We start from the raw sequence: 57,671 nt of genomic DNA on the forward strand, positions 1-57,671 counted from the left end.
TGTCTCCCCTTATTTCTGGCGGTTTCTGCTGATTATCGTGCTGGGTGTGTTGACGATTTTCTCAGCATCGTCCCTGATGTACACCTCGGGATTTCTGATCTCAAAGGCGTCCATACCGCCAGAAAATATACTGATGATCTATGTGCCGATTGTCGGCGTGCGCACATTCGGGACGAGCCGGGCGGTCATCCACTATGCGGAACGCCTGGTCTCGCATGATACGATCCTGCGGATTCTCTCGAAGATGCGGATCCGGCTGTACAATATCCTGGAGCCGCAGGCGCTGTTTCTATCTTCGCGGTTCCGTACCGGGGATATTCTCGGCATGCTGGCCGACGATATTGAATATTTGCAGAATGTGTATCTGCGCACTGTATTCCCGAGCATTATTGCTCTCCTGATCTATGCGGCGGCGGTGATTTCCATCGGTACGTTTGATCTGGCTTTCGCTCTGCTGATGGGACTCTATATGCTGGTGCTGGTAGTTGTGCTGCCGCTGATTTCCCTGCTGCTGACACAAAAACGCCAGCGGCAGGTGAAGCAGGAGCGCAACCGCCTCTACCAGAAGCTGACCGATGCTGTGCTGGGGATGGGCGACTGGGTGATCAGCGGACGGCAGGGCCAATTCGTGGAAACCTACGAGGCCGATGAGCGGGCTGTCGCCCACACCGACGGAGCGCTGCGTCGCTGGGCGCGCCTGCGCATGTTCATCGGGCAGGCGGTTGTTGGCATCGGCGTGCTGTCGATGCTGTACTGGGCCGCCGGCCAATTCGCGGACGGGGCCATTGCCGGAACGCTGATTGCAGCGTTCGTACTGGTGGTATTTCCGGTAGCAGATGCTTTCCTGCCGGTCTCGGAAGCGGTCGAGAAGATCCCGCAATACCGCAATTCGCTGGAGCGCCTGGCCGGTGTGGAAGCCGCGGAAGGAAGTGTGGCGGGGGCAGCGCCGGATTCGGGTAAGGCTGACACTGCCCGCCATGTGGATGCTGCGGTCAAGGCGATCAAGGAAACTGGGCAGGCGCTTATCCGGCTGGAGAATGCCGGTTACCGTTATGCTGCAGGGGATGACTGGTCAATCCGCAATCTGACGCTCAATATTCCTCAAGGCCGGAAGATTGCCGTTATCGGGCGCAGCGGGGCAGGGAAATCGACACTGCTGAAGGTGATTCAAGGCGTCATTACGCCTTCCGTCGGTTCGGCCACGATTAAGGGCATTGAAGCTTCCGCTTATGGGGAGAGAATTCCGCAGCTTATTGCCGTGCTGAATCAGAGCCCACACTTGTTTGACACTACCGTAGCCAATAACATCCGGCTTGGTGACCCCGGGGCGTCTGATGAGGACATTAAGCAGGCAGCCAAACTGGCCAATCTGGATACATTGATCTCATCGCTGCCGGAAGGCTATAACACAGCGGTGCGCGAGGCGGGCCAGCGCTTCTCCGGCGGGGAACGCCAGCGGATAGCCCTGGCGCGGATTCTGCTGCAGAATACACCGGTAGTTGTGCTCGATGAGCCAACCGTCGGGCTTGACCCGCGTACAGAGCGGGATCTGCTGGCTACTATGTTCGAGGCCATGGAGGGCAAGACGCTGATCTGGGTCACCCACCATCTTGTCGGTGCAGAGCAGATGGACGAAGTGATCTTTATGGAGAACGGGTTCGTGGAAATGCGCGGCACCCATGCCGAGCTGATGGACAAGGAACCGCGCTACCGCAAGCTGTATGAGCTGGACCGGCCAAGCGGGTTCGTGAGCACGGGAGCAGGAGAATAGAGATGTATACGAAAAGGCTCTTTCCACCCAAGAGGGGAAAGGGCCTTTTTTAAAAATACAAGAATTTATATGCTTCACGCTATTGGCGGTTCACGAATTACCTACTGCTCCCTCTCCGAATCGCTCCTTCACCCATTCTGTAAACATCACGAAGTCTTTCTCCACCTGGGTGGCATAGCCGTAAGCCCATTGGGAAATATAGCGGGCAAAAGCTTCAGGGTCCGGGCCCATCGCTTTGGCAATTTCTTTCTCGCTGTGGTAGAAGAGGATTCCTTGGTCCACATCGGCATCGGCTCTGGCATGCATTTTGGCCGTTAGGCTGCCCATGACTTCAACAACCTGGAGCATATCATCTACAGTTGCGATGTCTTTGAGCTTCAGGCTTTTTTTATACGGGGAGCGTTCGCGGACATAAAAATCCCGGCCATCCATCGTCAGAAAGCCCAGATAGGGATCAGCTTTGTGATGCATCGCCTGCTGTGTGGCCGCTACACGTTTCCCTTGATGTCCGAAGGTGCTCCAGAAAGATTCCGAATAAGGCATGAAATAAGCCGGGACTGGCACACGAACCTCTTTTACTTCCAGAATGGTATCGTCGGTATCTTCTTGACTACTTCCGCCTTCGATCAATATATAGTAACGGTCCAGCCCGATGGATGCAGTGCCCGAGCCATGTTTGATAGCAATGTCCTTCATCCGGTAATGATCGTCATTCCAGCTGCGGGCAACAATGGTCTGCATATAGAAACTCCAGGCCTTCTCCAGCAACGCTTGCTCCGCTACCTCAGGGACAGCCAGCTCGGAGTTCTCCAGAAATACTCTGCCGCTCTGCATTTGGGACGTGACCTTTTCCAGAAAATGACCCTGGCGGCGTTTCTCCAGCTTGCGGAGCAGCTTCTTCACCGGCCCTTTGGCCCGGTTCTCATTCATAACGAAGTTTCCGGGGTTGTCCTTGCCTTGACTGAACCGGCGGATTCCTCTGGAATAGGCCTGCACAAAACCTTCGATTACGTTAAGCTGCTCTGCCTCCCCGTATCCCAGCTGCCGTCCGACAAGCGCAATACTGCCTGCCATACGCAGTACATCGTACAGATAGGAGCCGACATAACCCTCATCGAAATCATTGACGTCATATACAATAGAGCCATCTTCGCTGCGGAAAGCCCCGAAATTCTCGAAATGCAGGTCCCCTTGAATCCAGGTCGGGCGCTCCACCGAAGTGTGGTAGGGAAAGTACTGTCTTGTGGCGTCAAAATAGAACAGATAAGAGCTGCCCCGGTAGAATGAAAAAGGGCTAAGCGACATCTTTAGGTACTTTTCTGCCCGCTTCGCGGGAGTCAGGCCCATAATGGTACCGTCGAATTCATCAAAAATGGAGATTAGCAGATCTTTGCGGAGTTTCGTACGGGTACGAATGACACCCTCGGTTATGGATTCATTGATCATGATAGGTACTCCTTTGCGCGAATAAATAGAATTAAGCTTATCATAACGCATTAACCCTGATATTTCCTGATGATCTTAGTGAATATCTTAGTAAAGATCGGCCATCTTCCTTTCCGCGAACCGCTGGTAGTGGGATATATCGAGTTATTTATCGCATATTTCACCATGAAGAAGCGTGATATACTTGAATGAATTTCTTGCAAAACATCGGAAGAGGTGGAAGCATGTGAGTTGCAACCGCAGGTTAGAGAGTTCTGAAAATACATTCAACTATACGCAGCCTGCTATATGTATTTATGGCTGGTTGCCGGGATACGTATAGCTTCAGCTGCGTCTATGATAAGGAGATAAATGCAGATGGACTTAACATGGGACCTGGAGAGCCTGTACCCCTCATTCCAGTCAGATCAATTTCAAGAGGACCTTAAACTTGCGGAGACCCTTGCCAACGGCCTCAAGGCATGGGCGGCTCTTCATTTAAAGGATAACGATAATGCGGCCAAACAAACGGAAGAGTTCCTGGAGCGTTACAACGCGTTTAAAAGAGTATATCTCTGCCTGTTCAGTTATGCGGAGCTGGTCTTCAGCAGTGACAGCGGTAATACAGAAGCAGTGAACAGCATGGATGAACTGGAGGATACCGCAGCCGGTGCGGGCGAAGCGTTGGTGAGCTTCAGCAAATGGCTGGCCCAAGTGAGCGCGGAGGATCTGGAGAACATCATACAATCTAGCGATTATCTTGCTGGACACGCCTTTTATCTGCGCCAGCTTCAGAAGCAGTCACAGTATTTGCTCAGTGAAGAGGCTGAGACGGTCATTGCCCGGATGCAGAATACCGGTGCCAAAGCTTGGGAAAGACTGTACATGAGAACCTTGTCTACATTGCGCGCGGATGTGGAAATGGAAGGTGCGATTCGTAGTCTGGCTCTACCGGAACTGCGAAATCTGGTCTATGACAGTGATCCACGGGTTAGAAAAGCGGCGTATGAAGCTGAGGCCGAGGCTTGCCGGAACGTGGCGGAACAGAGTGCGGCCTGCCTCAATGCCGTGTGCGGAGAAGCGGCAGCAGTCTATGAGCTGAGAGGGTATGCTTCGCCGCTGCATAAGGTGCTGGCAGCTTCGCGCATGGATCAAGAGACGCTTGAAGTCATGCTTCAGGCTATAGAGGAAAGCCTGCCGGTCTTCGGGCAGTACTATCTCCAAAAAGCAAAGCTCCTGGGACATACGGGGCCGCTGCCATTCTATGATATCTTTGCTCCGGTTGGCGGGGAGTCTTCTGCCAGAATTACCTATCCGCAGGCGCAGGAGCTTATCGTAGCAGGATTCAGCACGTTCAGTGCAGAACTGGGAGAGTTTGCCCGCAAAGTATTCGACCGCCGCTGGATTGATGCTGAGCCAAGAGCGGGGAAGGGGAATTTCGGCCTATGCGTGGATATCTATCCGATCGGAGAGAGCCGGATTATGACGAGCTTTACGGGAAGCTATATGGATGTCAGCGTGCTGGCGCATGAGATTGGGCATGCATATCACAGCAGCTGCCTCGCCGGGGAGACGATGGTCAATACCGATTATCCGATACCGATTGCTGAGACGGCATCGATCTTTTGCGAAAGTCTGATCCATCAGGCGCTGCTTCAGTCTGCCCCGGAGGAAGAAATGCTGCCTATCCTGGAGCGGAGCCTTTCCGATGCGCTATATTTTATCGTTGATTTCTACGCCCGCTACCTGTTCGAAAGCCGGCTGTATAATAGAAGGAAATCAGGAGCGTTAACTGTTGAGGAGCTTAACAGTCTGATGCTGGAGGCAATGACTGCCGCTTATGGTGACAGTGTCGCTCCGGAGTCGATTCATCCATACCAGTGGATCAGCAAAGCCGGATATTATATGACAGGCAACGAGTTTCTGAATTTCCCTTATTCGTTCGGGCTGCTGTTCTCCAAAGGACTATATGCACAGTATAAGAAGCGGGGCGGGGATTTTGTAAACCAGTATCAATCCTTCCTGGCAGCCAGCAGCAGAACAACCATTGCGGATGCCGCGGAACTGATGGACATTGATGTGCATTCGCTGGAGTTCTGGCGGGATGCGCTGGCTCTCATTGCAGAGGATATCCTGCAGTTTGGGGCGGGTAGTTCCTTTTTGCCGGGAAGTGTGGTAGAACAATAGAAGGAGTATACGCCGCAGCGGCACAGAAAGGGATGCTTGATTGAATGTACGTAGTGTGTAAGGAACATGTGGAGCTGGCCATCGACAAGTTTGTGGACGAGTACGAGGATGCACCGGATATTGTGGATCTGAAGGAAACCGAGTTCTCGGACTGGGACCCGCCGGCGAAATGTGTGGAATGCGAGAAAAATGCGGAGTATTTGGTGGTCTAGGGACCTTCAATAAGTAATCAGGCAAGAGTAGAAAGGGGCTGTCCCAAAAGTAGTTTTTCTACTAGTAGAGACAGCCCTTTCTCATTTTCAAAACCACAAAAGGTCAACAAGAGCAGCCATTCTCCCATCACTGGAGAATGGCTGCTCTTTGTTTTTGATCAATTGCAGCTTGCTTCAATAGATTATGAGCAAGGGAAAGCCAGCCGACCTCAAGCGTCACTTTATTCATGCCGCGAAGCAGAAATCGGCGGAAGCCCCGGTTATTTTTCAGTTATCCAAACACACTTTCCGGCTCTGTCATTCAACGTACGGCCAGGGCGTAGCCTTCCTCGCTTCGCAGGAGTTCCCGAGCCTGTTTCTGGTAACGCAGCCGTTCTAGACTAACAATGACTTCCCGATTTCCTGCTGCCTTCATGCCGCGTTCCTTCAGCGGACAGCCTTCACAGTTCTGGCTTCGGTAATGACGTTTCCGAATTTCATATCCACTCTCTAAGAGTTCCTTGCTTTCTCTACGAAAATGTAGCATGTGTCCGGCAGGGCAGGTCCACCTGTCTTCGGACTCGTCGTACGTCCAGTTCTCAATCTTTCCGACATTTTCTTTCCAGGCTCTGCTCTTTTCTCTGTGGTAGCTGCCGTACTTCACGACCGCCTGAATCTGGTCAATCCACTCCTGAAAGACGAGAACGGTCCGATTCCGATCATGCATTATACTCCTAGCCCGAAGACACTGAAGAGGAGGGATCAACTGGCGAGATACGCTTCGGAAACGCTGAAGCAAGCCGGTGCCAGAAAGATTATCCGTTCAGATACCCCCTTTGGCTCCATGATCCATCTCGAATGCACGATGCGAATGGGATATGTCACCGATACGAACTGTGACGCTTATCAAGTGAGGCGCCTGTTCATAGCCGACAACAGTGTGCATTTCAATGGCATCGGCGGCCCTAACCCTACTCTCACGACACAAGCGCTGGCTACCCGGACGGCAGAGAAGATTGTCACTAAGTATTTCAGCTAACCACCCATTGCGGTGGCATAATACAGGACGGCTCCTGATAAAGCGATAATAAGCAAAAAGGCGGCTGCTTTTCCGAGCACTTTCATTTTTCTTGCACCCCTTCCATATGCATTCTTTTGTTATGCATGAAGTATGCACGGCGGCAGGGAAAATATACCTCAATGGAGCCCCACCAAGGGACTATCTCAAATGCTTTGGAAAAAGCATAAGGGGATAGCCCCTTTTTCGAAATTCAATAATTTATTTCTGTATCGCTGCTTCGGAAGCATATGCTCCTTTTTAAGGACGGCATAACCGTTTCCACTTGCCTCTAACTCATGGTATTTTATTCCGAATAATCCAATAATGGATGGGGAAGATTATGTTTTGATAGGAGGAGCATATGAAAACGAAAAAAAGAGTAACTGATCCTTTCGGAAACAAACTGAAAGAATTAGATAAAACAATTGAGTTGAAGATTTCCAGCGAACTGGATGACAATGAAACGGCCCTCGCTCAATTGTTTGCCAATTGCTCCGATCTAGTCGTGCGCAAACTTCATATGTTTGGCTCCATTCCGGGTATGGTCGTTTATTTGGATGTATTAGTTGACGATCAACTTTGGGATGACGGTTTCTTGGAGCCTTTGATGCAGCCCGAAGCAGCGTCCAGCAGCAGCTCCTCCCACATCTATGAAATACTGAACTTCAAATTGGCTTCCATCGTACAACCCCGTATCGCTACCAATATGAATGAAGTCGTTCAAAGCATCGTTAGGGGAGAAGTCGTTCTATTCACCCAATCCTCCACGGAGGCGTTCTCCTTTGGGCTCAAAGACAAGCTGCATCGTCAGCTTGAGGAACCGGCAACGGAGGCAGTCATTCGCGGTCCGCGATACGGTTTTATCGAGAAACTCGACATCAACCTTGCCCTCATTCGCCATCGGCTCCGGACGCCCCGGCTAAAGACGGAGAAGCTCTGTGCAGGAAGGCTTTCCCAGACTGACGTGATAATTGTGTACATTGAAAATCTAGCAGAACAAAGCGTAGTTGAAGAGGTGAAAAAACGGATATCCAGCATTGATATGGACAGTGTGCTGGAATCCGGTTATATCGAGGAATTGATTAGCGACTATCCCTATTCACCCTTTCCCCTGATGCAGGCAACTCAACGGCCCGATTTGGTTTCAGGTTCCCTGATCGAAGGTAAAATTGCGGTCCTGATTGACGGTTCGCCGAATGTGCTCGTTCTCCCGATCACATTCTGGTTTGGTTTTCAGACAGCCGAGGACTATTATACTAATTTCATATACGTTACGATGCTACGATGGCTCAGATATCTATTTGCCTTTTTAGCGATGGCGCTCCCTGCCATATTTATTGCGATCACGACCTTCCATCAGGAAATGATCCCGACAAGCTTGGCCCTCAGCCTTGCAGCGGCGCGGGAAGTTGTCCCCTTTCCAGCAATAGCGGAAGGATTGATCATGGAAATTACCTTTGAGGCGCTGCGCGAAGCAGGAATCCGCCTTCCCCGTCCAGTAGGCCAGACGATCAGCATTGTGGGCGCACTTGTCATTGGACAGGCTGCCGTTCAGGCAGGTATTATTTCCGCTCCCCAGATCATCGTCGTATCCGTTACAGGTATTGCTTCCTTTCTCATCCCGAACCCGGGCATGAGCCAGGCGATCAGTATTATACGGTTTCCGCTTATGCTTCTCGCTGCAAGCTTCGGTCTGTATGGAGTTGGGATTGGCTTGATTTGCGTCTTGATCCATCTGGTAACCCTGAAATCCTTCGGTGTTCCCTATATGACACCAATTGCACCGTTTAACCCCACAGGACTAACGGATACTTTGATCCGTGCCCCATGGCGGGTAATGCGGAGGCGTCAAAAGCAAACACAGCGAAGAATGGAGTGAAAGGAGCAAATGACCAGAATACTCCGGACATTCAGGTTCCTGGTTATTTTCGTTATTCTCGGATTGATGACCGGCTGCTGGGACCGCAATGAAATGGACGATCTCGCTTTGGTTATGGCAAGCGGAATTGATCTTACAGATGACGGACAGCTCGAAATAACCCTTCAGATCGCCCTTCCAACGGGAATCCCCAGTGCCGTACAGTCCGGGGGGAGCGGCAAGAAATCAGTCATCGTCATCTCGGCCAGCGGGAAGAACTCATCGGAAGTGACAGGGAAACTGCAGCAGCAATTGTCTCGTGCCATCTATTTTGGGCATAGAGGCGTCATCATTTTCGGAGAACAATTTGCCCGGCATGGTATCAATCAGGTGGTGGATACATTTACCAGATTTCCTGAGAGCCGCTCCAATAGTTATGTGCTAACAACTTATGGAGAGACAGCCAAAGAAATTTTGAACACCCCCTATCAGCTTGAACTCATTCCGGGTATCGGTATCAACAAAATTCAATCCAGCAAATTAAGCTTTCCTGTCAAAATCGACGAATTCTTGAATGCTCTGTCCTCACAAGACAGATCACCGGTTACCGCTGCCATAAGGGTCATTCATAAAGGTACTGATAAGGAAACGTTCACGATTGACCGGGCTGCAGTTTACCATAGAAATCAACTATCCGGATACTTGTCATCCGACGAATTAAAACTATTGCGCTGGTGGACAGGGGGGGGACACCATTTGAGGTTTACTGTGCAAGTGGAACCTGAGAACGAACAATACGGAGGGACCGTAGGTGTTGAACTGCTGCAAAGCGGCATGAAAATGCACTTGGTAATCCAGAATGACCTCCCCGAAGTAAAGGTCTCGTTACATGCCACCGTCCGGGAGATCGATAACGATTCGAAGCTGGACCTGAGCAAAGTGAATCATATGAAACGTGTCGAAACCTTGTTGTCGAAGCAAATTCAAAGCGAGGCAGAGAGCATGTTAACGCATGTGCAAAAAGTGCTCCAGTCGGATATCCTCGGCATCGGAGAGGATGTCCACATCGAGTATCCGTATGCCTGGAAAAAAATGAAGGATGAATGGCTTGATATTTTTCCTGAGGTTCCCGTGACTATCGATGCCCACATCAAGATTGAACGAACGGGCAAAACGCACTCCCCCGCGCATAAAGAAAAAATGGACTGACTATCAACCGGAAGAGGGCTCTTTGCGATGAAGATGAAATTGACGGGTATACAGGTTTTCTGGATCATCCTTATCATGGATCTCGGGATGACATTGGTCATGACGGTCACCCCAAGCCTACAGGCAAAACAGGATGCGTGGATTTCCGTTATCGTTGCCGGAGGTATAGCTTCGCTGATCGCACTCTTGGCGACGCAAGCCGCGAAGCTATACCCTGGGCAGACGTTTTTTGAATACAGTCATTTGATTCTTGGGAAATGGATCGGCAAAGCTGTAATCGTAATTTATTTGGTTCAATGGTATACGATTACCCCGATAATTCTCCGCCAATTCTCCGATTTGGTCCAAGTCATGCTGCTTCACGGGACACCGAAAGAAGCGGTCATGCTTCTGATGATCTTCGTGATTGTCTATGCAACCTACGCAGGCGGAATTGAAGGCATTGCCCGCTGCGGCGAGGTTCTGGGGCCGATCATCTTGCTCATGATTGGCCTTGTCCTGATCGCTAGCGCCAACAATATCCACTGGAGGAGCATCCTCCCGGTCTATGCGGATAGCGGAATGACGGGAATACTGGGTGGAGCGCTGGCACCAGCCTCCTACCTCGGTCATTCTGTTGAATACCTTATGTTTGCCGCATTTTTGACCCAGCCGCGCAAGGGGGCGTTGTACACGTTCGGGGCCGTCTTGACCTCGGTTTTCTTTGTACTGATAACAACGCTGATGGTGATCTTCACTTTAGGGGTCAATCTTTCCTCTAACATGTGGTACCCTTTTTTCGAAATGACCAAAAAAATATCACTGTTCGGCTTTATTGATAATTTCGATGCGATTCCGGTCGTCATATGGCTCGCCAGCGTATTCGTCAAATTTGCTGTGATGCTCTTCCTGATGAGCTATGGCACCGCCCAATTTTTGCATGTCCGCAACTGGAGGAACCTGATTTGGTTCATTGCCCCGGTTATGTTTGTATTTGCGTTAATTCCCCAAGATGTAACGGAGGCGACTTCAAATTATTTGCAGCGTTACTGGGTGCCGTTTGCGATGCCGGTGAATATGCTCGGCTTGCCCTTACTCTTGCTTGTAGTAGGTAAATGGAGACAAAGGAAACGGCCGGCTGCTGCGGATCATGCTTAAAACCGTATGTTCAGAGGAGATTTGGCAGGACCGCCTTACGTCCAGCCGATTCACAGCGGCGTTAACGACCCGAACGAGGTGGTTGTCTGAAATATCTTCTTCCAGATCCATAAAGAGTGGTTTCTTTTTTGCGTATTTATAAGTATTGCAGTACATTTCCAATAAACAGCGGAGAGAACGAAATGATTGTGGAAAAGCGGTAGCGGTCGCCTTGGTCTCCGGATTTTCACCGCTAAGGGGAATGAAAAAAATCTGGAGAGCACAGCGATTGGAACAACGTGGCGTTCGCGGAGCGTACACCCAAGTGCTCACGGTAATCCTACTTAAAAACAGAGGGCTATCCCAAGCAGCCATTTCATGGCTTTTGGGACAGCCCCTTTTTTGTGGAAACATAGGGAATTAAGCATCCGCCAGTTCGCCGGTCCGGCTGCTACGGCGGTACATAAAGGCTGAAAGAATAGCAATTCCTGCCGCCAGTGAAAGTCCCCAGTAGATATTGGAGTAAGCCGACGAAAGCGATAATCCACGCTGCCACTCCAAGGCGCTGGCTGCCAGAGCTACGCTGAATGCCCCGCTGAAGAACTGAAGCAGCTGGAACAATCCCATACCGGAGCCGATCTGGGCAGAAGGGAGAATCCGCGAGATTTCATTGGATACACTGCTGGACAACGCCGTAAAGGACAGGCTCATGATCATATAGGTCAACATAACCGCAATCCAGGAGTGCGCGGCGAGCAAAGCAAACAGGACGGTGGCGGTTAGCACAAGAAGCGGTGCATATCGCAGAATGCCCCCATTGCCATACCGGTCAATAATCCGCCCTACCCCCCGGGAGACGATAATCGCCAGCAGTGAGCCCGGAAAGATAACCAGCCCGGCGTGGCTTGCACTGAAGCCGAAGCGGTGGGTCAGAATCTGCGGCAGCAGAAACAAGGTGGCAAAGCTGCATAAATAAGAAGCGATTCCGACCAGTGACAGGACCAGATAAGAGCGGTCACGGAACAGTGCAGGCATTACGAACGGATCGGGAGTGCTGCCAATGCGGCGGATGAACAGGGCAAGGGAGGCCACTCCGGCGATCAGCGCAATCCAGTATCCGCCGGTCAGAAACAGCAGAAGGCCGGTCGTTCCGATGCCGAGAAACAGTCCGCCGAGCGCGTCGAATGAACCGCGGCGGGGCACTTCTCTGGGCAACAGCACCAGAAACAGCGGCACCAGAAGCAGGATGGCGGCCGTAACGGCGAACAGCCAGTGCCAGCCGAGATATTCGACGATACTTCCGCCGGCCACCGGACCGAGACCCAGGCCAAGCGAAACCGCAGACATGATGGTCGCCATTGCTTTGCCGCGGCGGGCCAGCGGGACATAGCGGGTGAACAGCACGAGTGACAGGGACATCACCGCGCCTGCACCGGAGGCCTGCGCAATACGTACAATCAGCAGAAATACGAAATTCGAACTGAAGAAGCCGGCAATCGCCGCCAGGCCAAGCGTCAGCAGACCTATAGTAAGCAGCCTGCGAATCGGCAGGAAGTCGGAGAGCCGGCTGAATGTGATGGAGGCGATGGAGAACATGATCGAATACCCGGTTACGATCCAGGAAGCTGATGCAGCCGAGATGCCGAATGTTTCAGTCACATCGGGCAATGCCAGGTTGAACATAGCGGTATTCATTATAACGAGTACAATGGCGACACTGAACAGAACGGTCAGCAGCCCTTCCCGTGGAAGAGTGGCTTCCACCGAAGGGGCTGAGCTGTCCACTGCAGGTGGATATGTAGAGCTTGAGCTCATGAGAGGGCCACTCCTTTATTGTTTGATAGTTCGATTACTTACGAACAATTGAAATATAGCATGCAGTAAGGTAAAATGCAATTAGGGATTTTAAAATATTTTGCACCCATCTGCACCACAAAGGGGATATTTATCTATGAAGATACTGTATCATCCAGACCGTAAAGACATTCAACTGGCTTCCGTATTGTATGCGCTCAGCGATCCTCTTCGATTATATGTTGTTTCGGAAATCCGCAAGCATGGTGAACAGGCCTGCAACAGCTTCAATGTCCCTATCGCCAAATCGACCATGTCGCATCATGCCCGCACGCTGCGCGAGGCGGGAGTCGTCCATACCCGTGCCCAGGGAACACAGCGCCTGCTGTCGCTGCGCTCTGATGACCTGGACGAGCGTTTCCCGGGCCTGCTGGATTCCATATTGGAGGCCTATGAATCGGCTGGTGAGTCAAAGCTGCTGTTTATGGAGAAGACGGAAGAGCACTAGCGGCAAGCTTTCGAAAAGGAAAAAGAACCCTGCCATCAGCAGGGTCCAGTTCATACTATGCAGATTAAGGCGCTTGCCTCAGGCGTATCCTATCATGTTCATTCTTCTTTTCTTGAGCTGTTAGCGGTTTGCAGCGGTCTTGCCGGTTACAGTCTGGCCCTTCAGCGGATTAAGATTGTCCTTCCACCGGATATGGAGGGACCGGGAGCCGAACAGGTCGGCTCCGTCCGATACCTGGTAATGCAGATGCGGCTCGCTGGAGTTGCCGGAATTGCCAAGCTTCCCGATGATATCGCCCGTTTTGACCGAATCGCCTTTTTTTACGGTTACCGAACCTTGCTTCAGATGGGCCAAAAAGCTGTATTCTCCGCCGTGGTCAATCACGACCAGATTGCCTGGGGGTTCTTTTTCATTCATCACGCCCACAGGGGTATTATCGGGGATGTCATTTATGACTTCGGTGACGATTCCGTCAGCAGGGGCGGTGACATTCTTTCCAAAGGCATGGTAGCTCTCATTGCGCAGCGGATCTCCTTCGTATGAAAGTCCATTCACTTCCTGCACGAAATCATAGGCGTAGCGCTGGCTTTCGTACTCATAATGATAATTGTTCAGCACGTTGTTGCCGCCCCAGAATACAAACCAATCCCCTTGGAACGGCAGCGTCATGGCAGTCCGGGTCAATAACTTATCCGTCTCGGGATAGGTGGTCAGCTCCGTGATGTTCAGGCCGTGAATGATGCCCGCTTCATCAAAAACAGCAATAATCCCCTTATGGCCATCATCGCTTGTCCATATCCGGTGTTCGGCGCCATTCAGCCGCATCACAGTGGAAGGCTCAAAGGCAGTGACCCCTTGAATAAACGCCGAACCCATCTCCTTGACCTCATCTTCACTGATTTGCTGCTTGAATTCAGGGCTGAACCGCTCATAAATTCCGCTGAAATTGCCGCTTAACAGGGCCCCGGCCAAATTCTCCGGCTGTACGGGCAGTTGTCCGCTTTTGCTGGTTTCAGGGGATGCGGAAGGCGTAACTTGTGCTGCCTCCTCTGTGGGGCTGGCAGATGCTGATGACTCCGGACTGTTATTCATCGAATTCTCTCCTCCACAGGCTGATAATAAGACGGCCAAGACCGTCGTACCAGCCATCATTTTGCTGATGCTTCGCATATGTTGTTCCTCCCGGCAGTGCTGTTGTCCTATCGTCTCTTTATTGTAGCTAGTCAGTATTTCTGCCAGTATAACACTGCATTAACGGTTGCTTAACTTTGAACAACAGTTTTGGCAGACGAATTAAGCTATTGTTAAGGTTATGCGTCCAGCCTGGCGGAGCCAATCATGTTATGATAGTTGCGATTACTAGATAGATTGAACTTGAGAATTACATTTAAGGAAAAGTGCGGAGGGGAATTTTGGAACTGTAGGAGCGATAGCGTCCGCCTTTAGGTTTGGATTTCTACCGCGATTCGCGGTTAAAATCAGGAAATCCAAACCTAACAGCGGCCGGAAGTCCAAATATTCTCTGTAGTCACGGCCATTCCCAAAATAGAAGAATCATAAGTTCAATTTATATAAATCGAAAGGGGAACTGGCATGAACCATGCTGCCATTCTGCTCGTCGATGACGAGGCGTCCATTGTTGAACTGATCAAGACGGTACTTTATAAAGAAGGATTCACGGATATAGATTCGGCGGGTACGGGTGAAGCGGCTATTCTGGCCTGCCAGAGCAAGGTGTATGACCTGATTGTGCTGGATGTGATGCTGCCGGGGCGCAGCGGGATTGATATTTGCCCTTTCCTGCGGCAGACGACGAATGCGCCGGTGCTGTTTTTGTCTGCGCGTATTTCGGATTTTGACAAGCTTACCGGCTTTGCGGTCGGCGGCGATGATTATATCACCAAACCGTTTAATCCGCTGGAGCTGGTGGCCCGGATCCGTTCGCAGCTTCGCCGTTATCTTGGTGACGCGGGCGGGACGGAGCCTGTTCAAAATAAAGAGGGGCAACACGGACAGCCTCCCCAGAGAAATGCCAGGCAGGAGCGGCAGCCGGTTCAGCAGAACATTAGCTATGATTTCGGAAGATTTCAGGTGGATGAGACGGCGGGCGAACTGAGAGTGGAGGGTGAAGTGGTCACCTGTCCGGCGCTGGTGTTTCAGTTGCTGTTATTTTTCTGCAAGCATCCGAACCGGCTGTTCACCAAAAGCGAGCTGTACGAGCGGGTATGGGGCGAGGCCGCGCTTAGCGACGACAATACAGTTATGGTGCATATTCACCGGATCCGCGAACGGATTGAACTGGAGCCTGCCAATCCCGTGTATCTGGTCAATGTTAGAGGACTGGGGTATAAGCTGGTACAGCGCAGCGCGAAGGAAAAGGGACAGGCATGAAGATGAAAAGGCGTCTGACCCTCCGGTTCGTGCTGCATTCGGCCATCGCCGGATTGGTTGTGCTGCTTATTGCGGCAATCACCGTCATGTGGGTGCTGCTGCGGCTTTCGGAGATTAATCTCACCGATAATTTTGTTTCTATAGGTTTGGAAAGGCTGGTTGAGTCCTCCGAGTTCGGAGCGGAGGGCATTATCTTCGACCCGAAGCTGCTGGAGCAGGTCAAGCAAAATAAAGGCTGGCTGCAAAGCCTGGATGAGAACGGAAGCGTAGAGAAGTCTTATAACACGCCTGCTGATGTTCCGGCGCAGTATAATCCGGGAGAGCTGGCCGCCTATTGGCAGCAGCAGCAGAATTTCCCTTATGACGTCTACCTCTGGATTCAGGAGAAACACGGCAGAATGTACACGCTTCTCTATGGGGTGCCTGAGGTGCTGAAGCCGCTATTGCAAGCGGTCAGCGAAGAACCTTCCTCCTATGCGGAGGGGAAGCTGCTGCTTTCAGCTAAGACAGAAAGCCGGATCCAGGCGCTTGGCGGTTATGTGCAGTTGCTTAGTCCAGAGGGCAGTGAGGTGGCGGCGTTTAACCGGCCGGGCTCTGCTCCAGCCAAATATACTGTACAAGAGCTTGCCTTGCGCTCGAAGTATGCGGGAAGATACGGATACCGTATGGCGTTTGACTATAATGAAGATACCGGCCAGACCTGGGTGGTAAGCTTGCCCAATGATGCGGCGAAGTCATCGGCCAAGGCCCCCCTGATCTCCGCAGAAATGCGTATTGTACTGACTGGAATTGCCGGGATGCTGGGGGCGACGCTGCTGATCTTTGCGCTGCTGTCCTTCTTGAACGCGCGCCGATTCGGCGCTCCGATGTTCCATATGCTGGCCTGGCTCGATTCCCTCGGACAGGGCTCTTATGACGAACCGGTGGACCGCAAAGGCCGTCCGCGCAGCCGGCTGAAGTCAGGCAAGTGGAAGCGGCGTTATTCTATCTTTGCCGATGTCATGCTGTCATTGGACCAGCTGACCGGGATTCTGCGGCGTGACGAGGAACGGCGGCAGCAGACAGAGACCCTGCGGGAGGAATGGATTACCGGCATTACCCATGATTTGAAAACCCCGCTCTCCTCTATTAAAGGTTACGCCCATTTGCTCGCCGAGGATACTTATGACTGGTCTTCCGAAGAAGTCCGCAAGTTCTCTGCAATCATGCTGGAGAAGTCGGCGCATATGGATACACTGATCAGCGATTTGGCCATTACCTACCGGCTGAGGTCGGGTATTCATGTCCCGCAGACCGAGCCCGTGGAGATGAGAGCCTGGCTTGGCAATGCGCTGAAACAGGCCGCGGCCAACCCGGAGTATGGAGAGGGTCGGATCATTTATCAATCCCCTGACACAGAAATTACCGCCAGGATCTATCGGCCTTGGATGGAGAGGGTCGTCGGCAATTTAACGGCCAATGCGCTGCTGCATAATTCTTCGGACACGCAGCTTACCGTAACGCTGAGTGCGATGGATACCGGCGGATTGGTTATTATTTTCCGCGACAATGGCCAGGGGATGGATGAGCAGACGGCGGCGAATTTATTCGAGCGGTATTACCGCGGGGGAGATACGGCTTCCACAACGAACGGGTCCGGTCTGGGCATGGCGATCTCCAAGGGATTGGTCGAGGCGATGGGTGGACAGATCACCGTGAGTTCCGCCCCCGGCAAAGGAACGGAAATCCGGCTTATCTGGGATGGTCTGGCGGCTGTTACTTTCGGCTAACGTTTCCGCCAATGGTGCCAAGCTTAATTTCACCGTTCCCGGTCTGGGAAATCACGGCATCGCCCGTAATATGATCCATATCCAGTGACCCGTCTCCGACAGCAACCTCGGCCGAACCTGCTACTTCGGTTACCACAACATGTCCATTGATATTATCGATATCAACATCGGTACCAATATTGCGCACGGTGATATCGCCGTCTCTATTGGAGAGTGTTACCGGACCTTTGGTGTCGATAACCTCCAGATCACCGTTCACGTTGTCCACTTTCAGTGAGGCCGAGAGATCAGCAACCTTAAGTTTGCCGTCTCTATGTGAGTCCAGCTCCACAGCCAGTTCACGCGGAAGTGTAATCTCCAGATCTACGGACCCGGAGCCCATAGCCAGCATCTGGCTGCCAAAGGAAGCATCCAAATATGCAGTAGCCTCTTCTGCCCGCAGCTTCAGCTTTAATTTATCCATACTTATGCCTTTGGCGGTGACCACGGCGTTGACCTCAATCGTATCCGTGTCTGCACCGTTTACTTCAATTTCCCCGTTGCGGTTGTCTATGACCAGCTTCGTCAGCTTGGCTGCATCCAGTTCAAGCTTCTGAGTTGACGATGTTTCTTCGCCTTTGCTACAAGCGGTTACTAGCAGCAGGCAACCTACGATCATTAATCTCGATGTCCAGCGCATTTGAATTCCCCTTTTCTAAATTTAATATGGAAGAGCATTGTGTGCCGTTATGAGACATCACGTTTGACGAACAGGGTGTGCGAAAGAAGATGCATGACTGCCAGATGAAGCCCTATAAAAGCCAGAGAGAAGCCGAGCGTCATGCCTTTCACCGCCGGATCACCCAAGAAATAACCGCTAAGGTCGGAATGGGAGAAAATAAAGAAACGGGTCCACTTCCAGCCGTTCATAGCGATGGAAATAACAAATCCGGCCACGGAGACGAACAAGGGAATGACGATAGCAAAGATAGGACTGCGAAAACCCGCAGATATCATAAAAGCCAATGTAACTGAAATGAGCAGAAACGGCAGATGGAACAAGTAACTGCCAAGGATTGAAAGCAGCATGGGCGTTTGGTGCACGGTGTGATCCCGCACATACATATAGCTGTCTCCAAGACCGCCCCAGCCGAACATGATTCCCCCGAACAGCAGGGAGAGCAGAAGGCCGAGCAGCGTCAACCCCAGTCCGAACAGGATCGCAGCAATATATTTGGCGGTATAAACCTCTGTCCGGCTGGCCGAGCGGGTCAGCAGCAGCTTGATCGTGCCGGACACAAATTCGGCAGCTGCAATCTCTCCGGCAATAATGATTGAGATCAGCGAGACGGCAAATATAATGTTTCCTGAAAGATCCCCCGCAAAGCTCCAGGCATTCGTCTCAGGCGGCAAATTATGCTGCAGGGAGTACTCGTTCAGCAAAATGTTTTTCTCCGCCTGCCGTATTTCAATCTGCAGCGCATCCGGTTCGGCAGCTTCCTCTGCCAGCCGGTGATTCTCCTGTTCAAGCTGCGACCTCCAGTCTGCCGCTGCGGTGGCCCCATCTCCAGCACGCACATTGATGATCTGAAGGATGACGAAGACTGCAACGAGAGCAATGAGCACCCAGGTGCGTTTTCTTTTGTAAATCTTCATATTCTCATTTCGGATATAGTTAATCAGCTTCAATGTCCTTGCCCTCCTGTAATCTCAAGGTATTTGTCTTCAAGCGTCCGCTTCACCGTATTCACCCCGTATACGTTAATGCCTGAATCCAGCAGCTTCTGGCTGATTTCGGGAATGCGGTTCTTGGGTAGGCGTACACGAAGCTGATTGTGGCCGGCAGTAATTTCCGCGCCTGACAGGAAAGCTTGCAGCACCTGCACCGCCAGCTCCGGCCGGTCCACCTCGAACTGGACGAGCGCGTCATCCTCCTGAACCAGCTCCGATAAGCGATGCACGCCGATCAGCTTGCCTTGCTGGAGCACGGCAACGCGGTCGCACATCATCTCCATTTCGGACATCAGATGGCTGGAGATCAGGATGCCGACATTCTCCTGGCGGGCCAGATTCTTCAGATGTTCCCGCAGCTCGTGGATGCCCGCCGGGTCAAGGCCGTTGGTCGGTTCATCCAGCAGCAGTAAAGAGGGCTTATGCATCAGCGCTACGGCCAGGCCGAGACGCTGCCGCATCCCCAGCGAGTAGGTGCTGACTTTTGCAGAAATGCTCAGCTCCAGTCCTACAAGCTTGATGACCTCCTTCAGCCGGTCCTCAGTGACGCCCGGACTCATTCTTGAGAAGAGGATCAGATTGTCATATCCGGATAAATATTTGTACAGATCGGGCTGTTCCACAATAACGCCAACCTTGCCCATAGCTGCGGAGAATTGCTGCCGGGTGTCGATTCCGTCAATAATGACCTGTCCTTCCGATTTGGAGACGAGTCCCACGATCATGCGGATTGTCGTTGTTTTTCCAGCTCCGTTGGGGCCCAGCAGGCCCATGATTTCTCCTTTTTCCATTTCCAGTGATACATGGTCTACAAGAGTTTTGCGGCCAATGACCTTGGTCAGATCCCGTATTTGAAGCAGCGGCAAAGCTACCCCTCCCTTTTCCAAATGATTGTAGTAGGATATAATTCTGCATATCGCTTAGCTGAATCCCGCTGGCCTTAACCTACCAAGCGGGCTGTCATATTGAACAGTTACTGCGTGTCATATGCTGGATGTGACAACAGATCAAGCTGAATTGGAGATGCTGATTGATGCAAAAAAATAAAGCCCGGCGGGCGTGGCAAGATCTAACCGTTCTGCTCTTACGCCTGTTATGGAGCATAGCGGTCGTTATATTGATGTATCTGGATAAGCCGGATTTCCCGCTCTGGCTGGTGCTGCCAGCGGTATTGCTGGGCGGCTTAATTCCTGCATGGGTTGGACGGGATTTCAAGACGCGGTATATTCTTCTGGAATTTATATTCGCAGGCGGGATCGCGTTCGCGCTGGGATACTATTTTGGCTTAACGCGATTATTCCTGCCTGCTGTAATGATGCTTGCCTTCCATGCCCGGGGCAAGGCGCACTTATATACGCTTCCAATCACCTTATTGCTGTACAGCTTAAGCGCCGGACCCGCGATAGGGGAAGGACTGTCGCACCCGCTGATCTGGAAGAGCCTGTCGGACGGGTTGTTTGTCTACGCAGCCGGATATGGATTGCAGATGGGAGCGAAGTCGATCAACGCGATCCGGCAAAAGCTGACGCTAGTCAACGAGCAATATGCCATTCTGGAGCAGTATTCCTCTCAGATTGAACGCATGACCCTGCTGGAGGAACGTTACCGGATGGCCGGGGAAGTACATGATACAATTGGACACAGCTATACTTCGATGATTCTGGGTCTGGAAACGCTGAGGCCGCATGTAACCACGGAGGAAGGAGAGCATAAGCTTCAGGGTGTTCTGGAGCTAGCCCGCAAGGGGCTGGAGGATGTGAGGCGGCAGGTCCATCAGATGGACCCGCTGGAGGAGCCGGTGACCTTGGACCGGGCTTTGATGCAGATTGCCGGGCAGTTCGAATCCAATACGGGGGTCGCATTGTCGTTCCGCACGATGGGCGAGCCTTATGCGGTGATTAAGCAGGCCAAACATACATTATGCCGTTCGCTGCAGGAGGCACTGACCAATGCCAGCAGGCATGGGCAGGCGAGCGCCATCCGGGTGGTCCTGCAATATGATCCGGCCCAGCTCATGCTGCAGATTCAGGATAACGGCAAGGGAACTGCACAGCTGCGCTACGGCTTCGGCCTCAACGGTATGAAGGAGCGTCTAGCGGCATTGCAGGGCAAGCTATATATTGATTCCCAGGAAAATGACGGTACATTGGTAACCTGTATGATCCCGAATCAGACGCAGGAAGGGGAGCGGCGGATTGATATCCTGCTGGCTGACGATCAGCCGCTGGTCCGCGAGAGCCTGAGGCTGCTGCTTGGAGAGGAGAAGGATTTCCGGATCCGTACTGCCGCGAATGGCAAGCAGGCGCTGGAGCAATGCGCCGCTGAGCAGCCGGATATTGTCCTGATGGATATTCACATGCCGGAAATGGACGGCCTGGAGGCTACCCGGCAGCTTAAGGAGAAGTGGCCGGAGATCCGGGTCATTATCATTACAACCTTCGAGGAGATTACCTATGCGGCGGAAGCGCTGCGGCTTGGCGCTGAGGGCTATCTGCTAAAGGCACTCCATCCGAAGGAATTGGCGGCGACGATCCGCCTGGTCTACGGAGGCGGGACGATGATCTCGCAGGAGGTGGCCCAGCAGTTGTTCCAGGATCAGCAGTTGGATACTTCACTGAATCCGTATGACCTGACCGAGCGGGAGCTGGAGGTTCTGCAAGAATTAACGGAAGGGCTGCGCAATAAGCAGATTGCCCAGAAGCTGCATCTGTCAGAGGGGACCGTCCGAAACTATATTTCGGCGATTTATTTGAAGCTCCAGGTGGGCGACCGCGACGAGGCCGTAGAGAAGAGCAGGAAAGAGCAGCTGGTGCAGCCTCGGGCATAGAATTGATTTAAGACTGATGGCTGGCGGATGCCTTACTAATCATACAACGAAGAATACAGCAGCCGGCCCGGAGGCCGGTGTATGGAGGATATTATGTTAATTCAAATTATCGGCGTGGGCAAATTGAAGGAGAAATACCTAATCGACGGCATCGCGGAGTATGCCAAGCGGCTGACGCCGTACGTCAAGCTTCAGCTCATCGAAGTAGCCGATGAGAAAGCGCCCGACAACCTAAGCGCCGCGGAGGTTGTCCAGGTTAAGGCACGCGAGGGCGAACGCATCCTCGCGCACATCAAGAGCGAGGCGCATGTAATTGCGCTCGCGATCGACGGCAAGCTCTGGAGCTCCGAGGAGCTTGCCGCAGAGATCGACCGGCTCGGCACCTACGGGACGAGCCATGTCGCCTTCGTCATCGGAGGCAGCCACGGGCTCTCCGATGAGGTCCTGCGCCGCGCCCAGCAGCGCATGAGCTTCGGCCGCATGACGCTGCCCCACCAGCTCATGCGGCTGGTGCTTGTAGAGCAGGTGTACCGGGCGGTGAAGATAAATCGCGGTGAACCGTATCATAAGTAGGGGCAAGTTTTTGAGTTGCAATTAATGCTTTTTGTACTATTTACGGAAAAAGCCATTACTTGATTTACCGGGGGAACTGACAGCCATCTGGTCGTGCATCAAAGACGGCTGTAACGGGTGGACGAGGGACAACTTTGTGTTTATCGTCCAGCTACCTGTATCCAATGTGGAAACCCCACAGAAAAAAGCGAGAAGATGCAATCGAACGTAGACAATACGAGTCCCGACCAAACCAAATGGTAGAGGATCACCGACAAGCTCTGCAGGGTCCATTGCACAAATTCTTGCCGCCGAGGGAAGGTTCGATAGGGGCGCAGGGTAAACCAAAAACAACCGTAGCAGGTACGATTGGCTCCTGCCACGGTTGTTTTACTTTTTAGAGCGCTTCGCCTACTTGGTGAACCCGCAGCAGGTTGGTGGTTCCGGTGCAGCCTGCAGGGACACCGGCGGTGATGACCACCAGGTCGCCATCTTGTACGTAACCGGCCGACTTGGCCAGTTCAACGGCGGCTGCTACGGCTGCATCAGTGTTGGAAGCGAACTCGCTGCGGAGCAGCGGGGTTACACCCCAGGTTAAGGACAGGGCGTACAGCACGCTCTCCTTGGTGGATACGGCGATGACCGGTGCAGCCGGCTTGTGCTTGGCGATCATCCGGGCGGTAAAGCCGCTTTCGGTCAAGGCGAGAATGGCCTTGGCGGAGAGCACGAGGGCGGTGTGGGCAACGGCTTCACCGATGGCGCCGGTTACGTCGGTGGCAGCCTCGGCACCCTTGCAGCTGCAGCGGCCGTAGCGTCCCAGGACGGACTCTGCGCGGGCGGCGATGCGGGCCATGGTCTCGACGGACTCCAGCGGGTATTTGCCTGCGGCGGATTCACCGGACAGCATGACGGAATCGGTGCCGTCGAATATGGCGTTGGCGACGTCGCCCGCTTCCGCACGGGTCGGACGCGGGTTCATCTGCATGGACTCCAGCATGTGGGTGGCGGTGATAACCGGTTTACCGGCCAGGTTGCACTTCTTGATCATGTCTTTCTGAACCAGCGGCACGTCTTCCACCGGCAGGTCTACGCCCAGATCTCCGCGGGCAACCATCAGGCCGTCGGCTACGCTCAGGATGGCGTCCAGGTTCTCCACTCCCTCGTCATTTTCGATCTTGGCGATGACCTGGATGTGGCCGGCCTTGTGCTCGTTGAGGATATGTTTGATCTCGAGAATATCTTCGGCTTTGCGGACGAAGGATTGGGCGATGATGTCGATGTTCTGCTCAATGCCGAACTTGATGTGCCGGACGTCCTTCTCGGTTACGCCGGGAAGGCTGGTTTTGACGCCGGGAACGTTGACGCCCTTGCGCTGCTTCAGCTTGCCGCCGTTCTTGATGAGGCAGTTGATCTCGGTGCCTTCGGCCTTTACGACCTCCAGACGGACCAGACCGTCATCGATCAGGATGATGCTACCGGGCTTCACATCTTGGGGAAGCTGCTTGTAGGTGACTTGGATGCGGTCCTTGGTGCCGAGCACTTCCTCGGTGGTCAGAACCACGGTTTCACCCGGTACCAGCTCCGCGTAGTCCGAGGCCATTTTGCCGATGCGAATTTCCGGACCTTTGATGTCGAGCAGGACGGCAACGTATTGGTTCAGCTCCTTGGCTGCTTTCCGGATGCGGCGGATGCGCTCCGCGTGCTCGTCCAGCTCTCCGTGGGCGAAGTTCAGGCGGGCGATGTTCATGCCGGCTTGGATCAGCCTCCGGAGCATTTCGGGGCTTTCGCTGGAGGGACCGATGGTGCAGACGATTTTAGTTTTGCTCATGGCTTTTTTCTCTCCTTATTATTTAACGTTGAACTCTTGTGAAAATTTTCCCTAACCCATACAATAAAGCATAACGATTCATCAGAAAAATATATATATATTCGTTATTCATCAATTTTGATGTAGAAGGTAGGTCATCTTATGAATCTTCACGCCCTTAAAATATTTCATACCATCGCCGAAAAAGGCGGAGTCACCCGCGCCGCGGAGGAACTACGGATCAGCCAGCCTGCGGTTACGGCCCAGGTACGCAACCTGGAGAAGGAGCTGGGCATCCAGCTGTTGGCCTCCAAGGGGCGTGGCATTCTATTGACCGATGCGGGTCAAATGCTGGCCAGTCACGCCAAACGGCTGTTTGCGTTGGAGCGTGAGCTGGATGAAGCGGTTCGGGAATACAAGGCAGGGTTCAGCGGTATCTTGCGGATCGTCGCCACCTATCTGCCAGCCAATCTCCTGCTGCCGGAATGGCTGGCTCTCTACAAACAGGAGCATCCTTCCGTGGAGGTTGTCCTGACCACTGCCAACTCCCGGGAAGCGGTGGAAGGGCTACTGCAGTACGATGCGGAGGTCGCCGTCTATGGAGGCGGCTGGGAAGAGCAAACGGGCATCGAATGGGAGGAGCTTCTGGAGGACGAGCTCTGGTTTATCGTCCCCAAAAATCATCCATACGCCGGGAAGGAAATAACTTTAGCGGAAATGATGAAGGTTCCCTTCATTCTGCGTGAAGAGGGAAGCTCTACCCGGGAGCGTCTTTTCTCCTTGTGCCGGGCTTTGAACGTGAATCCTCCCAAGGTCGGTCTGCAATTTAACGGGGTGAACGAGATGGTTCGGGCCGTCATGGCGGGCTACGGAGCCATCTTTATCTCCTCCCTGGCCGTAAGGGACAATGTGGAGCGCGGGGATGTGGATCGTGTGATGGTCAACGGCGCTTCGCTGTTAAATCCGATTGCCGTCTGTACCCGGAAGCAGGAGACGTTGTCGCCGGCAGCGGCAGCATTCCTCTCACTGGTCCGGGAGCAGTCGAAAGGATGGGCAGGAAATTAAATGTTCCGATGGGACATGTCACTCCCTAATTATGAAGCATGCTTTTGAACAAACTAACATTTTTCTTCTTGCAAAAGGAGAATGGCACAATAATAGGCAAAAACATGCCGTTAAAGACAACGCGGTGAACCGTATCATAAGTAGGGCGAAATTTATTTTTGGTAGGTAGAGGATAAGAATAGTCAGTTTTCGACAATTAGAGATAAAGAATATATAGGACATGACCGCTAAAACTTAGTTTTAGGGTTATTTGTCCTAATTACTACCATAATGTGGTACTATTGGGGTGTTTGACAGAACGGTTTAGCTTTATGAATAAAAGAACGGTCACGATGATTTCGAGTTGATGAAAATTGGGAGCGTAAACGAGATTATTTATGGAGGTTAATCTATGAAGTATCCTGTGAATATAAGGAATAAGATATCGGAGATTGAAGAGGATACTATTACATCTTTAGACTCGAAATGACTCTATTCCTCACGATCAAAGAAAAGGAATTTTGGAACGATTGAAGTATTATGGCTCGATTTGTTCAAAGAAAATGCCAATAGGCTATGAGGGGATGGGTGCTCTATTAATATTCTATTACAACACCCCGAAAACAACACTACCAATAATATGGGGCAGCAAAATGGTTGGATTCCATTATTCCGCAGAGTTAGTAGAATAAATGGTATTGAATCATACTATAAACAAATATCAAATAAACTTAAACCAGAAGCAAAAGAAAAAGTAATTAATTTAGATTTTTTTCTATGAAAGCCTATTAACTCAGGAGAGTCTTTATGAGAGTAGTTGGCTTTTGCATATGAGTGTTGCAACCAAGGTTGGTTGGGTAAAAACAAGAATGAAAATTTTATAAAAAGTGACAATTTTTTTGAACAGCTCGCAATTTATGGGTCATAAGGAGGAAAAAATGACTGAATTACTAGCTCCAGCAGGAAATATGGAGGCTTTAAAAGCTGCGATTTCTAATGGTTGTGATGCAATATACTTAGGAATGCAAAAATTTGGTGCACGTGCATACTCATCTAATTTTGATTTTGAATCGTTAAAAGAGGCTGTTACGTATGCGCACCTGAGGGACGTTAAACTCTATGTTACAATGAATACCATCGTTTTTGAAAATGAAGTTGAAGAGATGAAAGAGCAGATACACGAATTAAATAAAATCGGTGTTGATGGCATTATCGTCCAGGACCTGACTGCTTTCGATTATATCGTTAAAAACTTTCTTGATATGGAAGCACATTGTTCAACTCAAATGGGAATAGACGATTTAGACGGAACTTTATTATTTAAAGAACTTGGTGCTAAAAGAGTTGTTCTGTCCCGTGAGGTTGAGATTGGAAAAGTAAAAGAGATCAAAAGAATAGCTGAGATACCTTTAGAAATTTTCGTTCACGGTGCTTTATGTGTATCTTACTCGGGAAACTGTCTAATGTCAGGATTAATCGGCTATCGATGCGCAAATCGCGGAAGATGTGTTGGTTCATGCCGTAAGGAGTATGAACTAATGGATAAGACAACAGATACATCTTTAGGGAAAAACTATATTCTATCTACTAAGGACTTAAACACAATCGATTATATCCATGATTTAAAAGAAATCGATTCTTTAAAAATAGAAGGTCGAATGAAAGTGCCTACGTATGTTGCTAATGTTGTATCAAAATATCGCATGGCCTTAGATCATAAAATAACCGAAGAAGATAAAGAAAATCTAAAAAAAACATTCAATAGAACGTTTACTAAAGGATATTTGTTTCACGAAGATAAGAAAAATATTACAAACATCTTAAGACCTAATAACTTTGGTTATGAAATTGGAACAATTAGCAAGATTGTTAAAGATAGGTATGAAATAACACTTACACGTACTTTAAATCAAAACGATACAATCAGAATAAGTCACAACAATGAAGATGTTAATTTAACGGTTGCCAAACTGTACGATAAAGAGGGCGAATTAATCAACAAAGCAGATGATGTCTGCTATATCAAAATCAAAGAAAAGGTGTCTAAGGGAGATTTAGTATATAAAACGAAGGATTATTTCTATAACAAAGAATTAGAATCATCACTGGAAAAAGAATTTAAGCGGTTTAACCTGGATATTAGAGTATATGCATGTCCAGACTCAAAGCTTTTCATAGATGCGGAGGGCTTAGGCTTTAATTATTCATATGAAAGCGAGGAAATACTAGGCGAAGCCATTAATAATCCAACAACGAAAGACCAGGTAATAAAGCAATTTTCAAGATTAAATGATACTATATTCGAACTTAATCATGTAGATTTTGAGGAATGCAATGCATTTATTCCAGCTAAACTGTTAAATGCAGCAAGAAGAGATATTGTACTGGGCTTATATGACTTAAAGCTTAACAGCCAAAAGAAAAGAACCAAGGCTTTGAAAGCAAAAGAAAAAATAAGCTTTGCCCCTGAAAAACCATACCTTACGGCCTCTGTAACGACTAAGGAGCAGTACGATGCTTGCGTGAGCTGTGGAATTAAGGAAATCTATTTTAAAAACGTTGTTAGAAGAAATCAGAATGATTATAAGGAAAAAGAAGGGCAGCTGCTAATCGGAGGATATGGTGGAATTTATCACTACAGAGAAACTAATCCGTTTGTTACGGACTATTCTCTAAATGTTGTTAATGCTACTAGTTGCTATGAATTATATAAATTAGGTGCAAAACGAGTCACTTTATCTTATGAATTGAATAAGAGCCAAATTGAAGATTTAATGAATGCCTATGTTGAAGAAAATGACGGCTATCCTGCACTGGAAATGATTGTATATGGTAAGGTTCCTTTGATGTTTACAAAATATTGTCCGATGAAAAAAATGAATCAATGCAGAATTTGCAAAACGAAGAGCTATGAGTTAAAAGATGAGCACGGAACGTTCCCTATCATTTCCCATAATGATTGTACAACGACTCTCCTTAATGGGAAGACGCTTAATCTTTTAGATGAGCTACCAAACATCAAAGGAATCGAGGCGCTCAGATTAAATTTCACAGTTGAATCAAAAGAGCAGGTTGTGAAAGTCATTAATATGGCGTCAGGTAAATTAAATGGCTCAATGAATAATGCTGTCTTTAATCAGGAAACAGACACAAGAGGACATTTTAATAAAGAGATCGTGTAGGTAGCCAAAGGGATGGTTCTGGCGATATATAATGGCGGGAGCGAAACCAACAGCGGCAGCGGTCAGATTATGGCGTACATAAATGCCCGGACGGCAGACTCTGCTATTGGGGTATTCCGCGTACAGAGTGTTATGGTGAAGAGTATTTCTTTGATAATGCCCCGGTTAACTTTGGTGGTTATTTTCAGGATTTTAAAGATTTGGTTATTGAACACAAAGAGTATTTGTTCTCTGGTGTTGGACTAATCGATCAACGAAATAATCAATTTTGCATGTTAGTTAATCGTGGAAATGATTTTCGTATAATTATTTTGGCGTCGAATGGTAAACTTATGCTTCGTTTATACCCTTTCGTAAAGCTGGCAGGCGCAGCAACTGTATTAAGCAATGTAAGTACGGGAACCGGATGAAAGTCTTGTGGTGGGAATTCTACCCTAACAAGGGCGTGATTCCCAATAATTAGGCCGGATAGCCGCCTCCGGGCGGTGGCCAGGCCCCATGCAGGCGACGGAGCAGAACGATTTCTCCTAGATGGTAGGAGTTATGTGAGGCGATATTGCGTAAAATGCCTCCCTTGGTCTCACCGGGAAAATTCGCGAGTGGCTCGTCGAGCTGGGCGGTCTGAGCCATAGCGACGGCCTTCTCAATTCCTTGCAGCAGATGCGCAGTGACATCCCGAAGCTGTGCCTCATCCGCCGGGGCGTCCTCATCAGGCCAGCTTTCCTGAATACTTCCAGGTTTCTGAGGTTTGCCGCCTTCCAGGTGGGTCAGCATGAAATCCTGCCAATAGCTCATATGCTTCAACAACTGGTAGATCGTATACGGGACCCCTTCCGTGTGTTGCCCGGCAAGCTCCAGTGTAATATCCGGCAAGGCTCTGGCAATCGGAATATGGCCACGTTCTCCAACTAAAGATTTCACAAGTGCTTGACTAAAAGCTGGATTGGATTCGGACATCAGTAGGCTCCTTCTTATGATATGTATTAGTTAACGAAAATACATTTTGTAAAATTTAATTTAACGAAACTAAATATACCTGTATTCAGTATAATAGTCAATCCTAAAAAATGCTGTAGTTATCCATTCTGATAGCGGGTATCTCAGTGTATTTTCCCTGACTTTTATTTATGAAAAAGCCGGATGAGTGCGGATATTTCTTCTATCACTGAGGATGATTGGTCCAACACAGAGGCCAAAATTCATCCTTATCAAAAATCCAAGACACTCGCTGAAAAAGCTGCCTGGGAATTTATTCAACAGGAAGGGAAGGGGTTAGAATATTCTGATTATGTGGATGTCCGAGATGTTGCAGAGCTGCATAACCTGGCAATGGTCCGTCCCGAAGCAAATGGAGAGCGGTTTATAGCTTCTAGTGCAGAGAATCTTTCAACACTTGAGATTGCAAATATTCTGAGGAGAAAGGAAGTTCCAATTAAGAATGATTGCAACTCTCCTGAAAGTGATCAAGGGACAGATGAAGGTATAAGTTATTATAGAATCAACTATTGGACCTGGCGAAAAAATAGACTAAATTACTTCACACCATAATTTAGGATGAATTTTATTATCTTGTCGTGCTAAAGACTAATGAAATTGTCGTACCAGTCCCCAATTGACTCTCTATTTCGATCTGCCCCCGGTGTTGGATCACAAGCTGCTTGGAAATTGCCATACCGAGTCCAGTACCTTGGATTAATTCATCCGTATTGGTGCCGCGATAGTAGCGCTCGAATAGCAATTCCTTCGTTTTTTTATCTATGCCTACTCCGTTATCTTGTATCTGGATTACAAATTGTGAAACGTTATTCTTACCTATAGAAACGTTGATCGAAGTACCTTCAGGATTGTGGAGGGCAGCATTTGCAAGCAGATTCTCCAGAGCGCGTCTGAAGTATCTGGCATCTATCGGATAGGTAATCGGTGCTTCCGAAGCCTTATAATGAATTGGAACATCGGCGAATTGAGGATGCTGTTTCCACTTTTGAATGGTTTGATCGATGAATTCATTCATGTCTGTCGGGATGAATTCAAAAGCAAAGGCTTCGTTTTTCAACCGATATGTTAAGGTTAAATCGTTGATCATTTCATCCATATAAGTGGATTTCTCACGCATAATAGCTGCAAATTCACGAATTTCTGCTTGTGACCATTCATACGTTCTCGATTCCATTATATGTGCGTACCCCATTATGGAAGAAAGCGGCGTCTTCATATCATGCGACACACCTGCAATCCACTCTTCTCTTGTGATCTCCAGCTGCTTACGAATATGCTCGTTCTTCTGTAATGTCTCTGTTAGGTGTGCTAAGGATTCTATCAATTCGGCATGTACGCGGAATCTTTCTTTTAAATGTCCAGATTGCTTACGGCTAAGAGGCATCCCATTTGAGTTAGGACTGATCGGTTCACGTAATTCGCCCTTGGCCAAAGAGTGAAGCCAATCAATCATATGCAGAATAGGTGTCCCAAACCGGTGACCGTACCAAAGAGCAAGAAGCAAGAAGAGAATAAGAATCATCACAAGCAAAGCAGCAGATTTCCAGAAGAATAAAGTAATATCTTCCTTATACGTATCGCCATTGACCCATGAAGCCACCGTTGTAGACAGGGGAGCATGAATGATCCAGGTGCTGCCTGCCGCAGAATCATAAACCGTAAATGATTGCATGCCATAACGTTCCGGATATTGGTTACGCAGCATCAAATCCTGAAGGCTATAATGATCTGGCGCTTCGCCCCTTTGTCCGTAACCTCCTAGTACCTTCCCATTATCATCGAGCAGCTCGATCCAGCCATGAATATCATCAAGCTGCTGCTTGAAGCTCCCGTTCACTTCGATCTTGCCCGCTCTCCATGTCACTTGCTGCAGCAAGTTTTTTTTGAGCATGGCAATATCATTCTTCACTCCGTATAAGAGGGTATAGGTTTGTCCATCCAGCTCTTGAATCCATGCATATAGTCCGTAAGGGAAATCCATCTCCGCTTTCCAATAGCTCATCAGCTCACCAGGAGTGTAACGTTCGGGTACATCAGCTGGAGTATTGTAAGCGGCAATAGTTTCTCCACCCTTACTTATGACCTGTAGCCAGCCCCCCTGCTCGCGTACCTCGGCAAGAAGCTTCGGATCAAATTGTATTTTACCGTCATGATGGGTAATGGAGTCTGTGAGCACAGGCAAACTGGGTTTAATGAAGTCTAATTGTTGATCAAGCCGCTCCAGCTTTACAATGCTTAAAGTAAATGTACCTAAAAACAGAACAAATAGAAGGACGCCGATAAACAGCAATTGCCTAATATATTGAAGGATAAACCTTTTCTTGATGTTCATCGCATTAACCCTCAGATTCACGAACAAGTTTGTACCCTAAGCCACGTGCCGTAATCAAATATACTGGCTCACTGGAATTGGGTTCAATGCGCTCGCGAATACGATGGATATGAACCATGACTGTATTGTCGTCACTAAGACTTTGCTCGCCCCAAACCTGCTCATACAGCTGCCTTTTACTGAATACCCGGTTGGGGTTTTGGCAAAAAAACAAGAGGAGCTGAAAGACCTGAGCCGGACAATCGACCGTGATATCATTCACGCGAAGCTCTCCGGCATATTCGTCAACTTGAAATGTTCTGTAAGTGTATATCCGGTTCATATTGGGAACATCGGCAGTTTTGAGATACCGACGCAGCTGTGCCCGGACACGCGCAATCACTTCTAGCGGATTGAACGGCTTCGTAATATAATCATCGCCCCCAACGGCAAAACCGGTCAATTTATCAAAATCGCCTATCCGAGCCGTTAAGAACAGGATAGGGGCATCCGTCGTTTGCCGAATCCATGGACAGATTTCGAAGCCGTTTTGCTTCGGCAGCATAACATCAAGTAGAATGAGATCATACTTGGTGGTTTGGCAGGCTAATATGGCCTGTTCTCCTGTTGTGGCCGTATCAATGAGCGGGAATCCCTCTTTATTTAACACTGTTTTCAATAGCTTTAGAATGGACGATTCATCATCCACAATTAGAATCTTTGATTGATTCATCTCTTCCTTAGCTCCCTATTACATAACTTGGTATCCATTTAAATATATCATTTATTTTGTTTCAGCAGCACAATATGGATATTAACAGAACCTTAATTCTCCAATCGCTGATTAATACAATCATAAGGTTTCGTTTCGCAGGTGTTAAACTTCATCGCATACACTTATCCGTGAAACCCATATAAAGGAGAGAAAATGGATGAACAATATCATTAGCAAAAGAAGCCTGATGCTGCTTAGCCTCGCTGGCACACTGACTGTGGGCTCACTCGCAGCCTCGGCGTCGGCTGAGTCCGCCAAGCCTGAGGTCGTATCAGCAAGCTCTGTCCCGAAAGTAGCAGTAGCGACTTCTTCCATCCGGCCGGACCAACTTTTAAAACTGTTGCAGCAAGAGAAATATGAACGAATTTATGGACAACTCGGAGCCGAATTCAAGAAGCAATTCTCGTTAAAGGATTTCAAGAAACAGGTCAGCATAAACCACAAGAACGTCACATCCTATAGACTGGTTAGTCATTTTCTCATAAACAATACCAGCTACTATGCTTGGAAGGACCCCAAAGGGGAAAAAACGATACAAGCTCTGTTTGACAGAAAGAACAAGATAGAGGGTCTAATATTTAGTACGATGCAGCAGTATCCTGAGACGGATGCGAAGCGTACTCAAACGACTTTTGAACTTCCTTTTCAAGGGAAATGGTTTGTCTATTGGGGGGGCACGAATGAGCTAATTAATTATCATTACGGGGCCGAGCAGCAGCGGTATGCGTATGATCTCATCGTGGTGAACAATGGGTTTAGCTATAAAGGCGACGCCACCAAAAATGAAAGCTACTTTGCTTTCGGAAAACCTATTCTGGCTGCCGCAGCGGGCAAAGTCGTGAAAATCGTCAATGACGTCCAAGACAATAAGCCTGTTGGTACGGAGAATACGGAGCAGATCGCCGGGAACCATGTCATTATCGATCATGGCAATGGAGAGTTCAGCTACTACGCTCATCTGCAAAAAGGATCGGTCAGCGTCAAAGCCGGCGACGTAGTGAAAGCCGGAGATACACTGGGTAAATGCGGCAACTCGGGTAATTCCAGCGAACCACATCTTCATTTCGAGGTTGCCAACAGCGCGGAACTGTACACTACGAAGTCACTGCGCGTTCATTGGAAGGACGCCGATGATTATGAGCAAGGTGCATATATATTAGCGCCCTAATCGGACTTCAGTACCGAAGAGTAGAAGATGATTCAATAATTAAAAATGAGTTTGTCTATGACCGAGGTTTACAGGTCGAGTCTCCAGCTGCCCATCCTCTTGGCGACATCCGGATCGTGGTACGATAAGAAGAGACTTTCCCGCGTATCGAGGGTTGAAATTTGTTCCATATCGTCGGCGCGGAGCTCAAAATCGAAAATGTCGATGTTTTCGGCGATCCGCTCTTTGCACACCGATTTTGGAATGACAACGACTCCACGCTTGACCAGCCAGCGAAGCACGACTTGGGCGATGGACTTGTTGTGTTTTTCTGCGATCGAGGCCAGCACTTCGTTGCTGAACATGTTGCCCCGTCCTTCAGCGAATGACGCCCACGACTGATGCTGAACTCCCTGCTCCTTCATGAGCGTACAGCGCAATCAAAACAACATTCGGATGTTCGACGGGGAATCACCTCACGCGCTATTTACCCAAGTCTACTTCCAGGAGATGAATGCCTATGGCACCAACTAAACATATGATAAACTGATAATAAATAGAATTAGAGAATAGGACAACTTTTAACACAGATCTTAAATGATAAAAAGGAAGAGATTCAATGGGAAGAAAACAGTCTTTTACGGAGACAGAGCTGCTGGATACAACAAAAAAATTAGTGCTTGAGTATGGGTACGACGGTTTTCATCTCAAGCTGCTCTCACAGCATCTGTCAGGAGCCCGAAGCACTATTTATCAATATTATTCTAATAAAGAAGAGATTGTGGCTGCTTGTATGAAGCGCGTAATGGCAACGGTATTAGCAAATGCATCAGCCATTGATGAGGCTGATTCCATGGACGCCCTCGAACAGCTACTTCTCGTTTACGTAGAAGAGTCTGCGCTACATCAGCTTTTAGGAAATGCTGCTAAAATTAATACTGCTAATTCTTCTGCAGCAGCGCGAGATCTTGAATTTATTGAGGAAGCACATAAGACTCTTAAAATACAATTGTCACGTTTGTTTGAACGCGCACAACAGGAAAAAATCCTGAGACAGGATATCCCACTTCCTGTACTTATTGGTGTTTTTTTTAACTTAATTGATACGCCTAATATGTTGAATATCCCTGTTCCTGCTTGGGGAAAGCTGTTGTTTCAAATGTGGATAGGAGGGGCCAAGAGCTAGTCTCAGTCTTGAATGTAATTTGACACAAGTGTCATTTATGTTGTTTAATTGGGGAGACGAGCGCGACGGTGTTATTAATTTGACACTTGTGTCAAAAAAATATAGGGATAAGGAGTTGGAAAAGAAAATGTTTTTAGCTATGAAAGAATTGATGCATAGTAAAATGAGATTTTTTATGATCATCATTATTTTTGTACTAATTGCTTGGTTGGTATTTATCTTGTCAGGTTTGGGGAATGGATTATCTACGCTAGCTGCGTCAACATTCAAGACTATGAAGGCTGATTATGTCATTTTTGAAGAAGGGTCCCAGTCCTCAATGAGTAAGTCGCTGCTGTCTGATCAATTAATGGCGGAGGTGGAGCTACTACCAAATGTGAGTGCTGCCGCACCTATGGGAAGTACGATGGCAACAGCGTTGAAGGAACAAAGCACCAAGAATGAAGATAAGCTGGATATCGCGATTATAGGAATTAACCCAGGAAGCTTCTTGGAACCGGCTATCGTAGAAGGGGAAGGCCTATCTTCTGAGAACCCTACTGGTGTCGTAGTAAATTCGTCCATGAAGGATGAGGGATATAACATTGGTGACACTTTTCAATTAGATGCCACGACGGAATCATTGACGATTATCGGATTTGTCGAGAATCAGACCTATAACCACGTTGCATCAGTATTTACTCCAATGGTTGAATGGCGGAAGATTACCTTTGCGGCTCCGGGTTCGGATAAAGGAGTTGCAGGGCCCGTTAATGCGATTATGTTACAAGGCAAGGATATCGATCCAGATTTAATTAATAGTAAGCTATCAAATACGGATACGGTTAACCGAGCGGCAGCCGTTCAAGGAATGCCAGGGTACAAAGAAGAGAACGGTACTATTTTAATGATGCTTGCATTTCTGCTCGCTATCTCCGCATTCGTGCTTGGGGTGTTCTTTTATGTAATTACGATGCAGAAGACCAACCAGTTCGGCATTATGAAAGCTATAGGTGCTAGTAACAGATTCTTGGGCAAAGCCATTGTATCGCAAGTGTTTGTGCTTTCGCTGACTAGTATTGTAGTTGGAATCTTACTGACTTATGGAACAGCTGCCATTATGCCGAAGGGTATGCCATTCAAGCTGGAAACTAGTCTTGTCGTCACGTATTCTGTTATTTTGCTAATTATCGCTATGTTAAGTTCGATGGTATCTGTTCGCAAGATTACAAAGATTGATCCGCTCAAAGCGCTCGGGAGGGTTGAATAATGACTAAGGGATTGCAATTGAGTAAAGTCACAAAGTATTATGCCGAAGGAAGCAATCGGATCGCGGCACTTGATCATGTGTCAATATCAGTGGAACCGGGCGAGTTTGTTGCTGTAGTTGGACCGTCGGGTTCAGGTAAAAGTACGTTTTTGTCTATTGCTGGAGCGCTACTTAAGGCTTCAGAAGGAGAGGTTAAGCTGAATGGACATAATATTTCTACACTTACTGCCAAAGAACTAGCGAATATAAGACTACAAGAAATCGGATTTATTATGCAATCATCGAATTTGGTTCCCTATTTAAATGTTCTTGATCAATTGCTAATAGTAAAAAGGATGTCGGGAAAGGTTAACAAAGAAGAGGATAAGGAATTCGCCACTAAGTTGCTGGAAGAGTTGGGTCTGGGCTCGAAGTTAAAATGCCTTCCGGAAGAGTTATCAGGTGGTGAGAAGCAACGGACAGCGATTGCCCGTGCTTTAATTAATAATCCCAACATCATCTTGGCGGATGAGCCGACAGCAAGTTTGGATACCAAGCGCGCCCATGAAGTGGTCAGTCTAATTGCGCAAGAGGTGAAGTCACGCCGGAAGGCGGCGATTATGGTTACCCATGATGAGCGTATGCTTGAATATTGCGACAAGGTATACCGGATGGAAGATGGGAAATTGTCGTTGGCTGAATCGTCAAGATCAGTGGTGTACCCAAGTTTCGTTCTTTAGATGTTACGGTGAACCCTACCATAAGTAACGGCGAAAAAAAGGGAGTGCGCGGACACTCCCTTTGAGCTAACATTGTCTGTTATCAAATGTCTACTTCACATTAATCCAATAAGGCGAACCACACAGTATGCTTATACCCCAACGGCAGCAACCTAATATGCAAAATATAGAAACACATAGACCACTTAATTTGCCGTCTTATTGACAAAATCAATCTCATTTCTGATCCCTTTATGGGCGTCATTCCACAGGCCCTTTGTCAGGCGAATGCGCAGCAGGCATGTGTTAGGGTCTTCGTCGTTATTGGCTTCGTTATACCACTCGGCGAATATTGTGCGCAGCTTTGTCATCATCTCCGCGTTTTTCTCGTCACATACCCAGCCCAGGTTTTCACCGATACCATCGGCCGTAAAGTTTTCGACGATAATACAAACGGCGACTTCGGGGTTTTGGGCGATCTGCTGCATCTTGCCTGAGGTTGCGTAAGTGACGGTGTAGAACGCGCCGTCCTCATAATAGGCGTCCACAATGCGGGCGGCGGGACGGCTTTTGCCATTGGCCCCCGGTTCCAGCGCGATGGTGGACAGAGAGATCAGGCCGTCCTTGTTACCCACTTGTTCTTCCAGCAGCTTCATGGCTTCGTCGTACTTGCTCATTATATTACCTCCTAAAGTGTCGTAAGGCATACATTATTAAGCTTATCATTGTAAAATCTTAGTGCATGTGAAGAATAATATGATAAAATATTAAATCGCTATCGTAGTCCTCTGCTCGACTTAGGTATGGTTCAACTGATGGGTTTGTGAAATTGCTTTGCATCCTTGATAAGTTCAGCTTATATAGCCTACTTTTTTTGGAGAAAAATTATTGTCTACTGTATTGATTTGGAGTATAGTGTATTCCCATGTTGGAAGGGAGAGGTTACTATGAAAAATAGGATTGAATCATTTAGAGGCTCCGAGCATTTTCGGCTGAATTACATCGCTGATTGTGTAATTGCAGCGATTGCGGTTCCAGGTACCGGTTCTTTGGGGAATGCAGCAATCATTGATCTAGGCGATATAACTCTTGTCGTGGATACATTCTCGACAATACAGGCTGCAGAGGATTTGAAAGCTGCTGCAGAGTACCTCACGGGAAACCCTGTATCCTATGTAATCAACACGCATTGGCACAGTGATCATACCTCTGGAAATCAAGTGTTTTTACCTGCGGCTAATATTATTTCAACATCAACTACTCGTGAGATTATGAATACTTTTGCCAGAGAAAGGTTAGCCCAATATCGGGAAAACACGGTGCAGATGTATCAGGCTATCAAAGAATTTGAAGAGCAAATACAACAAGAGACGGATGAAAAGTTAAAAAGGGAAATGGCATGGGAAAGTGCTAGTGACCGTGAGTTTATGAAGATGCTCCCCAATCTAGTACATTCGCTGCCGACAATAACTTTTGATCAGCAGATGACCATACATGGCAGTAATCGTAGCATTCAACTCATTACCTTTGGTGGGGGACACACGCAAAGTGATGCAATCGTGTACATTCCGGAAGACAAAATTGTCGTAATAGGGGATCTGGTGCTCTCAAAACATCACCCGGTTTTGGCGTATGCAAATCCTCAGGAATGGCTGAATATTTTGGAGCAAGTCGAACTGCTGGATGTAGAAACTATCGTACCGGGACATGGCGAAGTATGCTCTTTGCAAGACCTTCACGAAGTGAAGGGATATATAACCGATATAATGGCAATTGTGGCAGAAGCCGTTCAAAGTAAGAAAAGTATTGATGAGATTGAAGTACCGGAATTGTATCATAACTGGTACTTTACTACATACTTTAAGACGAATTTGAATAAGGTGTATGACATGATCACTAAATTAGAGGGTTAACGAAGAATATTCAGAGCAGGGTTGTTCTTGAGTTCAGAAGAAGAAAGAAATGAAGACTACAGCTCTTCCCCATCCCCATAGCAGCAATTACTTCCCGGGTAACATGGGTGATTGCTGTTATTTCTTCTGCACTCTTAGTGCTAATCAAAGTCATATGCTCATCGAGCGCCTTTCGGTGCTCGGTCTTTATTGGAAGTGGTTTGATCGTTATTTTAGAATGGTATCGCAATATAACGACAAGAGCGGAACACAGGTCAACAGCCCTATGTCCCGCTCTTATTTACATTCACTCGTTCTCTTGCGCTTTCTCATACTCCACCTCAACCATTTTGAAAAAGTCGGAAGGCTTGATTTTTAGCCCTTTGCAAAGGTCAAAAATTTTTTTGACGGAAGGTTCGTTTCTGCCAACCTCAATCATGGAAATATAGGATCGGTCGACATTGCATTCATGCGCTAGATCTTCTTGGCTTAAGCCTTGTTTGATACGTATCGCTTTCACCGTTTTACCGATAATTTGCTTAATGATATTGGATGGATCGCTCAATGAAATTTACCCCTTTTAAGTCCATTATTAATCTGATATAATGGCCACAACAGATAAAGTATTCAACAAAAAGTAAAATATATACAATTTATGTAGCTATTTATGAAAGCCTTATATTAGGCTCTCAATCATCCCAAGTTATATCGCACAGATAATTTATCCTCAAAAAGAAAAAATTTTCTTTTAGCCCAAAGGAGGCTCTACCCTTGCGCCCATTCTTCCTAAAATCAATCAACCCGGATGTCATTGTGGAGATGTTAGAGATGGCTTGCCGCCTGGAGAAGTGGAACAAGGTGATAGAGACGGCGGAGATTTTGTACGAATGCGTGCAGTGCTTGTACCAGGAGCAGCAGTACCGGAAGGCTAAGTCCTTGCCAATGCTGACATTTGAGCTGGAGCATCCAATGGTCTATTACTACGGCTTCAGTCATTTGATGAGGGGAATGGCTTGCCAGGAGAAGGGACTGTATGAGGAATCGCGGGCGTACATTGATAAGTATGCCGAACTGGGATGGCTGGAGGATCTGGGTGAGGATGGGCTGGAGGTTGTAGAGGAGTTCCGATCCCTGGCCCAAGCGAATGGGCATGCGCTGGAGCTGCTGTCTGGCCATGTGGAGGTGCTGGCTGCCTATACCGATTTTTTGCGGGAGAATCCCGAAGAAGTGTTACCGGGGCTGGATACAATTCTGCGGGCCGCGCTGCGGCATGGACTGAATGTGGATAAGCTGCTCGAGACGTTTTCGGACCAGACGGCTGAATTCGGTACATATGAGGATGAGGGCAATCTCGCGCACTATTACAGCTTCAGCCATCACCTGGCGTTGTATCAGAAGCGGGCGGGAAGAACGGAGGAGGCACTGGAGCAGGTACTGCAAGCCGTAAGGCTAGCCCATAGGTCGGGGAACGACAGTTATTTTACAAGAAGTCTGGCGCTCTTCGAATTGCTGCGAGATTGGGCGACGGCAGAGCAGGTGCGGGAGGTTCAGAGGATGATTAAGGAACGATGACCTAAGGGGTTTCCGCTGATTTGGCTTCGCTCAGATGAGCATGAGAGGCTTCTACGCTTTCAAAGGATAGTTCAGTAATTCGAGAAAGGGCCACTCCGCAAAGGGAATTCGAAACTACTATGTCATTGAACAAATGAAATCCAACATATCCGTATTCAGGATTTGCGTTTTGAAAGGGAAGAAGTACAAGACTTTTCCTGATATTAATCGATTTACACAAAGGGACAAGTGGCGGAGCTGTATGACCAGACTGAAGGCTGGATAGAGGCACTCTGTCTGTTTGCGATTTCTCTGCAGCTCGCAAAACAATTGCAGATCATTTTTTTGTCCGCGCTTCTCAGCCTTATTTAAGGAAATATAAGAAGTTCGGTAGCTAAATAGAACGCCCGGCCTACCGATTTCTATTCGAAACGATGGCAAACCTAGACACTGAAAGGCCGGGTCTTCTGCATCATTGTGCTGGAGGTAAAGATCGGACGGGAGTTGGTGCTGCATTGATGCTGAAGCTTCTAGGCGTACCCGATTCGGTCATCATAGAAGACAACCGCCGACTAGCTTAACCCGAGAAGCCACTCTTTCTCTCTTGATTATTTTTGTACTGCTCCTATTCCCCGGTGCGCCACTCCTTAGTTTCGGTTCGGAGTTCTTATCTCCGTTTTACCGCGAGTGGATACTATCATGGTTGCCGATGCGCTTCATGGTAGAGGGACTGCGTGAGTTGTTATTCTTTGGGCAAAGGCTACGCATGAATCATCCGACAGTCGTCCTAGTCTGGATCGGCGCCTGCGGCCTTTTGGTCTTAATTGCATCTGCCTATAAACGTTCCGTACACCAGAACAGAAGAAAGAGATTGAAAATGAGGATTCAAGTGTCTGAGATTCAACAGTAGGACCAAAACTCTTTTCCGCAAGTGAAATCAAGCAATGCAATTTCCATTACTCTACAATGACTATAGAGTGGTTGAAACGAGGTGAACAGGCCGATTGTACGAGTGGCACAAGCAAATCCAAATAATCGTTAATGAAATTGACGAGTGTATTAAGAATCGTAACAGTGAAGCAATAACGCTACGATTTCTTTCTCACAAGTTAGGTTATTCCGAATTTCATACTACGAGAAAATTCAAGGAAATATCGGGTATGCAATTTAGGGATTATCTGCGGCATAGAAAATTAGCCTTTGCACTAAAAGAGGTTCGGGATAGTGAAAAAAGCATTTTGGATATTGCTTTTGATTATGGTTTTTCATCACATGAAGCTTTTACCAGGGCTTTCAAGGGAACATATGGTGTAACTCCAAGTGAATACCGAAAAAAGCCTATGCCTGTCGCTCTTCGTACAAAAATAAACTCTTTCGACCGCTACTTTTTCGGATTTGGAGAGATGGGTATGATGAAATCTACAGATGATGTTAACATTTATTTTGTAACCATTCCCGCACACAAATTTTTGCACATTAAAAACTATGAGAGTAATGGGTATTGGGATTTTTGGCAAAAGCAAAGCCTTATTCCGGGACAGGACTGCGAAACAATTTGCGGCTTACTCGATAGTATCAAGGGCAAATTGGATGATGATGGCGGGAGTGAATCTAACGGTGGCAGCGGTCAGATTATGGCTTACATTAATGACCCGGATGGCAGACTCTGCGATTGGGGGATTCCACGTATAGAGTGTTTTGGTGTACGTCTTCCTTTTGACTATAAAGGTGAAGTACCACCACAAATGCTTATGATTGATGTTCCCGAAGCCGAGTATATTGTTTTTGAACATGGGCCATTCAATTATGAGCAGGAAAATCGTAGGGTGGAGGAAAAGATGGAAAAGGTAATGGCAACTTTTGATTTTGCAGACACTGGTTACTGCTTTGATACTTCCCCTGGGAGAATCATTTACGTTTATCACGATCCGGAGCGGTTTTTGAAGTATATCAGGCCAGTACTGAAGTCATAATCAATAAAAACCACCTGCACAATACGGTTGGTGCTATGTGCTGATGAAGAAAATAAATATAAGTTTAAAGTGCCCCTATTGTTGTAGAAAGTCGGAGAGTGTTGTAGGGATATGAATAGCTCGACATTGGGTGTCCCAAGTCATAATGACGAAGGGACGCCCTTTTTTATTTTAATGAAGGAGCTGGAGATTGTGCTGAACGGACAAGGTTATATGACTGCTTTAGTGATTTTATTGTAAACCGTACCGTAATCCTTTTAAAAAAGGGATTATCACTATTCGGGGAAGGGATGTGTGGCGCTGGCTAGCTCTCCTGTCGTTCTGCGTCTTGAACCAATTGACTTTGTAAAAGCCTCATGATATATTGTGCATACACGGAATACACAATTTGTTGAGGAGGTATGGTATGCTGGCATTAGATATTAGAAATTTAAATAAAAAATATCCTCACTTTCAGATCAAAGACGTATCTTTTCAATTGGAGAAGGGTTATATTATGGGTTTTATCGGGGTCAATGGCGCGGGAAAAACAACCACGATAAAATCGATCTTGAACATGGTTCAAGCCGATAGTGGCGAGATCAGCATTTTTGGCAAGAACATCGCTGAACATGAAACCGAATTGAAGCAGGATATTGGATGCGCATTCGGTGATATCGATTTCTATACACGCAGCAAGATAAAGACGCTAACCAATATTACAAAGAAGTTCTATAAGAATTGGAATGATGAAACTTACTACAATTATCTAAAAAGATTCAAATTGGATGAAAATAAAAAAATAGCGGAACTGTCTACAGGAATGAAAGTAAAGTACAGCTTGACCCTTGCTTTATCGCATGGCGCAAAGCTGCTTATCCTTGATGAACCGACCAGCGGACTCGATCCTGTCTCGAGAGACGATCTTCTAGATATCTTTCAGGAGCTTATCATTGACGGCGAGATCAGTATTCTTTTCTCTACCCATATTACATCCGACTTGGAAAGATGTGCAGATTATATAACCTTCATTGAACACGGGCAAATCGTCGCCAGTTCCGAGAAAAACGAGTTTAAGGAGTCCTATCGTTTAATCAGCGGCAGCGAGGCCCAATTGAGCGAAGTAAAGGAATATTTGATTTCCTACAAAATCAACTCGTTCGGCTTTACCGGATTGATTCATGCCAATGATGTCGATCCATCCTCCAGCCTAAGGGCAACCACGCCCAGCCTCGATGAAATCATGATCTACTTTGCGAAAAAGGAGGGTGTATATGTATAATTTAGTGATGAAGGATTTGAAATTGGGAGTAAATCCCTGGTTCTTTGCATTACCCTTAATTCTGGGCGGCTTAATGCTAATTCCCGGTTGGGTCTACTTTCTTGTCCCGCTATATTTCTGCTTCATTACCGTACCGAACATGTTTGGCGGATTTAAAAGTCAGAACGATTTGATGTTTAGTACGATGATGCCAGTGACCAAAACAGACATCGTGAAGTCCAGGATAGCCGTTGTTGTCATTCTTGAACTAATGCATCTTCTTGTTGCGATGATCTTCGGTATATTTACGTTTCGCTTATACCCCCATCTGACTTACATTTTCTATGCACCACACATGGGTTTTTGGGGATTATGCTTTATCATGCTTGCGATTTTCAACATCATATTTATATCCATGTACTACAAGACGGCGTATAAGTATGGCGTGGCAACGACCACATCCACTACGGCCGCTATACTTTTTGCCGGAGTGGCCCAATGGGCCGGAATCCAAAATCCTTGGATGAACGACATTTTCTATGGCTCCGGGACGGATAATAAAGCGCTGCAGCTATCCATTCTGATCGCGGGCCTCGTAATTTTTATTTCATTCACCCTGATTGCCTATCGGATTGCGGTAAAGAGATTCCTAAGAGTGGAGATATTATGAACGTAACGATTTCGAGCACATCCGAGAAACCGATTTATCAGCAGCTTTACGAACAGATCAGCGCACAAATTCTGAAAGGTGAGCTGGAAAGCGGCTATTGTTTACCGCCCATTCGTCAGGCGGCCCTGGAACTTCATGTTAGTGTTATCACCGTAAAGAAAGCGTGGGAAGAACTTGAGCGAAGCGGTTTGATCAATACGGTAACAGGTAAAGGATGTTTTGTAGCCGAATTCTCGCCCGATGAGATGCTGCGGATACGCAACGAAATGGTCCTGAAGCAAATGGACAGCGACACATCATATTACAAGTCCTTTGGCCTCACCCTTGATGAAGTGATTGGGCTGCTTAACAGGATTTATTAACAGTACAGAAAAAAAGCCATCCACGATCCCTTTTGGCGTTTGTGGACTTGTTTATAATGATATATGGGTCTTTGGTATGGTCGAAACAAGCGGCCGACTGAGACTATGCGACGATTTTTATCCGATATGCGTTTGGGATGTTGTCATGGCGGGGGTGGCCGGGTAATAGACATGATTAGAACTTTAAAATTTGGCTGAATTTGGATTAGGAGCCAAGTAAACGGAGGGACAGATCATGGCGGCACAGACAGTATCAGGCATCAGCCCGGTACAGGCCATTGCAGCTTACGGTGGCACACAAAGCGATGTAAGTTCCCTGGAGAAGCAGCGGAACCGGTTGCTGATGGAACTGGACAAGGTGAATGCAGCGCAGGGCGGAGAGATGCAGACTCCTTATCGCCGGGAGCAGCTGCAGCGGCAAATTCGACTGATGGAGGCCCAAATGGTGCAGAAAAGTGGGAGTAGCGCCCCGGTCGATTTTGTACTGGCTCCTCCGCTTCAAGACCATCTCCCGCTCTGGCGGACGGAAGGAAAGGGAGGCCTCAAGGGCATTGGTCTGACTGATCCCCGGACGGCGACGGTAAACTCAGAGGGCCATTTCAACGCGTTGATTTAGACAAAAAAGCGAAGGTGCGAAAAGCGTCCGGTGATGAACCGGCTGCTCGCACCTTCTTTTTTTTAACGAGGAGGCAGAACTCCAAGGTTGGCTGATCTGGCTGTTATATAACTTCTACTGCAGCAAACTATCCAATTCCGGCTGCAATTTGTTCCGCAGAACATACAGCATGACGGCACCGACAAGGAATGCGGCGGCATCCGCAATGACAATCGACCAGACTACCCCGTGGAAGCCGTTCATTTGATTGGCAATATAAAGTACAGGAATCAGCGTAACTCCTTGAATAATTGACATAATAAACGCGGCCGTTCCTTGCGCTGTTGCCTGGAAGACCCCGGTAAACAGAGTGGTCATTCCTGTAATGAATAAGGATAAGAACGTCACATGCAGAATGTAGCTGCCCATCTCAATTAATTGCGGGTCATTTGTAAATAGACCAATTAAATGGTCGGAAACTAAATAGACGATGATGCCGAATACGGCTGCTAACCCCACAATCACTTTGGTCGTAAATCCAATGGTATTCTTCATGCGCAATTTATCCGCTGTAAAAGAGAAGGCAATGAGCGGCACGACCCCCTCGCATAAGCCCATCAGAATAAACTCAGGAAATTGCAATAAACGTGATGAAATTCCGTAAGCCGCTACGGCCGAATCCCCGTATTCGACAAGAAAATGGTTGAAGATAAGCGACATTGCCCCCAAAAAGATGCTCATAATAAAGACGGGAACCCCGATTTTGAATACATTACCCAGAATGTCTTTGGTAGCCTTGAACCATTTTACGGAGACCGTTAAAAATTGGCTTTTATATCTCATATGGAAGGCGTAGTATACACTCGCAACCAAGTTAGAAACGACCGTAGCTGACGCAACGCCGATCACGTCCCAATGGAACACGAAGATGACGAGCGCATCGAGAATGATATTTACAACAACACTTAGAAGCATACCGATCATCGAGGTGATGGCTGCACCCTCCGAGCGCACGATATTCTCCAGCGTGAAAAATAATACGACGAATGGTGAACCCATAAGCATAATAGTGACATAGTCCTTCGTGAATCCGAAGGAGTCAGGCGTTGCCCCCAGGCCATGAAAGATGGGATCGATCAACGGAAGACCCGCGGCCATCACGATAAGACCAAGAGCTAAGCTGCTGTAAAAAGCGAATGAAGACACATGCTTTACGTCATCATACTTTTTCTCTCCTAGCATACGGGAGATGTAGGTACCGCTGCCTATGCCAATCAAGTTGCCCAGGGCCATAATGATTGCGAATAGCGGCAAGGTTAGCGCGAGTGCGGTTAACATAGCAGTATTATGGAGTGTACCAAGGAAATAGGCATTCAAGATGGAGTATATGACATTCATTGAGGTGCCTAGCATCATCGGTATAGCGAAGTGAGCTACGGCCTTTGCGACCGGTGCTTTTTCAAAATAATAGAGGTTTTCTGCATCCATGTTGGATCACCACTTTCTTTATTTTATTCAATCTAACGATGTTAGATTGAACCTTACAGTGTTAGATGATATCATGAACCTATAAACCTGTAAAGCATAAACTTACACTGTTAGATAAAGGACGGATAATAATGAAAAAGCAGCAGCCTCAAATTTCGGAGAACAGGATTCTGGAAGCCTCGTGGGAGCTTCTTGGAGAGGAGGACATCGAGAAATTCAGCATGAGACGATTGGCCGACAGGCTGGGGATTCAGGCTCCCTCCCTGTATTGGTACTTCAAGAGCAAACAGAATCTTTACCAGCGCCTGGCCAATCAGGTATCGAAGGTGATTCTGGAGGAGTTCCACTCCGAGGGGGATTGGAAGGAGCAACTGACAGGGCTTGCGGTAACAGTACGGAGCGTGCTCAGCCGATATCCCTGTTCTACGCAGCTCATGATGATGACGCTGCCCCACGAACCGGACATCATCCGGTTCACCAACCGTATGCTGCTCTGCGTGGAATCGACGCCGCTCGCGCAAGCGCAGAAAATGCAGGTGGTTACTACGCTTGTGAACTATGTCTTCTACTTCGTTCTGGACAATTATCAGCATGGGCGCAATGTCTCCGCGATCCTTAAAGACCAGGGGGCGCCTCCGGGTGAGGAGCTGATTCGGCTTCTCGATTCCATGAGCGAGACGGATACGGGACTGTTCAGGAGGATGTTTACGAGCGGGCTATTCGAGCTAATGGGAACCGACGGGGCGTTTGAGTTCGGGCTGAAGCTGATTCTGCTCGGGATTGAGCAGGTGATAAAGGAGCAGGAGAAGTAGAATGTGTAAAACCGCTCATCCGGTTATCGGATGGGCGACGCACTATGTAGGTTACGGTGAACCGTATCATAAATAATGGCAAAGTCATCGTTAATTTAAGCGGATTAGTTTTACATGGAAAGACCTGATTGTTAAATAAAGCATGGATTTCATCCTAGTGAAACGAGGATATTTTGTATGGGAAATTCTTTAATTAAATTCGATATAACAAAATCTTTGCAGGAATTAGATGGAGATGATTGGGGTGAGCCTACATTCAATTCTAACCTTGTTAAAACCGTTCATCGTCTTAGAACAGTACCACTAAAAGATTTCACTAATGAAGACCTAAGGTTAATGATTGGTCAGAAATTCTGTTTAGCGTATCTTGTCCCTATTGTTCTTGAACGATTAGCCGTGAACGAGTTTGTATCAGGTGCGAGGTATACAGGTGATCTGCTTTGTGCCATGTTAGATATAGGATATGACTTTTGGAAGGAACACATTGATTTGCATTGGGAGTTTAATTCAATCGTTATTGGTGTCAATCACTGTCTTGAAGTATTAAAACCATTGCTAGAACAGTATATTCCTCCCAAAAGTGAGTAGTCAATAAAATAGCTAGTTCTATTAAGAAACCACTTGATTGCCAGGAGTGGCTATGTCTTTTATATATTGATATATATTTTGTGGAAACTTTACTTTGTGTTAAGATACATTGCGGTGAACCGTATCATAAGTAGGGCAAGTTTTTTATGGCTTTCCTTGCAGGGAGGGGAGGGGGTTCCGCAAAAAGGTTTGTCGCTGAAAGCAATGTGGGATCTATTTTAGTGAAAAGGTTCTACAGAGCATGGCCGAATTATCCTAATTTTGACGAATCCTTTTAAGCTGACGGGAATAACTATAAAGAACTTTTACATTGATAATGAAATTTTTCCAATTATAATCATATAGAAACACAGTTTTTATTTATCCCGCTTTCCATTAAATGTTGAAAGGATGATGTTAGATGATTAATATAACAGAATTGTCCACCCGCATAATTTCTTGGAGGGTGACTATACTTTAACCCTCCTAAAAAATTGGAGGTAAATCTGTGAACAGAGATTTTATCGCAAAACATTGGTATGCCAGTGTGTATGAAAAGTTTGAAAACCAAACACATGACATCGATTTTCTATTAAAAGTACTTGCAGAGCAAACAGGCAACCAGTCACAAAGTATTCTTGAAGTTGCCTGTGGTGGTGGTAGGATATGTGTATCACTTGCAAAGGCGAATCATACTGTTACAGGCTTTGATGCAGATGAACATATGCTCCTACGCTGTTATCGCCGGATGGTGGGTTTGCCTAATATACACTGTTATCAGGCTGAAGCGGCGATTTCTGATTGGGGTCTCGGTTTTGATGTAGTAGTTATGGCAGGCAATATCTTGATTAACATTGAAAGCAAAATGGATTACAAAGAGGCACAGAAGACCTTTATTAAAAATGCAGCGGCGTCGCTTAGTACTGGTGGACATCTTTATATGGATTTTGACTTATATTATAATCCAGCAGCCTCATTCAGCAGGTTGAATGAGAGTAGCTATTTCGAAGGAACAGACGAATTGGGCACGACTGGTCGCACTGTTAGCTATGGCAGCGTGTATGATCCTATAACCCAGATTTGTACCGGAATTGGTCACTGGGAGCTTACCACAAATAGCGGTGAGCAATTTATTGTACCCAAGCGGTGGCATAAGCATATTCCTACACAAACGCAAGTTTACGGTTGGCTGTCCGATGCTGGATTTACTATAGAGCGTACCTATCAAAATTATACGGCTGAATCGATACCGAAGCCGATTGTTGAAGATACAAATCGTGCTATTATCTGGGCAAGAAAGTTATAGTTTGACATGTACGTATGACGTATCCTTTTGCTAAACTAACGGCTACGATAGTAGAACAAAGCGAGATCAAATCCCGCAAAGGATAGACCTAAAACTTGCTGATACAGACAGCGCAGAGGGCAAGGTCCTTTGTGAGTCAGCTCGGAAAAGACTCGTCTTAACGTAGAAAGGGAAGGGGCAGGGCAATTCAACCGCAACCCACATGGTAACGGAAACGAAGGTCAAACTCCAGTCTGCGTTATAGGCTGGTAAACTGAAAAAGAGTGGCAGTCGTTCTTTGGATTCGATTTTTGAAGCTTTTCAAAAGAAAACAAACTTTCTTAGAGAATATACAAAGGGGACTTCCTCCTATTGAGATATTCTTCATTTTATTCTCCTAAAAAGATCTTCCTTCTCATCCTAGTCTATCCCCATTGCAGCAATCACTTCCCGCACAACCCGGGTGATTGCTGCTATTTCTTCTGCACTCTTATTGCTAATCAAAGCCATATGCTCATCGAGCGCCTTTCGGTGCTCGGTCTCATCATCGAAACGAAAAACTTCAATGGCGGGAACTTGAAACGCTGCAATGATTTTTTTCCAGCGTCTCCAAAGAAATGTTTCGATCTCCGCGTTCGACACCGCCTATGTAACTGTAGTGAAGCGATGCTGCTTCTGCCAATTGTTCTTGAGTCCATCCTTTTGCTTTTCTAAGCTCACGTATGCGATTGCCGACGTTTTCTATACGGCGGATATCCTGCATAACTATGTTCAGCGTATTTATGAAGAGAGGCAGTATTGCAAGGCGATGGGACTGACTAGACCCCTAATTAAGATGCAGCATCTGCTTGTTTATTATTTTGGGTTTAGTCAGCAGATGCGGGGAATTGCATATCAACAGCTAGGGGATTATGAGCAGGCCAAAGATAGTATTTACAGATACGCAGAACTTGGCTGGTTGGAGGATTTGGGGAAAAAAGGACTAGAGATCGCTCGTGAATTTCGGTTCTTAGCAAAAGTGAATTTAACGCTCTTATTTAGTTTGACTATTCTGAGGCCCCATAATATTCTTAATTATGAAGCATATAACAAGGCCGAAACATGGCTGTGACCTGACCATTTAGAGGCGTATCCCCCGGAAAGGGGAGAACTGCCTCTTTTTAACATTGTTTCATTATAGTTTATAACTCAACTACGCTCTCTGCGCAGTTTCGCTGTTCGGGGGCAGAGGCATTTGGAAAGGTTGGTTTTAAATGCTCTTGACGACTGAGGACCAAATAGTCAACGAAATCGCGGACTGGCTGAAAAAGCATTTTTCGGCTGAGCTGCTGTCTGCCGGGCGTGTTAGGCGTGGGCTATTGAACGAGAAGTGGATCGTCGAGACGAACAAGGGGTGGCTGTTCGCCAAAAGCTATCACCCTGAGCGGTTTAAGATGGGTGATCCGGAGTTTCGCGGCAAGATTGAAAATGCGCTGCAACTGCAACTTCTTTTTTATCAGTCGGGTGGACCGTGCCCTGAGCCGCTGATGCTGGAAGGGCGCTGCATGCACATTCTGCCGTGCGGAAGGTACATGACCGTCATGACATGCTGTCCGGGCGCTATGGTGCCTGCTGGCATGATCGGTGAGCATAGAATGCATGCACTCGGACGGGCTGCCGCGGATATGCATACCGTCTGGGATTCCGCGGCGGCATTGGGGTTCGGAGCAGCAGTGCCGCCGGAGGAACCGGTTTGGCGGTTGTCTCGCGAGGAGGTGGAGCGAACCTGGGAGGTAAGCTGGGATGCGGCCCGTGACTCGTCTGAGCGTGTCCGGAATGCACTGCAATTACAGAAGGCGATTGTTGATTCACTTGGAGATGATGACTTTAAGCCTCTGACTGCCGGCTGGGCCCACCTCGATCTGTGGGCAGACAACCTGCTTTTCGAAGGAGACGCTCTGGCAGCCATCGTTGACTTCGACCGGGCACGCTACTCGTTTCCAGCGCTGGACCTCGGGCGGGCTGTCCTTTCCGGCACGCTCAGCGGGCGCGGATTCCGCAAGGATGCAGTGGTCGCTTTCACTGAAGGCTACCGTAGTGTGCGGCAACTACCGCCAGGCTCGATTTTGAGGGCAATCAAGTACGTCTGGTGTATCGAATCGCTTTGGTGGATTCAGCCGTCGTTCGAATCGTCCAGCGCGGTCCCTGTCCGTTTTGCCGAAGAAATGATCCGCACTGCGGAGCGGTGGGAGCAACTCGACGCTCTTCTTGGGGACATTTAGCTGGATGTACGCTAACCTAGTGCCCGGATACGGTAGTTGAATCAAGCGAATTGCGAAGAAAGGGGACTGAGCAACAGGTTGCCGTGGCTCTTTCACCCTGACTTCATTGAGTTAGACCTATTCCAGTAAAGAGGTGTTCAGTTATTCGTAAATTTACCAAAATGTTATGTGTCTTTCTTATTGCAGCAGTATCTGCTCTTGTTGCAATGCCTATCCAGACGACAGCCAATGGAGGCCCTGGGGATATATCACCAGATGTTCAAGGAGGGGGAATGAAGTTCACCCAAAAGAAAAACATTATCCTTAAAGAAGAAAATCTATCTTTTATTATCAAGGGTGATACGGTAGATATCACTGCAGCGTATACTTTGTTTAATAAAGGCGGAGCTGATAAAACGGCGTATATTTTTCCAATTCATTTCTACGTTAATGAGCATGGTTGCGAACCGAATTGTGACTTCAAAGCCGATAACTTTCGGATTACAGATGGCAATAAGTTACTCCCAATAAAAAATGAACGTACAACCAAAATCGTAAATCAAGTAATAGAAGATGAATATATCGTCCAAAAAGTTACCCGCGAATACATAACTGAGATTAATTTTGCAAAGGGAGAGACCAAAAAGCTTACGGTGCGATATTCGGTAAACGCTGGATTTTACGACTGGATGATTTCCGGCCAGCCGTTAGTAATTTTCGGGGATAGACATTTTAGCTACGATGTAGCACCAGCAGGATACTGGGGGAATGGGAGAGCCGGTAAACTAAACATCACATTTGATTACCGCGACATTGTTATGAAAGGCGGCTCTCCCATCCGTCTCTCACTTCCATACGGAAAAGAAACAGAAAAAGGATTACTTAAACTCCAACTGGAAAATACTGAATTGAAGAAACTTGGCCAGCTTGAGTTTAAGTATGAGTATGAGGCGTATTTATTATCCAAACATATTAGAGCCTCAAAAATACCGATAAGTCAGTTCAAGAGCGCAATTGCTTCTACTGAGTTAGGGAAAGAGTACGAAATTACGAATATGTTTGATGGGAAGCTGAATACAGCATGGGTTGAGGGCGCCAAAGGAACTGGAATCGGGGAGACCATTACTTTAGAGTTGAAACCAGGTACATATGTTGACGGTGTGCGGATTATCAACGGTTATATGAAAAGCAAGGAGAGCTATGAGAACAATGCAAGAATCAAAACCATTCGCTTATCGTACCTTATGGGTAATTCAGAATGGATAACGGAAGATGTTGATCTTGCTGACTTGCCTTTCGATTCCAAGAAAGCTGCAGACCAGAATAGCATATATCTTCTTTCGCAACAGATCGGTCAGATCGGACAAGAAGTCAGCAAGATTAAATTAACCATACTATCGACCTATCCTGGGAAAAAGTTTGCTGATACCTGCGTGTCAGAATTGATTGTACTTAAGTAATTTGTTTGTTGGGAATCGGCTCAAGCAGAGAAGATGCTTGGGCTTTTCTTTATGTGCAGCGTTTTGCCGAAGAGAGGATTCACTGCGGAGCGGTTTTGGGGTATGTAGTAATTAAATGGACTATTAAAGAGAAGCAATGGGAATAATTTATTGAATAAGATAAGATTATGATAGGGTGACGTTGGATATGGTTTTTGAGGCGGGAATATATGACTACCGAGATACTTATTGTAGACGATGATAAAGAGATTGCCGAGTTAATCGGGGTGTATTTGCGCAATGAAAGCTATCAAATTTATACAGTGCAGGATGGACTTGAAGCACTTCAATTCATGGAGCGTCACTCTATTGACCTCGTGATATTAGATATTATGATGCCCAAGATGAATGGACTGGATGTTTGTAGAGAAATTCGAAGAGAGCATTAAATTCCAGTCTTGATGTTAAGTGCAAAAGCAGAAGACATGGATAAAATTGTTGGTTTTGAGCTTATTGCTAACGGTTACTTTGATTTTATAAAATAGAAGAGAGAGCGGAAGCTGGTTTAGATGAACTTGTTACCCACATTAATAATGTCGTAATTCAAGCCAAGAAGGCCATTGCGGAAGAGCGAAGATCAGAACAGATTAAAAATGATTTGGTGACGAATGTTGCCCATGACCTTAGATCCCTCTAACCTCTATCATCGGATACTTGAATCTTATAAATGAAGATGAATATAGGGACGAAGTGGGGCTTCGAGGTTATATACAGATTGTGTATGCAAAGGTTGAACGCGTACATCATTTAATAAAGATTTGTTTGAATATACCTATGTTCAAAACAAAGAAACCCTTGTAAGCGAATAGAGTAGAAAAGTCACGTTCAGAATACACGGGTGGAACATTATTTAAAAAACCATAAAATAAATGCTAAAACGCTACTATTCCGTTGTCAGTAGCGTTTTTGTATAGTCGGAGCATGCGAATTTTGCAGTGCTTTGGAGATAGTGCCAAATGAATATACCATACCTCGAATGAAAGCTGCACCGGTCAATATGCCTTATATTAGAAGGAGTTAGAGAGCAATATACCTAAGAAGTGGTGTATGTGGCGCTTGTTTTATTTATTAATGGCCGATCAGAGGGACATATCAATCCAACGATTGGAGTTGTGCAAGAGCTTATTCTGCGTGGAGAAGAGGTAGTGTACTTTTGTATAGAAGCTTTTCGGGAACGTATGGAGAAGACGGGGGCTTCGGTACGAACATTTGACGATCAAAAATTTATAAAAGCCTTTATCTCAGTAGAACTTATTGATGGGAAATTATACTTTATGAGATACTCTGGCAATCTTCATATTGAGATCTATCCGGTAGGCGAAGGGAGATTTGCCCGCAGATATTCAGACCAGATCCATCCGTACAGTATTGCTGAGAACGAAAACGGCAAAATGACATTTTTCGGGTACATCAAGGATAACACCGCAAACAAGTAGTTTGGGGCCGCAACGTCCTGCAGAGGGAGCTTGGTGCTAGGTCGCGAATATTTTGTAATTTATAGAAAGGGTGATGTTAGTGTGCCGAAACTATTATTTGACCCAATGAAACATCCCGATTGGATTCCGCCGCAGACTACAGCGTGGTACGCAAATTTAGCGTTGGAAACCGGAGGATACAAGTATCCGTGGAAGTCGGTGTTCGATGAACCGCGGGCCGAGGTTATCTTTGCAGACAAAATTGCAGCCTGTCTCCATGAGAACTCACGAGTATTGGATGTTGGCTGCGGTCACGGTGAATTCACGAGGACGTTTGCTTGCAGAGCAAAAGAAGTCGTGGGGATTGATGCCGTCGAGGGATACATTGCATCAGCAAAAGAGGGCGCAGCCAAATCCCTTACATTTCTTGTAATGGATGCTGAGGAACCATTACCATTTCCTGTGGACTCTTTTGACGTCGTCTACACAAAAAAGGGACCGTGGCTATTCCACAAGGGAAATGATGAGGGGCATCGGGTCATTAAACCCGGCGGTATGGCGCTGGGTTTGTATCATTGCGGAACAGACGGGGGACTTCGAAGTCACTTTCCCGGGTTGTATTCTCCACTTCCGGACAACTACCTGGGGGAGATTAAAGCGAAATTTGAACGCCAACTGAGCGAAAGCAATCTACAGAAGGTTGAATTACAGATATTTGAAGAGGTTGAATATCTGTCGAGACCTGAGGATGTATTGATCAAGAAATGTTTTGGCCAGAAGGAAACATTGAAGGAAGTTGTCTGGCAGGAATGCCTGAAAGATGTGGAGGAAATATTCCTTCGCCATGCCACCTCAAGAGGCCTAAAGGTCGTCAACTATCATGCCTTGATGATCGGGAGGGCTACATAAGCGAAGCAATGTGCCTTGAATTTCCTCAAAGGGACAGCGTAAGTCTTCAAAGTACAGGGGGCGTCCCAAAAACCATGTAATGGCTGCTTGGGACGCCCCTTGGTTTTGGAGTAGGATCCACATAGGAACTTGGTGAGGACGCCCCGCGAACAAGGTATCCTTGAAACGGTATTCACCGCCGTGCTTCAATTTCTGGCGGACGAAGAATACGTCTCCCTGGAGCATTATTTCGTGGATGGTACCAAGATTGAGGCTAATGCCAATCGCTACACCTTTGTTTGGGGCAAAGCCGTGACTAAACACAAGGCCAAGCTGCAAGAGAAAGTGCAGGTATTGTTTGCCAGTATCGAAGCCGCAGAGCAAATTATTTTGTAGTAAGCTGTATAGTTATGCTGTGTATTCCAGTGAATGAAGGGCAATTATATATTATGACAATGTGTCCCTGTTCTTGGTGCTGTCTTCAAAACCATGAAGGAATAGAGGAATTTAATGAATAAAAGACAAAAGAAAATTCTTAGCATTTTATTAACTCAATCGAATCAATTGTTGTTAGTACAGAATCTTGCTGATGAGATCAATTGCTCAGAGAAAACCATACGGAGCGATCTGAAAATAATTGGAGAATATATAGAAAAGTACGCCAATGCGAGCCTAGTGAGACGACCTGGCCGGGGCATTTATCTAGACATTGACGAAACTGATCAAGCTGAGCTATTCCACCGCCTTTATGAGGAAGAAAGCCCGGTTCGACAGGAATCTGACGAGGAGAGAGTACTGCATCTAGCCTATCAACTGTTGATGGACACCAAGCCCGTTACAATTCAGGACCTGGTCTCGCGGTATTTTGTAAACAAAGCGGTTATTCGTAAAGATGTGGCCAAAATTGAGGGGTGGCTGCATCGGTTTAATCTACGGTTACTTTCCAAGCAGCGAGTTGGTCTTGTTATTGAAGGCTCCGAGAAGAACAAACGGAGGGCGTTAGCTCGCTTGGATCAGTTAATAGACAGCTCAGAGTTGACGGGGCAGATGATAAAAAAACAGTTCGAGCCGCATGAGATTACTGGCGTATACTATGAATTTAGAGAGCTGCAAAAGCGGCATTCGCTGTATTACACGGATGAAGCTTTTGAAAGTTTGATGTTGCATGTCCTACTGATTGTCAAACGAATGAAACTTAAGCAGCCGATTTCTTTATCGGATAATGAAATTTCATTTTTGCAGAAGAAAGTGGAATTTACCTGGGCTACAGATTTTCTGTTGCGCTTGAAACAGCTGTTTGCCATGTCTTTTCCTCGCGAAGAAGCCGCTTATTTAGCCTTACATTTGCTTGGTGGAAAATTTCGCTATCGTCAAGAGGGCGAAGAAGATTTGGCGGACAGACATCCGCTCTTACCTGATTTGATCGAGCAGTTAACGCGCCGAATGTCGGAGCTTAACATGATTGAGTTCTCTCAAGATCTGATTCTGATGAATGGATTGAAAGTCCATTTATATACTACTTTGAATCGTTTCGATTACGGGTTATCCGTTTCCAACCCGATGTTGGTGGAGATCAAGAAAATGTATCCCTATATGTTCGATCGGGTCATTATGGTGCTGGAAGAGGTGAGAAAATCACTTCATCTATCCATTCCAGAGGAAGAAGCGGCTTATTTGGCGTTGCATTTCCAAGCTTCCGTCGAAAGGTTTCATCAAGGTCAGAGTAATCCCAAAAAGGTAATTGTTGTATGTCACATGGGCATTGGCATGTCCCAATTGCTGCGAACGAAAATTGAACGAAAATTTCCGTCTGTGCTGGTGGAAGCCTCTATGGGCAAAGCGGAAGTTCAAGATTATCTGCTTTCCCATCAAGTTGATCTTGTCATTTCTACTATTGCGCTGTCGGGGTTGGAAGTTCCTTGCATTCTTGTCTCCCCCCTACTGGAGGCGAGAGATGTGCGAAAGCTTGAACTAGAGATTAAGCAACTTGATGAGCCTGACAGCAGACAAGAATCTGTTTTTCTAAAGTACACTTCACCATTTCTAGTTTTTCTCCAACAGGATGTTCAGCGTCCGGCCCAGATTATAGCTAGGTTGGGGCAAATATTGATGGATAAGGGATATGCAGAGACAGGTTATTCGGAGAGCGCTCTGATGAGAGAAAGTATGTCCTTTACGACAATAGGGGGAGGGATTGCGATTCCGCACGGGAATCCGCAATGGATCAGACAGTCGGTTATAGCCATCGCCACTTTAAAGCAGCCAATCCTCTGGGGAACTGAAAAGGTCGAACTCGTATTTATGCTTGCATTAAAAAGTGACGAACGGGAAGATGCGAGGCAGCTGTTTAAAGAGTTGTCCTTGGTCAGTGAACGTCCGGCTTTTGTCAGCGCGTTGTCCAAAGAGACCGATGTGATGAAATTTCTAAGTA

The 57,671-nt window shown here is 47.3% G+C and carries 51 protein-coding genes and 7 pseudogenes (2 of these 58 cut by a window edge); 42 read left to right on the forward strand and 16 right to left on the reverse strand.

Going from position 1 to position 57,671, the window contains the following annotated elements:
* Window positions 1-1,771: the 3' portion of a thiol reductant ABC exporter subunit CydC gene (gene cydC / locus AC3WT9_RS21460; protein ID WP_341380296.1), read on the forward strand. It extends 29 nt beyond the left edge of the window; only the last 1,771 of its 1,800 coding nucleotides appear in the window; its start codon lies off the left edge, out of view; it ends in the stop codon at window positions 1,769-1,771.
* Between the two features lie 90 nt (window positions 1,772-1,861).
* Here cydC and AC3WT9_RS21465 read toward each other — a convergent pair whose 3' ends face one another.
* Window positions 1,862-3,217, reverse strand: coding sequence for a DUF2252 domain-containing protein (locus AC3WT9_RS21465; protein ID WP_341097438.1), 1,356 nt, complete (start codon window positions 3,215-3,217; stop codon window positions 1,862-1,864).
* A gap of 357 nt (window positions 3,218-3,574) precedes the next feature.
* Here AC3WT9_RS21465 and AC3WT9_RS21470 point away from each other — a divergent pair, with 357 nt between their 5' ends.
* Both AC3WT9_RS21470 and AC3WT9_RS21475 read left to right on the forward strand, forming a co-directional pair.
* Entirely contained in the window at window positions 3,575-5,383 is a 1,809-nt protein-coding gene (locus AC3WT9_RS21470; RefSeq protein ID WP_341380295.1) for a M3 family oligoendopeptidase, read from the forward strand.
* 44 nt (window positions 5,384-5,427) lie between these two features.
* On the forward strand, window positions 5,428-5,595 hold the full coding sequence (locus AC3WT9_RS21475) for a CxxH/CxxC protein (protein WP_076301545.1): 168 nt from the start codon (window positions 5,428-5,430) through the stop codon (window positions 5,593-5,595).
* A gap of 127 nt (window positions 5,596-5,722) precedes the next feature.
* Here AC3WT9_RS21475 and AC3WT9_RS21480 read toward each other — a convergent pair.
* Window positions 5,723-6,256, reverse strand: a pseudogene (locus tag AC3WT9_RS21480) (transposase); the annotation flags it as partial.
* A 39-nt stretch (window positions 6,257-6,295) separates the two neighbouring features.
* On the opposite strand from AC3WT9_RS21480, the gene AC3WT9_RS21485 reads away from it, so the two are divergent.
* The 4 genes from AC3WT9_RS21485 (at window position 6,296) to AC3WT9_RS21500 (ending at window position 10,838) form a co-directional block, all read left to right on the forward strand.
* Complete coding sequence (locus AC3WT9_RS21485; RefSeq protein ID WP_341380294.1) at window positions 6,296-6,613, forward strand: GMC oxidoreductase; 318 nt, start codon at window positions 6,296-6,298, stop codon at window positions 6,611-6,613.
* Window positions 6,614-6,995: 382 nt separating this feature from the next.
* Window positions 6,996-8,513, forward strand: a complete 1,518-nt coding sequence (locus AC3WT9_RS21490; protein WP_341097434.1) for a spore germination protein — start codon at window positions 6,996-6,998, stop codon at window positions 8,511-8,513.
* A 9-nt stretch (window positions 8,514-8,522) separates the two neighbouring features.
* Window positions 8,523-9,701, forward strand: a complete 1,179-nt coding sequence (locus tag AC3WT9_RS21495; RefSeq protein WP_341380293.1) for a Ger(x)C family spore germination protein — start codon at window positions 8,523-8,525, stop codon at window positions 9,699-9,701.
* A 27-nt stretch (window positions 9,702-9,728) separates the two neighbouring features.
* Entirely contained in the window at window positions 9,729-10,838 is a 1,110-nt protein-coding gene (locus tag AC3WT9_RS21500) for a GerAB/ArcD/ProY family transporter (RefSeq protein WP_341097432.1), read from the forward strand.
* Window positions 10,839-11,237: 399 nt separating this feature from the next.
* Here AC3WT9_RS21500 and AC3WT9_RS21505 read toward each other — a convergent pair whose 3' ends face one another.
* Window positions 11,238-12,632, reverse strand: a complete 1,395-nt coding sequence (locus AC3WT9_RS21505; protein WP_341097431.1) for an MFS transporter — start codon at window positions 12,630-12,632, stop codon at window positions 11,238-11,240.
* 136 nt (window positions 12,633-12,768) lie between these two features.
* Between AC3WT9_RS21505 and AC3WT9_RS21510 the strand changes: the two genes are divergently transcribed.
* Window positions 12,769-13,119: an ArsR/SmtB family transcription factor gene (locus AC3WT9_RS21510; RefSeq protein ID WP_341097430.1), complete on the forward strand. Its 351-nt coding sequence runs from the start codon at window positions 12,769-12,771 to the stop codon at window positions 13,117-13,119.
* Window positions 13,120-13,239: 120 nt separating this feature from the next.
* On the opposite strand, the gene AC3WT9_RS21515 is transcribed toward AC3WT9_RS21510, so the two are convergent.
* Window positions 13,240-14,289: a peptidoglycan DD-metalloendopeptidase family protein gene (locus AC3WT9_RS21515; RefSeq protein WP_341380292.1), complete on the reverse strand. Its 1,050-nt coding sequence runs from the start codon at window positions 14,287-14,289 to the stop codon at window positions 13,240-13,242.
* Window positions 14,290-14,712: 423 nt separating this feature from the next.
* Here AC3WT9_RS21515 and AC3WT9_RS21520 point away from each other — a divergent pair, with 423 nt between their 5' ends.
* Both AC3WT9_RS21520 and AC3WT9_RS21525 read left to right on the forward strand, forming a co-directional pair.
* On the forward strand, window positions 14,713-15,510 hold the full coding sequence (locus tag AC3WT9_RS21520; protein WP_341380291.1) for a response regulator transcription factor: 798 nt from the start codon (window positions 14,713-14,715) through the stop codon (window positions 15,508-15,510).
* Window positions 15,507-17,279 carry a sensor histidine kinase gene (locus AC3WT9_RS21525; RefSeq protein ID WP_341380290.1) on the forward strand — a complete coding sequence of 591 codons (1,773 nt, stop codon included), beginning with the start codon at window positions 15,507-15,509 and terminating at the stop codon, window positions 17,277-17,279. The genes AC3WT9_RS21520 and AC3WT9_RS21525 overlap by 4 nt, the downstream gene beginning before the upstream one ends.
* On the opposite strand, the gene AC3WT9_RS21530 is transcribed toward AC3WT9_RS21525, so the two are convergent.
* The 3 genes from AC3WT9_RS21530 to AC3WT9_RS21540 are packed head-to-tail and all read right to left on the reverse strand — an operon-like array spanning window position 17,266 to window position 19,855.
* The gene (locus AC3WT9_RS21530; protein ID WP_341097425.1) at window positions 17,266-17,958 is read right to left on the reverse strand and encodes a DUF4097 family beta strand repeat-containing protein; all 693 of its coding nucleotides are present in this window, start codon (window positions 17,956-17,958) and stop codon (window positions 17,266-17,268) included. The genes AC3WT9_RS21525 and AC3WT9_RS21530 overlap by 14 nt on opposite strands.
* Window positions 17,959-18,005: 47 nt before the next feature.
* Window positions 18,006-18,947 (reverse strand): DUF2705 family protein, encoded by a 942-nt coding sequence (locus AC3WT9_RS21535; RefSeq protein WP_341380289.1) that lies wholly within the window; start codon window positions 18,945-18,947, stop codon window positions 18,006-18,008.
* Window positions 18,944-19,855 (reverse strand): ABC transporter ATP-binding protein, encoded by a 912-nt coding sequence (locus AC3WT9_RS21540; RefSeq protein WP_341097423.1) that lies wholly within the window; start codon window positions 19,853-19,855, stop codon window positions 18,944-18,946. The genes AC3WT9_RS21535 and AC3WT9_RS21540 overlap by 4 nt, the downstream gene beginning before the upstream one ends.
* Window positions 19,856-20,022: 167 nt before the next feature.
* Here AC3WT9_RS21540 and AC3WT9_RS21545 point away from each other — a divergent pair, with 167 nt between their 5' ends.
* The 3 genes from AC3WT9_RS21545 (at window position 20,023) to AC3WT9_RS21555 (ending at window position 22,600) form a co-directional block, all read left to right on the forward strand.
* Window positions 20,023-21,816: a response regulator gene (locus AC3WT9_RS21545; protein WP_341380288.1), complete on the forward strand. Its 1,794-nt coding sequence runs from the start codon at window positions 20,023-20,025 to the stop codon at window positions 21,814-21,816.
* A gap of 93 nt (window positions 21,817-21,909) precedes the next feature.
* Entirely contained in the window at window positions 21,910-22,389 is a 480-nt protein-coding gene (rlmH, locus tag AC3WT9_RS21550; protein WP_341380438.1) for a 23S rRNA (pseudouridine(1915)-N(3))-methyltransferase RlmH, read from the forward strand.
* A 31-nt stretch (window positions 22,390-22,420) separates the two neighbouring features.
* Entirely contained in the window at window positions 22,421-22,600 is a 180-nt protein-coding gene (locus AC3WT9_RS21555) for a cold-inducible protein YdjO-related protein (RefSeq protein ID WP_341097421.1), read from the forward strand.
* A 165-nt stretch (window positions 22,601-22,765) separates the two neighbouring features.
* Here AC3WT9_RS21555 and pyk read toward each other — a convergent pair whose 3' ends face one another.
* Complete coding sequence (pyk, locus tag AC3WT9_RS21560; protein WP_341097420.1) at window positions 22,766-24,196, reverse strand: pyruvate kinase; 1,431 nt, start codon at window positions 24,194-24,196, stop codon at window positions 22,766-22,768.
* Window positions 24,197-24,337: 141 nt separating this feature from the next.
* On the opposite strand from pyk, the gene AC3WT9_RS21565 reads away from it, so the two are divergent.
* The 3 genes from AC3WT9_RS21565 to AC3WT9_RS21575 all read left to right on the forward strand — a co-directional run bounded on the left by AC3WT9_RS21565 (window position 24,338) and on the right by AC3WT9_RS21575 (window position 28,401).
* A complete protein-coding gene (locus AC3WT9_RS21565; RefSeq protein ID WP_341097419.1) occupies window positions 24,338-25,240 on the forward strand; it encodes a LysR family transcriptional regulator in 903 nt (300 codons plus the stop codon).
* Window positions 25,241-25,713: 473 nt separating this feature from the next.
* Window positions 25,714-25,911: a phosphoribosyltransferase-like protein gene (locus AC3WT9_RS21570; protein WP_445935402.1), complete on the forward strand. Its 198-nt coding sequence runs from the start codon at window positions 25,714-25,716 to the stop codon at window positions 25,909-25,911.
* Window positions 25,912-26,157: 246 nt separating this feature from the next.
* Window positions 26,158-28,401 (forward strand): U32 family peptidase, encoded by a 2,244-nt coding sequence (locus AC3WT9_RS21575; protein ID WP_341380286.1) that lies wholly within the window; start codon window positions 26,158-26,160, stop codon window positions 28,399-28,401.
* 459 nt (window positions 28,402-28,860) lie between these two features.
* On the opposite strand, the gene AC3WT9_RS21580 is transcribed toward AC3WT9_RS21575, so the two are convergent.
* Window positions 28,861-29,358 (reverse strand): DinB family protein, encoded by a 498-nt coding sequence (locus AC3WT9_RS21580; RefSeq protein ID WP_341097416.1) that lies wholly within the window; start codon window positions 29,356-29,358, stop codon window positions 28,861-28,863.
* Window positions 29,359-29,541: 183 nt separating this feature from the next.
* Between AC3WT9_RS21580 and AC3WT9_RS21585 the strand changes: the two genes are divergently transcribed.
* Entirely contained in the window at window positions 29,542-29,949 is a 408-nt protein-coding gene (locus AC3WT9_RS21585; RefSeq protein WP_341097415.1) for a Rossmann-fold NAD(P)-binding domain-containing protein, read from the forward strand.
* 16 nt (window positions 29,950-29,965) lie between these two features.
* On the opposite strand, the gene AC3WT9_RS21590 is transcribed toward AC3WT9_RS21585, so the two are convergent.
* The gene (locus tag AC3WT9_RS21590; RefSeq protein WP_341097414.1) at window positions 29,966-31,729 is read right to left on the reverse strand and encodes a sensor histidine kinase; all 1,764 of its coding nucleotides are present in this window, start codon (window positions 31,727-31,729) and stop codon (window positions 29,966-29,968) included.
* 4 nt (window positions 31,730-31,733) lie between these two features.
* Complete coding sequence (locus AC3WT9_RS21595) at window positions 31,734-32,441, reverse strand: response regulator transcription factor (RefSeq protein ID WP_341097413.1); 708 nt, start codon at window positions 32,439-32,441, stop codon at window positions 31,734-31,736.
* Between the two features lie 199 nt (window positions 32,442-32,640).
* On the opposite strand from AC3WT9_RS21595, the gene AC3WT9_RS21600 reads away from it, so the two are divergent.
* Window positions 32,641-33,651, forward strand: a complete 1,011-nt coding sequence (locus AC3WT9_RS21600; protein WP_341380285.1) for a M23 family metallopeptidase — start codon at window positions 32,641-32,643, stop codon at window positions 33,649-33,651.
* 68 nt (window positions 33,652-33,719) lie between these two features.
* Here AC3WT9_RS21600 and AC3WT9_RS21605 read toward each other — a convergent pair.
* Window positions 33,720-34,055 (reverse strand): annotated as a pseudogene (locus AC3WT9_RS21605) (aldo/keto reductase); the annotation flags it as partial.
* Window positions 34,056-34,249: 194 nt separating this feature from the next.
* Here AC3WT9_RS21605 and AC3WT9_RS21610 point away from each other — a divergent pair.
* The 3 genes from AC3WT9_RS21610 to AC3WT9_RS21620 all read left to right on the forward strand — a co-directional run bounded on the left by AC3WT9_RS21610 (window position 34,250) and on the right by AC3WT9_RS21620 (window position 36,784).
* The gene (locus AC3WT9_RS21610; RefSeq protein WP_341380284.1) at window positions 34,250-34,816 is read left to right on the forward strand and encodes a TetR/AcrR family transcriptional regulator; all 567 of its coding nucleotides are present in this window, start codon (window positions 34,250-34,252) and stop codon (window positions 34,814-34,816) included.
* Window positions 34,817-34,943: 127 nt separating this feature from the next.
* Entirely contained in the window at window positions 34,944-36,065 is a 1,122-nt protein-coding gene (locus tag AC3WT9_RS21615) for an ABC transporter permease (RefSeq protein ID WP_341380437.1), read from the forward strand.
* Complete coding sequence (locus AC3WT9_RS21620; RefSeq protein ID WP_341380283.1) at window positions 36,065-36,784, forward strand: ABC transporter ATP-binding protein; 720 nt, start codon at window positions 36,065-36,067, stop codon at window positions 36,782-36,784. Before AC3WT9_RS21615 ends, AC3WT9_RS21620 begins: the two co-directional genes overlap by 1 nt.
* 185 nt (window positions 36,785-36,969) lie before the next feature.
* Here AC3WT9_RS21620 and AC3WT9_RS21625 read toward each other — a convergent pair whose 3' ends face one another.
* Complete coding sequence (locus AC3WT9_RS21625) at window positions 36,970-37,440, reverse strand: pyridoxamine 5'-phosphate oxidase family protein (protein WP_038598155.1); 471 nt, start codon at window positions 37,438-37,440, stop codon at window positions 36,970-36,972.
* Window positions 37,441-37,710: 270 nt separating this feature from the next.
* Between AC3WT9_RS21625 and AC3WT9_RS21630 the strand changes: the two genes are divergently transcribed.
* Window positions 37,711-38,676 (forward strand): MBL fold metallo-hydrolase, encoded by a 966-nt coding sequence (locus tag AC3WT9_RS21630; protein WP_341380281.1) that lies wholly within the window; start codon window positions 37,711-37,713, stop codon window positions 38,674-38,676.
* A gap of 286 nt (window positions 38,677-38,962) precedes the next feature.
* Here the strand turns inward: AC3WT9_RS21630 and AC3WT9_RS21635 are convergent, their stop codons facing one another.
* On the reverse strand, window positions 38,963-39,220 hold the full coding sequence (locus AC3WT9_RS21635) for a helix-turn-helix domain-containing protein (protein WP_341380280.1): 258 nt from the start codon (window positions 39,218-39,220) through the stop codon (window positions 38,963-38,965).
* Window positions 39,221-39,426: 206 nt separating this feature from the next.
* Between AC3WT9_RS21635 and AC3WT9_RS21640 the strand changes: the two genes are divergently transcribed.
* From AC3WT9_RS21640 to AC3WT9_RS21675, 8 genes are all read left to right on the forward strand, one after another.
* Window positions 39,427-40,227: a DNA-binding protein gene (locus AC3WT9_RS21640; protein WP_341380279.1), complete on the forward strand. Its 801-nt coding sequence runs from the start codon at window positions 39,427-39,429 to the stop codon at window positions 40,225-40,227.
* A 377-nt stretch (window positions 40,228-40,604) separates the two neighbouring features.
* A complete protein-coding gene (locus AC3WT9_RS21645) occupies window positions 40,605-40,787 on the forward strand; it encodes a tyrosine-protein phosphatase (RefSeq protein ID WP_341380436.1) in 183 nt (60 codons plus the stop codon).
* A gap of 423 nt (window positions 40,788-41,210) precedes the next feature.
* The gene (locus AC3WT9_RS21650; RefSeq protein ID WP_341380278.1) at window positions 41,211-42,179 is read left to right on the forward strand and encodes a helix-turn-helix transcriptional regulator; all 969 of its coding nucleotides are present in this window, start codon (window positions 41,211-41,213) and stop codon (window positions 42,177-42,179) included.
* 111 nt (window positions 42,180-42,290) lie between these two features.
* Window positions 42,291-42,419: a hypothetical protein gene (locus tag AC3WT9_RS21655; RefSeq protein ID WP_341097402.1), complete on the forward strand. Its 129-nt coding sequence runs from the start codon at window positions 42,291-42,293 to the stop codon at window positions 42,417-42,419.
* 166 nt (window positions 42,420-42,585) lie between these two features.
* Window positions 42,586-43,440: an ABC transporter ATP-binding protein gene (locus AC3WT9_RS21660; protein ID WP_341097400.1), complete on the forward strand. Its 855-nt coding sequence runs from the start codon at window positions 42,586-42,588 to the stop codon at window positions 43,438-43,440.
* Entirely contained in the window at window positions 43,433-44,089 is a 657-nt protein-coding gene (locus tag AC3WT9_RS21665; RefSeq protein WP_341097398.1) for an ABC-2 transporter permease, read from the forward strand. Before AC3WT9_RS21660 ends, AC3WT9_RS21665 begins: the two co-directional genes overlap by 8 nt.
* Complete coding sequence (locus AC3WT9_RS21670; protein ID WP_341380277.1) at window positions 44,086-44,451, forward strand: GntR family transcriptional regulator; 366 nt, start codon at window positions 44,086-44,088, stop codon at window positions 44,449-44,451. The genes AC3WT9_RS21665 and AC3WT9_RS21670 overlap by 4 nt, the downstream gene beginning before the upstream one ends.
* A 235-nt stretch (window positions 44,452-44,686) precedes the next feature.
* The gene (locus tag AC3WT9_RS21675; protein WP_341097396.1) at window positions 44,687-45,067 is read left to right on the forward strand and encodes a hypothetical protein; all 381 of its coding nucleotides are present in this window, start codon (window positions 44,687-44,689) and stop codon (window positions 45,065-45,067) included.
* A 114-nt stretch (window positions 45,068-45,181) separates the two neighbouring features.
* Here AC3WT9_RS21675 and AC3WT9_RS21680 read toward each other — a convergent pair whose 3' ends face one another.
* Window positions 45,182-46,534: an MATE family efflux transporter gene (locus AC3WT9_RS21680; protein WP_492407944.1), complete on the reverse strand. Its 1,353-nt coding sequence runs from the start codon at window positions 46,532-46,534 to the stop codon at window positions 45,182-45,184.
* Between the two features lie 131 nt (window positions 46,535-46,665).
* Between AC3WT9_RS21680 and AC3WT9_RS21685 the strand changes: the two genes are divergently transcribed.
* The 3 genes from AC3WT9_RS21685 (at window position 46,666) to AC3WT9_RS21695 (ending at window position 49,219) form a co-directional block, all read left to right on the forward strand.
* Window positions 46,666-47,346, forward strand: coding sequence for a TetR/AcrR family transcriptional regulator (locus AC3WT9_RS21685; protein WP_341380275.1), 681 nt, complete (start codon window positions 46,666-46,668; stop codon window positions 47,344-47,346).
* 177 nt (window positions 47,347-47,523) lie between these two features.
* Window positions 47,524-47,934: a contact-dependent growth inhibition system immunity protein gene (locus AC3WT9_RS21690; protein WP_341097391.1), complete on the forward strand. Its 411-nt coding sequence runs from the start codon at window positions 47,524-47,526 to the stop codon at window positions 47,932-47,934.
* A 487-nt stretch (window positions 47,935-48,421) separates the two neighbouring features.
* Window positions 48,422-49,219: a class I SAM-dependent methyltransferase gene (locus tag AC3WT9_RS21695; RefSeq protein WP_341380274.1), complete on the forward strand. Its 798-nt coding sequence runs from the start codon at window positions 48,422-48,424 to the stop codon at window positions 49,217-49,219.
* Window positions 49,220-49,618: 399 nt separating this feature from the next.
* Here the strand turns inward: AC3WT9_RS21695 and AC3WT9_RS21700 are convergent.
* A pseudogene (locus AC3WT9_RS21700) lies at window positions 49,619-49,961 on the reverse strand (helix-turn-helix domain-containing protein).
* 45 nt (window positions 49,962-50,006) lie between these two features.
* Between AC3WT9_RS21700 and AC3WT9_RS21705 the strand changes: the two are divergent.
* The 9 genes and pseudogenes from AC3WT9_RS21705 to AC3WT9_RS21745 form a co-directional block, all read left to right on the forward strand.
* The gene (locus AC3WT9_RS21705; RefSeq protein ID WP_492407945.1) at window positions 50,007-50,309 is read left to right on the forward strand and encodes a hypothetical protein; all 303 of its coding nucleotides are present in this window, start codon (window positions 50,007-50,009) and stop codon (window positions 50,307-50,309) included.
* Window positions 50,310-50,451: 142 nt separating this feature from the next.
* Window positions 50,452-51,459, forward strand: coding sequence for a phosphotransferase (locus AC3WT9_RS21710; RefSeq protein ID WP_341380273.1), 1,008 nt, complete (start codon window positions 50,452-50,454; stop codon window positions 51,457-51,459).
* A gap of 272 nt (window positions 51,460-51,731) precedes the next feature.
* Window positions 51,732-52,898: an NADase-type glycan-binding domain-containing protein gene (locus AC3WT9_RS21715; RefSeq protein ID WP_492407946.1), complete on the forward strand. Its 1,167-nt coding sequence runs from the start codon at window positions 51,732-51,734 to the stop codon at window positions 52,896-52,898.
* 209 nt (window positions 52,899-53,107) lie between these two features.
* A pseudogene (locus AC3WT9_RS21720) lies at window positions 53,108-53,404 on the forward strand (response regulator); the annotation flags it as partial.
* 38 nt (window positions 53,405-53,442) lie between these two features.
* A pseudogene (locus AC3WT9_RS21725) lies at window positions 53,443-53,728 on the forward strand (sensor histidine kinase); the annotation flags it as partial.
* A 258-nt stretch (window positions 53,729-53,986) separates the two neighbouring features.
* Window positions 53,987-54,181 (forward strand): annotated as a pseudogene (locus tag AC3WT9_RS21730) (macrolide family glycosyltransferase); the annotation flags it as partial.
* 273 nt (window positions 54,182-54,454) lie between these two features.
* Window positions 54,455-55,261 carry a methyltransferase domain-containing protein gene (locus AC3WT9_RS21735; protein ID WP_341380271.1) on the forward strand — a complete coding sequence of 269 codons (807 nt, stop codon included), beginning with the start codon at window positions 54,455-54,457 and terminating at the stop codon, window positions 55,259-55,261.
* Window positions 55,262-55,414: 153 nt separating this feature from the next.
* Window positions 55,415-55,624, forward strand: a pseudogene (locus AC3WT9_RS21740) (IS1182 family transposase); the annotation flags it as partial.
* Between the two features lie 126 nt (window positions 55,625-55,750).
* Window positions 55,751-57,671, forward strand: the 5' portion of a protein-coding gene (locus AC3WT9_RS21745; RefSeq protein ID WP_341380270.1) for a BglG family transcription antiterminator. It continues 14 nt past the right edge of the window; only the first 1,921 of its 1,935 coding nucleotides appear in the window; it begins with the start codon at window positions 55,751-55,753; its stop codon lies beyond the right edge, outside the window.

Source organism: Paenibacillus sp. EB106-06-01-XG199 (assembly GCF_058791575.1).

Excerpts from the sequence above, each read along its gene's own strand:
- AC3WT9_RS21465 (WP_341097438.1), bottom strand. The coding sequence starts at position 3,217 with ATGATCAATGAATCCATAACCGAGGGTGTCATTCGTACCCGTACGAAA.
- AC3WT9_RS21470 (WP_341380295.1), top strand. The coding sequence starts at position 3,575 with ATGGACTTAACATGGGACCTGGAGAGCCTGTACCCCTCATTCCAGTCA.
- AC3WT9_RS21475 (WP_076301545.1), top strand. The coding sequence starts at position 5,428 with ATGTACGTAGTGTGTAAGGAACATGTGGAGCTGGCCATCGACAAGTTT.
- AC3WT9_RS21485 (WP_341380294.1), top strand. The coding sequence starts at position 6,296 with ATGCATTATACTCCTAGCCCGAAGACACTGAAGAGGAGGGATCAACTG.
- AC3WT9_RS21490 (WP_341097434.1), top strand. The coding sequence starts at position 6,996 with ATGAAAACGAAAAAAAGAGTAACTGATCCTTTCGGAAACAAACTGAAA.
- AC3WT9_RS21495 (WP_341380293.1), top strand. The coding sequence starts at position 8,523 with ATGACCAGAATACTCCGGACATTCAGGTTCCTGGTTATTTTCGTTATT.
- AC3WT9_RS21500 (WP_341097432.1), top strand. The coding sequence starts at position 9,729 with ATGAAGATGAAATTGACGGGTATACAGGTTTTCTGGATCATCCTTATC.
- AC3WT9_RS21505 (WP_341097431.1), bottom strand. The coding sequence starts at position 12,632 with ATGAGCTCAAGCTCTACATATCCACCTGCAGTGGACAGCTCAGCCCCT.
- AC3WT9_RS21510 (WP_341097430.1), top strand. The coding sequence starts at position 12,769 with ATGAAGATACTGTATCATCCAGACCGTAAAGACATTCAACTGGCTTCC.
- AC3WT9_RS21515 (WP_341380292.1), bottom strand. The coding sequence starts at position 14,289 with ATGCGAAGCATCAGCAAAATGATGGCTGGTACGACGGTCTTGGCCGTC.
- AC3WT9_RS21520 (WP_341380291.1), top strand. The coding sequence starts at position 14,713 with ATGAACCATGCTGCCATTCTGCTCGTCGATGACGAGGCGTCCATTGTT.
- AC3WT9_RS21525 (WP_341380290.1), top strand. The coding sequence starts at position 15,507 with ATGAAGATGAAAAGGCGTCTGACCCTCCGGTTCGTGCTGCATTCGGCC.
- AC3WT9_RS21530 (WP_341097425.1), bottom strand. The coding sequence starts at position 17,958 with ATGCGCTGGACATCGAGATTAATGATCGTAGGTTGCCTGCTGCTAGTA.
- AC3WT9_RS21545 (WP_341380288.1), top strand. The coding sequence starts at position 20,023 with ATGCAAAAAAATAAAGCCCGGCGGGCGTGGCAAGATCTAACCGTTCTG.
- rlmH (WP_341380438.1), top strand. The coding sequence starts at position 21,910 with ATGTTAATTCAAATTATCGGCGTGGGCAAATTGAAGGAGAAATACCTA.
- pyk (WP_341097420.1), bottom strand. The coding sequence starts at position 24,196 with ATGAGCAAAACTAAAATCGTCTGCACCATCGGTCCCTCCAGCGAAAGC.
- AC3WT9_RS21565 (WP_341097419.1), top strand. The coding sequence starts at position 24,338 with ATGAATCTTCACGCCCTTAAAATATTTCATACCATCGCCGAAAAAGGC.
- AC3WT9_RS21575 (WP_341380286.1), top strand. The coding sequence starts at position 26,158 with ATGACTGAATTACTAGCTCCAGCAGGAAATATGGAGGCTTTAAAAGCT.
- AC3WT9_RS21580 (WP_341097416.1), bottom strand. The coding sequence starts at position 29,358 with ATGTCCGAATCCAATCCAGCTTTTAGTCAAGCACTTGTGAAATCTTTA.
- AC3WT9_RS21585 (WP_341097415.1), top strand. The coding sequence starts at position 29,542 with ATGAGTGCGGATATTTCTTCTATCACTGAGGATGATTGGTCCAACACA.
- AC3WT9_RS21590 (WP_341097414.1), bottom strand. The coding sequence starts at position 31,729 with ATGAACATCAAGAAAAGGTTTATCCTTCAATATATTAGGCAATTGCTG.
- AC3WT9_RS21595 (WP_341097413.1), bottom strand. The coding sequence starts at position 32,441 with ATGAATCAATCAAAGATTCTAATTGTGGATGATGAATCGTCCATTCTA.
- AC3WT9_RS21600 (WP_341380285.1), top strand. The coding sequence starts at position 32,641 with ATGAACAATATCATTAGCAAAAGAAGCCTGATGCTGCTTAGCCTCGCT.
- AC3WT9_RS21610 (WP_341380284.1), top strand. The coding sequence starts at position 34,250 with ATGGGAAGAAAACAGTCTTTTACGGAGACAGAGCTGCTGGATACAACA.
- AC3WT9_RS21615 (WP_341380437.1), top strand. The coding sequence starts at position 34,944 with ATGTTTTTAGCTATGAAAGAATTGATGCATAGTAAAATGAGATTTTTT.
- AC3WT9_RS21620 (WP_341380283.1), top strand. The coding sequence starts at position 36,065 with ATGACTAAGGGATTGCAATTGAGTAAAGTCACAAAGTATTATGCCGAA.
- AC3WT9_RS21625 (WP_038598155.1), bottom strand. The coding sequence starts at position 37,440 with ATGAGCAAGTACGACGAAGCCATGAAGCTGCTGGAAGAACAAGTGGGT.
- AC3WT9_RS21630 (WP_341380281.1), top strand. The coding sequence starts at position 37,711 with ATGAAAAATAGGATTGAATCATTTAGAGGCTCCGAGCATTTTCGGCTG.
- AC3WT9_RS21655 (WP_341097402.1), top strand. The coding sequence starts at position 42,291 with ATGAATAGCTCGACATTGGGTGTCCCAAGTCATAATGACGAAGGGACG.
- AC3WT9_RS21660 (WP_341097400.1), top strand. The coding sequence starts at position 42,586 with ATGCTGGCATTAGATATTAGAAATTTAAATAAAAAATATCCTCACTTT.
- AC3WT9_RS21665 (WP_341097398.1), top strand. The coding sequence starts at position 43,433 with ATGTATAATTTAGTGATGAAGGATTTGAAATTGGGAGTAAATCCCTGG.
- AC3WT9_RS21670 (WP_341380277.1), top strand. The coding sequence starts at position 44,086 with ATGAACGTAACGATTTCGAGCACATCCGAGAAACCGATTTATCAGCAG.
- AC3WT9_RS21675 (WP_341097396.1), top strand. The coding sequence starts at position 44,687 with ATGGCGGCACAGACAGTATCAGGCATCAGCCCGGTACAGGCCATTGCA.
- AC3WT9_RS21680 (WP_492407944.1), bottom strand. The coding sequence starts at position 46,534 with ATGGATGCAGAAAACCTCTATTATTTTGAAAAAGCACCGGTCGCAAAG.
- AC3WT9_RS21685 (WP_341380275.1), top strand. The coding sequence starts at position 46,666 with ATGAAAAAGCAGCAGCCTCAAATTTCGGAGAACAGGATTCTGGAAGCC.
- AC3WT9_RS21690 (WP_341097391.1), top strand. The coding sequence starts at position 47,524 with ATGGGAAATTCTTTAATTAAATTCGATATAACAAAATCTTTGCAGGAA.
- AC3WT9_RS21705 (WP_492407945.1), top strand. The coding sequence starts at position 50,007 with ATGGGACTGACTAGACCCCTAATTAAGATGCAGCATCTGCTTGTTTAT.
- AC3WT9_RS21710 (WP_341380273.1), top strand. The coding sequence starts at position 50,452 with ATGCTCTTGACGACTGAGGACCAAATAGTCAACGAAATCGCGGACTGG.
- AC3WT9_RS21715 (WP_492407946.1), top strand. The coding sequence starts at position 51,732 with ATGAAGTTCACCCAAAAGAAAAACATTATCCTTAAAGAAGAAAATCTA.